This is a genomic window from Alteraurantiacibacter aquimixticola (genome assembly GCF_004965515.1).
GTDB lineage: Bacteria > Pseudomonadota > Alphaproteobacteria > Sphingomonadales > Sphingomonadaceae > Alteraurantiacibacter > Alteraurantiacibacter aquimixticola.
Genome location: NZ_SSHH01000004.1, coordinates 1 through 56412, shown reverse-complemented (window position 1 = coordinate 56412; position 56412 = coordinate 1). Strand labels below are relative to the sequence as shown.

55 protein-coding genes and 1 tRNA gene (1 of these 56 only partly in view) are annotated in these 56412 nt (G+C 63.4%); 25 read left to right on the top strand and 31 right to left on the bottom strand.

The features are described from left to right. From E5222_RS13865 to E5222_RS13855, 3 genes are all read left to right on the top strand, one after another. A protein-coding gene (locus E5222_RS13865; RefSeq protein ID WP_136694402.1) for a TonB-dependent receptor domain-containing protein crosses the window boundary here: on the top strand, positions 1-361 show its end. 2693 nt of this gene lie to the left of the window's left edge; only the last 361 of its 3054 coding nucleotides appear in the window; its start codon lies off the left edge, out of view; the stop codon is at positions 359-361. A 114-nt stretch (positions 362-475) separates the two neighbouring features. Then, positions 476-1486: an NAD(P)H-dependent flavin oxidoreductase gene (locus E5222_RS13860; protein ID WP_136694401.1), complete on the top strand. Its 1011-nt coding sequence runs from the start codon at positions 476-478 to the stop codon at positions 1484-1486. Positions 1487-1499: 13 nt separating this feature from the next. Beyond that, the gene (locus E5222_RS13855; RefSeq protein ID WP_136694400.1) at positions 1500-2891 is read left to right on the top strand and encodes an amidohydrolase family protein; all 1392 of its coding nucleotides are present in this window, start codon (positions 1500-1502) and stop codon (positions 2889-2891) included. Position 2892: 1 nt separating this feature from the next. On the opposite strand, the gene E5222_RS13850 is transcribed toward E5222_RS13855, so the two are convergent. Beyond that, complete coding sequence (locus E5222_RS13850; protein WP_136694399.1) at positions 2893-3576, bottom strand: alpha/beta hydrolase; 684 nt, start codon at positions 3574-3576, stop codon at positions 2893-2895. A 103-nt stretch (positions 3577-3679) separates the two neighbouring features. Next, positions 3680-5095 (bottom strand): vanillate/3-O-methylgallate O-demethylase, encoded by a 1416-nt coding sequence (gene ligM, locus E5222_RS13845; protein WP_136694398.1) that lies wholly within the window; start codon positions 5093-5095, stop codon positions 3680-3682. 112 nt (positions 5096-5207) lie between these two features. Between ligM and E5222_RS13840 the strand changes: the two genes are divergently transcribed. From E5222_RS13840 to E5222_RS13830, 3 genes are read left to right on the top strand one after another with little or no spacing between them, the layout of a single operon-like run. Further along, positions 5208-5609, top strand: a complete 402-nt coding sequence (locus E5222_RS13840; RefSeq protein ID WP_136694397.1) for a VOC family protein — start codon at positions 5208-5210, stop codon at positions 5607-5609. A 27-nt stretch (positions 5610-5636) separates the two neighbouring features. Next, complete coding sequence (locus E5222_RS13835) at positions 5637-7292, top strand: saccharopine dehydrogenase family protein (protein ID WP_136694396.1); 1656 nt, start codon at positions 5637-5639, stop codon at positions 7290-7292. Positions 7293-7346: 54 nt separating this feature from the next. Next, on the top strand, positions 7347-7826 hold the full coding sequence (locus E5222_RS13830) for a GNAT family N-acetyltransferase (protein ID WP_136694395.1): 480 nt from the start codon (positions 7347-7349) through the stop codon (positions 7824-7826). Here the strand turns inward: E5222_RS13830 and E5222_RS13825 are convergent. From E5222_RS13825 to E5222_RS13790, 8 genes are all read right to left on the bottom strand, one after another. Then, positions 7823-8722, bottom strand: coding sequence for a TauD/TfdA dioxygenase family protein (locus E5222_RS13825; RefSeq protein WP_136694394.1), 900 nt, complete (start codon positions 8720-8722; stop codon positions 7823-7825). The two genes, E5222_RS13830 and E5222_RS13825, sit on opposite strands and share 4 nt — an antisense overlap. A gap of 124 nt (positions 8723-8846) precedes the next feature. Further along, complete coding sequence (locus E5222_RS13820) at positions 8847-9848, bottom strand: zinc-dependent alcohol dehydrogenase family protein (RefSeq protein ID WP_136694393.1); 1002 nt, start codon at positions 9846-9848, stop codon at positions 8847-8849. Positions 9849-9865: 17 nt separating this feature from the next. Further along, a complete protein-coding gene (locus E5222_RS13815; protein ID WP_246021798.1) occupies positions 9866-10612 on the bottom strand; it encodes an SDR family NAD(P)-dependent oxidoreductase in 747 nt (248 codons plus the stop codon). Then, positions 10609-11067: a beta-lactamase hydrolase domain-containing protein gene (locus E5222_RS13810; RefSeq protein ID WP_136694391.1), complete on the bottom strand. Its 459-nt coding sequence runs from the start codon at positions 11065-11067 to the stop codon at positions 10609-10611. Before E5222_RS13810 ends, E5222_RS13815 begins: the two co-directional genes overlap by 4 nt. Then, positions 11064-11936, bottom strand: a complete 873-nt coding sequence (locus E5222_RS13805) for an amidohydrolase family protein (RefSeq protein WP_136694390.1) — start codon at positions 11934-11936, stop codon at positions 11064-11066. The genes E5222_RS13810 and E5222_RS13805 overlap by 4 nt, the downstream gene beginning before the upstream one ends. Further along, positions 11937-12551 carry a DMP19 family protein gene (locus E5222_RS13800; protein WP_246021796.1) on the bottom strand — a complete coding sequence of 205 codons (615 nt, stop codon included), beginning with the start codon at positions 12549-12551 and terminating at the stop codon, positions 11937-11939. 155 nt (positions 12552-12706) lie between these two features. Next, positions 12707-14221: an aldehyde dehydrogenase family protein gene (locus E5222_RS13795; protein WP_211196163.1), complete on the bottom strand. Its 1515-nt coding sequence runs from the start codon at positions 14219-14221 to the stop codon at positions 12707-12709. Positions 14222-14374: 153 nt separating this feature from the next. Further along, positions 14375-16501, bottom strand: coding sequence for a PQQ-dependent dehydrogenase, methanol/ethanol family (locus tag E5222_RS13790; RefSeq protein ID WP_136694389.1), 2127 nt, complete (start codon positions 16499-16501; stop codon positions 14375-14377). Between the two features lie 238 nt (positions 16502-16739). Here E5222_RS13790 and E5222_RS13785 point away from each other — a divergent pair, with 238 nt between their 5' ends. The 3 genes from E5222_RS13785 to E5222_RS13775 all read left to right on the top strand — a co-directional run bounded on the left by E5222_RS13785 (position 16740) and on the right by E5222_RS13775 (position 19519). Then, positions 16740-17870: a 5-methyltetrahydropteroyltriglutamate--homocysteine S-methyltransferase gene (locus E5222_RS13785; RefSeq protein WP_136694388.1), complete on the top strand. Its 1131-nt coding sequence runs from the start codon at positions 16740-16742 to the stop codon at positions 17868-17870. A 112-nt stretch (positions 17871-17982) separates the two neighbouring features. Further along, on the top strand, positions 17983-19143 hold the full coding sequence (locus E5222_RS13780) for a DUF418 domain-containing protein (RefSeq protein ID WP_169053605.1): 1161 nt from the start codon (positions 17983-17985) through the stop codon (positions 19141-19143). 91 nt (positions 19144-19234) lie between these two features. Beyond that, positions 19235-19519 (top strand): hypothetical protein, encoded by a 285-nt coding sequence (locus tag E5222_RS13775; protein ID WP_136694386.1) that lies wholly within the window; start codon positions 19235-19237, stop codon positions 19517-19519. A 93-nt stretch (positions 19520-19612) separates the two neighbouring features. On the opposite strand, the gene E5222_RS13770 is transcribed toward E5222_RS13775, so the two are convergent. Beyond that, complete coding sequence (locus E5222_RS13770; RefSeq protein WP_136694385.1) at positions 19613-20680, bottom strand: class I SAM-dependent methyltransferase; 1068 nt, start codon at positions 20678-20680, stop codon at positions 19613-19615. A 159-nt stretch (positions 20681-20839) separates the two neighbouring features. On the opposite strand from E5222_RS13770, the gene E5222_RS13765 reads away from it, so the two are divergent. Next, positions 20840-22114: an alpha/beta hydrolase gene (locus E5222_RS13765; protein WP_136694384.1), complete on the top strand. Its 1275-nt coding sequence runs from the start codon at positions 20840-20842 to the stop codon at positions 22112-22114. Positions 22115-22219: 105 nt separating this feature from the next. Here E5222_RS13765 and E5222_RS13760 read toward each other — a convergent pair whose 3' ends face one another. The 4 genes from E5222_RS13760 to E5222_RS13745 all read right to left on the bottom strand — a co-directional run bounded on the left by E5222_RS13760 (position 22220) and on the right by E5222_RS13745 (position 27200). Further along, positions 22220-24745, bottom strand: a complete 2526-nt coding sequence (locus tag E5222_RS13760) for a TonB-dependent receptor (RefSeq protein ID WP_246021794.1) — start codon at positions 24743-24745, stop codon at positions 22220-22222. 134 nt (positions 24746-24879) lie between these two features. Next, positions 24880-26019, bottom strand: a complete 1140-nt coding sequence (locus tag E5222_RS13755) for an amidohydrolase family protein (RefSeq protein ID WP_136694383.1) — start codon at positions 26017-26019, stop codon at positions 24880-24882. 30 nt (positions 26020-26049) lie between these two features. After that, positions 26050-26493, bottom strand: a complete 444-nt coding sequence (locus E5222_RS13750) for a nuclear transport factor 2 family protein (RefSeq protein WP_136694382.1) — start codon at positions 26491-26493, stop codon at positions 26050-26052. Positions 26494-26504: 11 nt separating this feature from the next. Further along, positions 26505-27200 (bottom strand): nuclear transport factor 2 family protein, encoded by a 696-nt coding sequence (locus E5222_RS13745; protein ID WP_136694381.1) that lies wholly within the window; start codon positions 27198-27200, stop codon positions 26505-26507. Between the two features lie 89 nt (positions 27201-27289). Between E5222_RS13745 and E5222_RS13740 the strand changes: the two genes are divergently transcribed. Together E5222_RS13740 and E5222_RS13735 are read left to right on the top strand one after the other, a co-directional pair. Beyond that, entirely contained in the window at positions 27290-28231 is a 942-nt protein-coding gene (locus tag E5222_RS13740) for an SDR family NAD(P)-dependent oxidoreductase (protein WP_136694380.1), read from the top strand. A 307-nt stretch (positions 28232-28538) separates the two neighbouring features. Continuing rightward, positions 28539-29423, top strand: coding sequence for a dienelactone hydrolase family protein (locus tag E5222_RS13735; RefSeq protein ID WP_136694379.1), 885 nt, complete (start codon positions 28539-28541; stop codon positions 29421-29423). Positions 29424-29801: 378 nt separating this feature from the next. Here E5222_RS13735 and E5222_RS13730 read toward each other — a convergent pair whose 3' ends face one another. Beyond that, positions 29802-30614: a hypothetical protein gene (locus E5222_RS13730; RefSeq protein WP_136694378.1), complete on the bottom strand. Its 813-nt coding sequence runs from the start codon at positions 30612-30614 to the stop codon at positions 29802-29804. Between E5222_RS13730 and E5222_RS16855 the strand changes: the two genes are divergently transcribed. Then, positions 30613-30738 carry a hypothetical protein gene (locus E5222_RS16855; protein WP_281276785.1) on the top strand — a complete coding sequence of 42 codons (126 nt, stop codon included), beginning with the start codon at positions 30613-30615 and terminating at the stop codon, positions 30736-30738. The genes E5222_RS13730 and E5222_RS16855 overlap by 2 nt on opposite strands. 121 nt (positions 30739-30859) lie before the next feature. Here the strand turns inward: E5222_RS16855 and E5222_RS16605 are convergent, their stop codons facing one another. Together E5222_RS16605 and E5222_RS13725 are read right to left on the bottom strand one after the other, a co-directional pair. After that, positions 30860-31003 (bottom strand): hypothetical protein, encoded by a 144-nt coding sequence (locus tag E5222_RS16605; RefSeq protein WP_169053604.1) that lies wholly within the window; start codon positions 31001-31003, stop codon positions 30860-30862. A 104-nt stretch (positions 31004-31107) separates the two neighbouring features. After that, positions 31108-32022 carry an IS1595 family transposase gene (locus tag E5222_RS13725; RefSeq protein WP_136694377.1) on the bottom strand — a complete coding sequence of 305 codons (915 nt, stop codon included), beginning with the start codon at positions 32020-32022 and terminating at the stop codon, positions 31108-31110. Between the two features lie 736 nt (positions 32023-32758). Here E5222_RS13725 and E5222_RS13720 point away from each other — a divergent pair. Then, the gene (locus tag E5222_RS13720; RefSeq protein WP_136694376.1) at positions 32759-33265 is read left to right on the top strand and encodes a YybH family protein; all 507 of its coding nucleotides are present in this window, start codon (positions 32759-32761) and stop codon (positions 33263-33265) included. Positions 33266-33453: 188 nt separating this feature from the next. Further along, positions 33454-34203, top strand: a complete 750-nt coding sequence (locus tag E5222_RS13715; protein ID WP_136694375.1) for an SDR family oxidoreductase — start codon at positions 33454-33456, stop codon at positions 34201-34203. 4 nt (positions 34204-34207) lie between these two features. Here the strand turns inward: E5222_RS13715 and E5222_RS13710 are convergent, their stop codons facing one another. The 9 genes from E5222_RS13710 to E5222_RS13670 all read right to left on the bottom strand — a co-directional run bounded on the left by E5222_RS13710 (position 34208) and on the right by E5222_RS13670 (position 41896). Next, positions 34208-35011, bottom strand: coding sequence for a CmcJ/NvfI family oxidoreductase (locus E5222_RS13710; protein ID WP_136694374.1), 804 nt, complete (start codon positions 35009-35011; stop codon positions 34208-34210). Positions 35012-35038: 27 nt separating this feature from the next. Then, positions 35039-36040 (bottom strand): aldo/keto reductase, encoded by a 1002-nt coding sequence (locus tag E5222_RS13705; RefSeq protein ID WP_136694373.1) that lies wholly within the window; start codon positions 36038-36040, stop codon positions 35039-35041. Then, positions 36040-37002 carry a Gfo/Idh/MocA family oxidoreductase gene (locus tag E5222_RS13700; protein WP_136694372.1) on the bottom strand — a complete coding sequence of 321 codons (963 nt, stop codon included), beginning with the start codon at positions 37000-37002 and terminating at the stop codon, positions 36040-36042. The genes E5222_RS13705 and E5222_RS13700 overlap by 1 nt, the downstream gene beginning before the upstream one ends. 164 nt (positions 37003-37166) lie before the next feature. Next, positions 37167-38078 carry a class III extradiol dioxygenase subunit beta gene (locus tag E5222_RS13695; protein WP_136694371.1) on the bottom strand — a complete coding sequence of 304 codons (912 nt, stop codon included), beginning with the start codon at positions 38076-38078 and terminating at the stop codon, positions 37167-37169. A 2-nt stretch (positions 38079-38080) separates the two neighbouring features. Continuing rightward, positions 38081-38503, bottom strand: coding sequence for a protocatechuate 4,5-dioxygenase subunit alpha (ligA, locus tag E5222_RS13690; RefSeq protein WP_136694370.1), 423 nt, complete (start codon positions 38501-38503; stop codon positions 38081-38083). A 3-nt stretch (positions 38504-38506) separates the two neighbouring features. Next, positions 38507-38830 carry a DUF2218 domain-containing protein gene (locus E5222_RS13685; RefSeq protein ID WP_246021792.1) on the bottom strand — a complete coding sequence of 108 codons (324 nt, stop codon included), beginning with the start codon at positions 38828-38830 and terminating at the stop codon, positions 38507-38509. Between the two features lie 14 nt (positions 38831-38844). Further along, complete coding sequence (locus tag E5222_RS13680) at positions 38845-39870, bottom strand: amidohydrolase family protein (RefSeq protein ID WP_136694368.1); 1026 nt, start codon at positions 39868-39870, stop codon at positions 38845-38847. Continuing rightward, positions 39867-40673 carry an NAD(P)-dependent oxidoreductase gene (locus E5222_RS13675; protein ID WP_136694367.1) on the bottom strand — a complete coding sequence of 269 codons (807 nt, stop codon included), beginning with the start codon at positions 40671-40673 and terminating at the stop codon, positions 39867-39869. Before E5222_RS13675 ends, E5222_RS13680 begins: the two co-directional genes overlap by 4 nt. A 71-nt stretch (positions 40674-40744) precedes the next feature. Then, a complete protein-coding gene (locus tag E5222_RS13670; protein WP_136694366.1) occupies positions 40745-41896 on the bottom strand; it encodes a LysR family transcriptional regulator in 1152 nt (383 codons plus the stop codon). A 119-nt stretch (positions 41897-42015) separates the two neighbouring features. On the opposite strand from E5222_RS13670, the gene E5222_RS13665 reads away from it, so the two are divergent. The 3 genes from E5222_RS13665 (at position 42016) to E5222_RS13655 (ending at position 44772) form a co-directional block, all read left to right on the top strand. Beyond that, positions 42016-42690: a 4-carboxy-4-hydroxy-2-oxoadipate aldolase/oxaloacetate decarboxylase gene (locus tag E5222_RS13665; RefSeq protein ID WP_136694365.1), complete on the top strand. Its 675-nt coding sequence runs from the start codon at positions 42016-42018 to the stop codon at positions 42688-42690. A gap of 10 nt (positions 42691-42700) precedes the next feature. Continuing rightward, positions 42701-43774: a 4-oxalomesaconate tautomerase gene (locus E5222_RS13660; RefSeq protein WP_169053603.1), complete on the top strand. Its 1074-nt coding sequence runs from the start codon at positions 42701-42703 to the stop codon at positions 43772-43774. A 113-nt stretch (positions 43775-43887) separates the two neighbouring features. Continuing rightward, positions 43888-44772, top strand: a complete 885-nt coding sequence (locus E5222_RS13655; RefSeq protein WP_136694364.1) for an amidohydrolase family protein — start codon at positions 43888-43890, stop codon at positions 44770-44772. Here the strand turns inward: E5222_RS13655 and E5222_RS13650 are convergent. Together E5222_RS13650 and E5222_RS13645 are read right to left on the bottom strand one after the other, a co-directional pair. After that, the gene (locus E5222_RS13650; protein WP_136694363.1) at positions 44757-46127 is read right to left on the bottom strand and encodes a patatin-like phospholipase family protein; all 1371 of its coding nucleotides are present in this window, start codon (positions 46125-46127) and stop codon (positions 44757-44759) included. The genes E5222_RS13655 and E5222_RS13650 overlap by 16 nt on opposite strands. A gap of 302 nt (positions 46128-46429) precedes the next feature. Then, complete coding sequence (locus E5222_RS13645; protein WP_169053602.1) at positions 46430-47629, bottom strand: transaldolase family protein; 1200 nt, start codon at positions 47627-47629, stop codon at positions 46430-46432. Positions 47630-47837: 208 nt separating this feature from the next. Here E5222_RS13645 and E5222_RS13640 point away from each other — a divergent pair, with 208 nt between their 5' ends. The 4 genes from E5222_RS13640 (at position 47838) to E5222_RS13625 (ending at position 51181) form a co-directional block, all read left to right on the top strand. After that, positions 47838-48614: a hypothetical protein gene (locus E5222_RS13640; protein ID WP_211196162.1), complete on the top strand. Its 777-nt coding sequence runs from the start codon at positions 47838-47840 to the stop codon at positions 48612-48614. Beyond that, positions 48611-49591 (top strand): DUF3987 domain-containing protein, encoded by a 981-nt coding sequence (locus tag E5222_RS13635; protein WP_136694360.1) that lies wholly within the window; start codon positions 48611-48613, stop codon positions 49589-49591. The genes E5222_RS13640 and E5222_RS13635 overlap by 4 nt, the downstream gene beginning before the upstream one ends. A 94-nt stretch (positions 49592-49685) precedes the next feature. Then, positions 49686-50684 carry an SPFH domain-containing protein gene (locus E5222_RS13630; protein WP_136694847.1) on the top strand — a complete coding sequence of 333 codons (999 nt, stop codon included), beginning with the start codon at positions 49686-49688 and terminating at the stop codon, positions 50682-50684. Positions 50685-50698: 14 nt separating this feature from the next. Then, positions 50699-51181, top strand: coding sequence for an NfeD family protein (locus E5222_RS13625; protein ID WP_136694359.1), 483 nt, complete (start codon positions 50699-50701; stop codon positions 51179-51181). 235 nt (positions 51182-51416) lie between these two features. Here the strand turns inward: E5222_RS13625 and E5222_RS13620 are convergent, their stop codons facing one another. Then, a complete protein-coding gene (locus tag E5222_RS13620) occupies positions 51417-52352 on the bottom strand; it encodes a complex I NDUFA9 subunit family protein (RefSeq protein WP_136694358.1) in 936 nt (311 codons plus the stop codon). A gap of 245 nt (positions 52353-52597) precedes the next feature. On the opposite strand from E5222_RS13620, the gene E5222_RS13615 reads away from it, so the two are divergent. Further along, a tRNA-Leu gene (locus tag E5222_RS13615) sits at positions 52598-52684 on the top strand. Between the two features lie 206 nt (positions 52685-52890). On the opposite strand, the gene E5222_RS13610 is transcribed toward E5222_RS13615, so the two are convergent. After that, on the bottom strand, positions 52891-53298 hold the full coding sequence (locus E5222_RS13610) for a MarR family winged helix-turn-helix transcriptional regulator (protein WP_136694357.1): 408 nt from the start codon (positions 53296-53298) through the stop codon (positions 52891-52893). 215 nt (positions 53299-53513) lie between these two features. Between E5222_RS13610 and E5222_RS13605 the strand changes: the two genes are divergently transcribed. Both E5222_RS13605 and E5222_RS13600 read left to right on the top strand, forming a co-directional pair. Then, entirely contained in the window at positions 53514-55922 is a 2409-nt protein-coding gene (locus tag E5222_RS13605) for a TonB-dependent receptor (RefSeq protein WP_246021790.1), read from the top strand. A gap of 104 nt (positions 55923-56026) precedes the next feature. Further along, positions 56027-56412 (top strand): aldehyde dehydrogenase family protein (locus tag E5222_RS13600; protein WP_136694356.1); only part of this gene is annotated, 386 nt, incomplete at its 3' end.

The window sequence follows — 56412 nt, the reverse complement described above, 5'->3', positions numbered from 1 at the left end:
CAATGCCTTCGCCACCTACCAGAACGGACCAGCCACGCTCACCTTGCAGATGCGCTATATCGGCTCCGGCCGCTATGCCACGCTGACCGGGAGCGGCGGGCCGGCGGTGGATCCGAGCGATGCGGGCTATGACAGCACCAATCCCAATTCGATCAGCGATAACAAGGTGGAGGCGGCGGCCTATTTCAACCTGTCGGGTTCGTTCGAGATCACCGACGAGATCGAGATGTTCGGGTCGATCAACAATCTGCTCGACAAGGATCCGGTGATTGCGCCGGGCGGCAACGGCTTTCCCACCAATCCGGTCTATTTCGATACGTTTGGCCGGACCTATCGCATCGGCGCGCGCGTGCGCTTCTGATGCAAGCCAGGCAGCGGTGCGGACTGGCTATCTCAGCCGGTCCGCGCCGCCCCTGCCGCTGTTGGGGCAAGCGATGCTTGCAGTCCGGCAGCAGCGGCCCTAATCGCACCGCCCATGACGAGCTATCCCAAGACCGATGCGCTGATGCAGCGCGGTGCCCAATTCCTCGGCAGCGAGACCGCGATCCTGTGCGGCGCGATGAGCTGGGTGTCGGAGCGCAACCTTGTTTCCGCCATTTCCAATGCCGGCGGCTTCGGCGTGATCGCCTGCGGGGCGATGACGACCGACCTCCTCGATGCGGAAATCGCCGCGACCAAGGCGCTGACCGACAAGCCTTTCGGCGTGAACCTCATCACCATGCACCCGGACCTGTTCGACCTGATCGACATTTGCGCCAAGCATGAAGTCGGCCATGTCGTGCTGGCGGGCGGATTGCCGCCCAAGGGCAGCGTTGATGCGATCAAGGAAAAGGGCGCCAAGCTGATCTGCTTCGCCCCCATGCTGGCGCTGGCGAAGAAGCTGCTGCGGTCGGGCGCCGATGCGCTGGTGATCGAGGGGAGTGAGGCGGGCGGTCATATCGGCCCGGTTTCCACCAGCGTGCTGGCGCAGGAAATCCTGCCCGAACTTAGCGAAGAGAACCTGATCTTCGTCGCCGGCGGCATCGGCCGGGGCGACATGATCGCCAGCTACCTGGAAATGGGCGCGGCAGGCGTGCAGCTGGGCACGCGCTTCGCCTGCGCGACCGAGAGCATTGCCCATCCCGATTTCAAGAAGGCCTTCTTCCGCGCCGGTGCGCGCGATGCGGTGGCGAGCGTCCAGCTCGACCCGCGCCTGCCGGTGATTCCGGTCCGCGCGCTGAAGAACAAGGGTACCGAGGAATTCACCGCCAAGCAGCGCGAAGTCGGCCTGTTGCTCGACCAGGGCAGCGTCGACATGAATGAGGCGCAGCTGAGGATCGAGCACTACTGGGCCGGGGCATTGCGCCGCGCGGTGATCGACGGCGATGTCGAGAATGGCAGCCTGATGGCGGGCCAGAGCGTCGGCATGGTCAAGCAGGAAGAGCCGGTGGCCGATATCATCGCCACGCTGATGGCCGAGAGCGAGGCGGCGCTCGAACGGCGGTAGGAAAGGGGGCGGCATGCGGGCACGGAACTGGACACGGCTTGCCGCCGCGTGCCTGCTGTTCGCGGCCCCGCCCCTCGCCGCGCAGGACCGCCTGCTCCTCGCCAATATCGGGCCGGAAAACCGCTATCTGCTGATCGAGGACGGCGCGATCGCCACCACCGGCGATGCGGCCGACATGCCGCCGGTCGAGGGCAGCGTCCAGATACTCGATGCGCAGGGCCTCTTCGCGCATCCCGGCCTCATCGACATGCATGTGCATGTCTGGGGAGAGGCCGAGCTTTCAGGCTACCTCGCTTATGGCGTGACCACCGTCCGCAACCTCTCCGGCATGCCGTTCCACCTGCGGATGGCGGAGGAGATTGCTGCGGGCGAGCTTGCCGGTCCGCGCCTCTACACCAGCGGCCCGATCCTCAATTCGCCCGGCCCGAATGCGCAGATCAACCACCAGATGGTGCTGACCGAAGAGGAAGGCCGCGCGGCGGTGCGCGCGCAGCATGAAGCGGGGTATGACCGCATCAAGGTCTATTCCAACCTCAATGCCGATGCCTGGTCGGGCGTGCTGGCGGAGGCGCAGGCGCTGGGCATGGCGATTACCGGCCATACGCCCGAAGGCGAGCGGCTGGAGGGCATTCCGCAGGTGCGACCCTTCCAAATCCCGCATGCGAACCTGCTCGACGCCGGTTTCGAGACCTTCGAGCATACCGAGACGATCTATTTCCACGGCCTGCGCGACAGCTGGGACGCGGAGGCAGCAAGGATACTGGCGCGCGATATCGCCGCCTCGGGCACGCCGGTCACGCCCACACTCGTCGCCCACCGCAACCTCGTGCACATGGCCGAAAGCGACGGTGCTTTCGCGCAGAGGGAGGGCGTGGACTGGCTCAACCCGGTGCTGCAGGCGCTGGAGGCGGAAGTCACCGCCTTCTGGTCCGCGCAGGACCCGGCGAATGAGCGCGAGCGCGCGGGCCACTATGCCGAATTCACCCGCATAATGCAGCGGGAAGGCGTGTTGCTGGTGGCGGGAAGCGATGCGGGCATTTTCGTCAACGTCCCGGGTCGCTCGCTGGTGGACGAGCTGGAACTGCTGGTGGAAGCTGGGCTGACTTCGGGCGAGGCGCTTGCGAGCGCAACGGGCAATGCCGCGAAAGTGCTGGGCGAAGAAGAGCGGCTCGGCTGCCTCGATGAAGGCTGCGCTGCCGATATCGTCCTTTACCCTTGCGACCCGCAGCTGGACATTGCCTGCTTGCGCCAGCCCGCGCTGGTGATCGCCGCCGGCCGTCCCCATGCGGTGGACGAACTCGCTGCAAAGGCCGTGCAGCACGATGTGGAGCAAATCGGCACTGACCTGCTGGAAGGGATGGCGGCGCAGGGCACGCCGCTCGATCCCGCCATGCTGGGAATGTAGCCTAGCCTGCGAGGCCGAGCAGCACTTCCACCGTCAGCTCCGGGTCCTTCTCCATCACGAAATGGTCGGTATCCGTTTCGTGATAGTCCCAGCCCGCCGCTTTCGCCTTCTCGGCAAAGCGCGGGAAGGGCGTGCCTTCATATCCGGTGGCGAAGATATAGGACTTCTTCGCGATACCCTGCTCATCGCCCGACAACTGCACCGCTTCGACCAGCGTAAGGAGCGGGTGGTAGCCGACCACGCCCGGCACCGGCGCGAATTCCGGTGGGCTCATCAGCGGGCGCACGAAGCCGGGATTGTATTTCTGCGATTCAAGGTACCATTCGTGCTCGAACTTGCCGGTGATGTGCCACAAGGCCTCGCCATCCTCGGGCCAGAAGGCGTCGATGTAGCAGATGCCGTCGATCCGCTTGCCGAGCCGACCGGAGACGCCGGTGATGACCATGCCGCCATAGGAATGACCGGCAAGGATGAAGCGGTCGAAGCCGGCTTCTTCCACCTGCTCGCACACCGCATCGATATGGTCGGTGAGGGTTATGCCGCGATGTAGCTCCTCCTGCCGCGAACCGAGGCCGGGCAGCGTGCAGTTGAGCACTTTGTGCCCCGCCGCCTCCAGCCGCGCGGGCACTTCGCCATAGGTGTGGTTGCCGCCCCATGCGCCATGGACGAGGACGTAATTGGCCATCAGCACTCTCCCTTTTTCTGCAAGCTAGCGTGTGCCAAGAAAAAGGGGAGGCAACGCGACGCTGCCTCCCCAAATTCTGTCAGCCGATTGGCTGCGAAGAAGATCAGGCCTTCTTCGTCGTACGCCAGCCAGTTGCGTAGGTGTCGGCAGCCATCTTGCCGTAAGGCACCGGCGAAACGATGACCTTGACGTCGAGCTGCTTGTGCGGCTCGACCGTGGTCTTCTCGGTACCGCCGTTTTCTTCACCCCAGGTAAGGTCAAGCTCGGTACCCAGCGGCACGTCAGCGTCGACATAGCCGAGCGACAGGGCCTTCTTCTCGTTCCAGGAGTAGCCGGTGAACATCGACTTGCCGATCACGGTGCCGTCTGCGTCCTTCACAGCATCGAAGCTGGAGTTGCCGTAGTTAGCCAGCGGGAAGTCGAAGAACTTGTACTGCTCGCCTTCCGGATCGAACATGGAGCCAACGATCTTCTTCATGTCGTTGGCGTTCCATTCGAAGGTCACCTTCTTGTACTTCTTGCTGGTGCCGTCTTCTTCCATCTTCTTCAGTGCGTCGGCACCGATGAAGTCGTGGTCGAACTTGACGAACGGGCCATAACCCAGCTGGTACGGATCGGTGTAGTAGTCTTCGATGCTGTCGCCGACGAAGGAACCAGCGATCGAACCGGTCGCTTCGTAGCCATTGGCCGGCAGCCACTTGCGGTAATCTTCCAGCTCGTCGCCGGTGTAGATCGGAGGCAGCGGGCTGGGGATCCAGCCGGATTCCAGCGTGTTCGACGGATAGGCGCGCGAACCGACCGGGATCAGGCCGAATTCTTCGCCGGCCTTGAGGATCTTCTCGCGGACATATTCCTGCTCGTCATAGGGACCCCAGATTTCGAGGCCCGGCGAGCCGGCCATGCCGTGGCGCAGCGTGCGGATGGTCTTGTCGCCAATCTTCATGGTCGACATGTTGAAGAACTTCAGCTTGTCCAGCGGCTCGCCGTTCAGCTTTTCGATCACGTCCCAAGCGCGCGGGCCCTGGATCTGGAAGCGCCAGGAGATGCGGGTGACGGGCTTGCCCATCGGACGCGAGGGCGAACGCGGATCGTTGATGATGTCAACGTTGTAGCCGCCCTTTTCGGCCTGGAACATCAGCCAGTTCGCGGCAGGTGCGCGGCCGACATAGACATATTCTTCTTCAGCCAGACGGAAGATGATGCCGTCACCGATCACGTGGCCGTAAGGCGTCGTGGGGACGTACTGCTTGGCCTTGTTGACTTCCCAACCCTTGGATGAGTTGACCATCGTGTCGGACAGCAGCTTGCCGGCGTCCGGACCGTTGATGTAGAGGTCGAACATGTGGTGCGACTGGTCGAACAGGACGGCGCCATGCTGCCATGCCCACTGCTCGTCACGCCAGTTGGAAAATTCGGGGGCAACCACCGGGTACACATAGGCACCGATCTTGTTGTTGCGCAGCTGGCCGACGATATCGCCGTTTGCACCAGCCAAAACCTGTTCGAGATTCTCAGCCATTCCTCTTCCTCTCATCTGTGAAAGAATCATATATGCGAAATTGTATGCGTCACATACAATGTTGCGCTAGAGGTGCAAGCCATAAGGCGCACAAAGCGACAGGAGGCCGTGCATGAAAGTCGAAGCGCTCGACCATGTGAACATCATCACCGACCGGATGGAGGAGACAGCGGATTTCTATGCCGAGCTGCTCAATCTGGAACGCCGCGATGCCCCGCCGCCGCTGACGCCCCAGAACGCGACCTGGATGTTCGATGCAGAAGGCCGCGCGATCATCCACATCAACACCGTCGATTGTCCGCGCGCCTATGACCGCGACGTGCCGCAAGGCGCGCTGACCGGCGCGCTGCACCACGTGGCGCTGCGCCTGCAGGGCTATGACGAGGTGAAGGCCCGCCTCGATGCGCGCGGGGCCGAGTACCAGGAGAACCTGGTCGAAGCGATCGGCTTGCAGCAGATCTTCACCGCCGACCCGAACAACATCCTGCTGGAGCTGAACTTCTTTGCGGGGTGAGGTGACCTGCGGCAAGGGGGCTTGTTGGTGAAAATCCTGATCCTTGGCGGCTATGGCGTCTTTGGTGGCCGCCTGGCCCGGCTGCTGAGCGACATGCCGCAGGCGACGTTGCTGCTAGCCGGAAGGAGCGAGGCAAAGGCGCGGCAATTCTGCTCCGTTTTCACCGGCGTAGCACGCGTGGAGCCGGTCGGACTGGACCGTCGCGACATTGCTGATGCCCTGGCCCGGTTGCAGCCGGATCTTGTGGTCGACGCATCGGGACCCTTCCAGGACTACGGCGCCGATCAATATCGCGTCGTCGAAAGCTGCCTGGCGCAGAAGGTGCACTATCTCGATTTTGCCGACGGCGCCGATTTCGTCTTCGGCATTTCGCGTTTCGATGAAGCGGCGCGGCAGGCGGGCATATGTATCCTTTCGGGCGTGAGCAGCTTTCCGGTCCTGACTGCGGCAGTGTTGCGTGAACTGAGTCGGACGATGGAGATCGTCGAGGTCGAGGGGGGCATCGCTCCTTCGCCCTATGCCGGCATCGGTCTCAACGTGATGCGTGCGGTGGTCGGTTATGCAGGAGCGCCGGTAAAGCTCACCCGTGCTGGTCGTGTTGGCCATGGCATCGGCCTGGCGGAAAGCCGACGCTATACTATCGCCGTGCCGGGACGGATGCCGCTCCGCAATATCCGCTTTTCGCTGGTCGATGTTCCGGACCTGCAGGTCCTGCCGCCAGAACACCCGGCCATGACCGACATCTGGATGGGTGCAGGGCCGGTGCCCGAAGCGCTGCACCGCATGCTCAACCTACTGGCGAAGGCGCGGCATTTACTGCACCTGCCTTCGCCGGAACCGTTCTCGCGCCTCTTCTACGCAGTGCTGAACCTGATGAAATTCGGCGAGCATCGCGGGGGCATGTATGTCCACGCGAAGGGCACGCGCGACGGCGAGCCGGTAGAGCGGAGTTGGCACCTGCTGGCCGAGGCCGATGACGGCCCGCTGATCCCCTCGATGGCGATCGAGGGGATCATCCGCAAGGCGCTGGCGGGCAACTGGCCGGAACCGGGAGCCCGGCCAGCCACGCATGCCCTAGAGCTGGACGACTATGGTCGCTTGTTTGCCGGGCGGACGATCCATTCCGGTTTTCGCGACCATGTGCCGCACGGCCCCATATATCGCTGCATCCTCGGTAGCGCATTCGACGGCCTGCCGGAGAAAGTGCGCGAGCTTCATGACGACGTGGCAGAGCGCAGCTGGGCGGGAACCGCCAGTGTAAAAAGGGGCAGTGGCTTGCTGGCGGGCGTCATTGCCATGGTCTTTGGTTTCCCGAAGAGCGGGGACCCGGTTCCCGTCAGTGTCACCTTCTCACCCGAAGGCGGTGGTGAGCGCTGGACGCGGACCTTCGGCGATCATTCCTTCAGCTCGCACCAGTCCTGCGGCGTTGGCCGCAGCAGTCATTTGCTCGTCGAGCGGTTCGGAATCGTCGAATTCGGGCTGGCGCTCGTGGTGGAAGATGAGAGGCTCCATCTTGTTCCCCGTCGCGGGTCGATTTTGGGAATACCATTGCCGAAGTTCCTACTGCCAAGGGGCAGGAGCTTCGAGTGCCAGCGCGACGGGATGTTCTGCTTCGATGTCGAAATCGTCCTGCGGGTCGTGGGGCTTGTTGTTCACTATCAGGGAAGGCTCAGCCGTGTGTAGCTGTGCAGGCTCGCCCATGCTTGCCGCGCGCGCCGAAAGCGCTAGGCAGTTGCCATGACCACGATCCGCCCCGCCACCCGTGCCGACGTCCCGCAGATACTCGCCTTCGTGCGTGAGCTGGCGGAATTCGAGCGCGAGCCCGATGCGGTGGTCGCGACCGAGGCTATGCTGGAGCATGCGCTCTTCGGCGAAGGCAGCGCCGAGGCGGTGATGGCGGAGGCTGGCGGCAAACCCGTGGGGTTCGCGCTCTTCTTCCATAACTTCTCGACCTGGACGGGGCGCAAGGGCCTCTATCTCGAGGATCTCTACGTCACACCCGATGCGCGCGGTCAGGGTGTGGGCACGGCCCTGCTGGCACACCTTGCCGGTGTCGCGCTGGACCGCGATTGCGCGCGCTTCGAATGGGCGGTGCTCGACTGGAACAAGGCCGCCATCGACGTCTATCGCAAGATCGGCGCGGTCGGCATGGACGAATGGCGCATCCAGCGCGTGAGCGGCGAAGCGCTGGAGAGGCTGGCGGGGCGCAAGGCCTAAACCGGCACTTCCCCCGCCGTGGTGGTGCGGTACATCTCACGCCGGAAGCCGTCATAGTCGTTCGGGCCCAGATGCATCGTCGCGCGGTTGTCCCACATGCACACCATGCCGGGCTGCCAGCGCAGGCGGCAGGTGAAGGCCTGCTGGGTGGCGTGCTGGATCAAATAGTCGACGATGGGCTTGGCTTCATGCGTCGTCATCCCCTCGATCCCGACCGTGTAGGTGTCACAGACATAGAGCGATTCCTCGCCGGTGAAGGGATGCTTGCGCACCAGCGGGTGGATGCTGCCTTTGAGGCCCTGCTCTTGCTTTGAGGCATCGCCGAAGCCGATCGCTTCACCGCGCAGTTTCTGCTGGGTGGCGAAATTGTTGGCGGCGCTCATGTGGACGCGAAGGCCGCGCAGCATGTCCTGGTAGGTCTTGGAAAGGTGCCGGAAGGCGAGCGCCATGTTCGTCCATGCCGTGTCGCCGCCATAGGGCGGGCCTTCGACTTGCCGCAGGGTGGTGACGCTGGGCGGTTCGGGCAGGAAAGGGCTGTCCGTGTGCCAGCCGCCGCCGAACAGCGATGGGGTCACCACGTCCGCTTCCTTGATGATGGGATGCACCTCGCGATGGCCGGGCACGCCTTGCGTATAGGCATCCACGGCGAAGGGGCCGAGGCGGCTGGCGAATTCCTCATGCTCTGCGTGGGAGAGGTTCTGGTCCTTCAGATAGACCATCTTGTGCTTCCACAGCGCCTGCTTGAGGCTCTCGATCCCCTCTTCCGAAAGCTCGGGCAGGCGCACCCCGGTGATCTCCGCCCCCATGGCGGCGGCGAGCGGCTCGACGCCGAAATGGTTCGACTTGAACGGGTGGTTGTCGAAATCCCCCGCCGGGGTGACGCGCACTTCCCACATTGTGTCTCTCCCAGTTCTCCATCGTCATTGCGAGCGACCGGAGACCGCGCGGCAATCCAGGGCGAGCCGCGCGACGCTCTGGATTGCCGCGTCGCTGCGCTCCTCGCAATGACCTATGTCAAAGCTACATCTCGATCACGGTCTTGCCGAAGCTGTCCGCGCCCCAGCCATGGGCATAGGCCTTGGGCGCCTGGTCGAAGGCATAGCGGCCGCCGATGGGGGGCTCGATCTTGTGCCGATCGACAAAGGCGTTGAGGTCCTTCGCCATCTGCACGCTGCCGACGAAAATGCCGCGAATGCTGCCGCCGGTCATCATCAACCCGTGCGGGCTGGGCGGCTCACCCTGGCTGAGCACGCCGATCAGCGCGATCTCGCCTTCATTGGCAAGCGCCGCGATCGACTGGCCCAGAGTGCCGGTGCCGCCGACTTCGACGATCTTGTCCGCGCCGCCGAACTGCTCCTTCACCGCGGCGCCCCATTGCGGGGTTTCCTTGTAATTGATCGTGTGGTCGGCACCGAGATCCTTCACCCGGCCCAGCTTCTCGTCGCTGGAGGAGGTGGCGATCACCTCGGCGCCCATCGCCTTGGCGAGCTGCAGCGCGATCATGGAGACGCCGCCGGTGCCGAGCACCAGCACCTTGTCCCCCGCCTTGACCGGACGGCCGCGGGTGAGCGCGTTCCATGCGGTGACGCCCGCGCAGGGCAGGCAGGCGGCCTGCGAGAAATCGAGGCTGTCGGCCATCTTCACCACGGCTTGCGCTGGCAGCACGACCTTTTCGGCCAGCATGCCCGGGCCATGCCCGTCACCCAAAGCGCGGCCCATCGTGTGCGGGCCGTCGATCCAGTCGAGGAAGAAGCTGCCCTGCACGCGGTCGCCCGGCTTTACCGAAGTCACGCCTTCGCCCACCGCGAGAACCACCCCCGCGCCGTCCGACAGCGGGATCGCCGGGGCCTGCAGCGCGCCGCCGAAATAGTGGCCGCTCGCCACCGCGAAATCGCGATAATTGATCGACCACGCCTTGGGCGCGATCAGCACTTCGCCCGGACCCGGCTCGGGATCGGGCAGGTCTTCCATATAGAGCTTTTCGAAACCGTCGGACCCGGCGGGCAGCATCCATGCGCGCATTGTTATGTTCTCCTCGCTTATACTTCGATCGATTCCAGCACGCCGCCATCGACGGCCCAGTCCTGTCCGGTGACATGGCTGGCGGCATCGGACAGCAGGAAGCAGGCGACTTCGCCAAGCTCTTCCGGGCTGCCCATGCGGCGCTGGGGGACGCGGGCTTCTATCTTGTCCTTCTGTTCGGGGGGAATACGGTCCAAGGCCTCTGTCCGGATGAAGCCGGGGATGATGCAATTGGCGCGGATATTGTGCGGCGCCATCTCCACCGCGATCGCGCGGGTGAGGCCGAGAACGCCGTGCTTGGAGCTGACATAGGCCGGGTTCATCGCCATGCCGCGCTTGGAACCCATGGAGCCGGTGACGAGGATGGCGCCCTTGCCCGCTTCCATCATCGCCGGGATGACCTTCTGCGCCGCCCAGAACACGCTGGTGAGGTTGACCTTGACCGTCTCGGCAAAGACCTCCGGATCAAACTGGGTGAAGGGGGTGAAGCCGCCGGTCAGGCCAGCATTGGCGAAGAGGGCCTCAACAGGGCCGAAGTGGCCCGCAGCGGCATCCAAGGCGCCTTCAAGCGCGGCCTTGTCGCCCACATCTGCGGCGAAGCCCGCTGCGTTGTCGCCGAGTTCTGCGCAGACCTCGTCCAGCACCTCCTTGCGCCGCGCGATCAGGCTGACGCGCGCGCCGCGCTCCACCAGCATCTTCGCGGCGACCAGGCCGATGCCCGATGATGCGCCGGTGACGCAGATATGCTTGCCGTTGAAATTCAATCGTCCTCTCCTGCAACGAAGGCGGCCCATTTGTCCGCATTCGCGTAATCCATGGTGACCGGGTCCCACACCTTGTGCATCAGGGCGCGGGCCTCGGCGTCATCCATTCCCCGCTCGCGGTGATAGCGGCAGAAGAAGGCCGAGACACGCCAATTCATGATGCAATGGACATGCACCGGCGCCTCATCCGCTTCGAGCGCTGTGACGAAGGCGCGGTAATGCGCTTCTTCCGGTGCATCGAAGGGGACGGGGATATGCGTGTAGCCGAGCCCCGCCGCTGCCATCGCGGCATCCGCATCGGGCAGTGCTTCCGGGTGATCGGCCAGCGCGAGATTGATCACGCGTTTGACGCCCATGTCCGCCAGCCTTTGCGGGTCGGCCGGTTCGAGCTTGCCCGATGTGGTCACGCGGTCCGACAGCCGCAGCCAGTTGCGGATGTCGGTCGGGTCGCTCACGCCAGCCCCAGCACCTTTGCGGCATTGTCCTTCATGATGCCGGGCATGACTTCTTCCTTGAAGCCCACGTCCTTGGCGGCGGCCATCCACTTGTCCGGGTGGATCAGCGGGAAGTCCGTGCCGAAGAGCATCTTATGCTTCAGCTGGGTGTTCGCATACTGGATCACCTGCTTGGGGAAGTATTTCGGGCTCCAGCCGGAAAGGTCGATGAAGACATTGGTCTTGTGCAGCGCCATCGACAGGCTCTCATCCACCCAGGGCCAGCTGGGATGGGCGAGGATGATCTTCATGTCGGGGAAGTCCACCGCGACATCGTCGACCAGAATAGGCTGGCCATATTTCAGGCGCATGCCGCCGCCGCCGCGCATGCCCGTGCCCATGCCCGAATGGCCGGTGTGGAAGATGGCGGGCAGCTTGTATTCGTTGATGACCTCATAGATCGGATAGCCCATCTTGTCCGCCGGATGCGCGTTCTGCGCGATGCCGTGGAACTTGAAGCCCTTCACGCCGTGGTTCTCGATCAAATCGATCGCCTCGCGCGCACCATATTTGCCCTTGTGCGGATCGATGCTGGCGAAGGGGATGCAGACGTCATCGTTCTTGGCGGCGACCTCCGCCACCTCGTAATTGGAGACGCGCTTGGCGCCCATGCCGCTCTCGCAATCGACGGTGAACATGCAGAAGGCGATATTCGCCTCGCGATAGAGCTCGCAGATTTCCGGCATCTTCGGCCGCTCGCGCGGGGCCTTGAAATAGGCGGAGGCCGCATCGAAGAACTTGCCCATCACCGGGTCTTCCGGATCGTGGCAGGAAATCTCGGCGTGGACATGCACGTCGATGGCGCGGATCTTGTTCAGGTCGATGGGCATTCAGGATTCCTGTTCAAACGGCGCGATCAAGCCCTGCGCCTTGGCATAGTTGAGGAGCGAGTCCGATAATGGTGTCGAGATCTCGTAAAAGGCTCGGTCCAACTCGTCGAGAGCCCTAGAACGAATTGCTTCCAAGTTCCGGTTTATCGACGTGTGCTGTAAGCGCTTCATTAGATCCCAGCGCTCCGACTGCGCCTTCGGCGGCTGATGTTCTCCGAAAATCAAACGTACCGCATCGTGCAGCAAGGCCAGCGCATCGGTCGCTCCTATTTCTTCGAGACCGCAGACGGCTTCTTCATAATAGTCGCCTGACGAATTCGAGAAGTACTGATCAAATCCGCCGTTAAAGATTTGACCCTCGAGAAGGCCGACGGCAAAATACCTTGCTTCCGACCTCGACCAGTCCCGAAGCGATGGATCATGTGATGAGCGTTTCACGAGCGAGACCCAAAGCTCTCGGACGGGATCATACTCTTTGAGCTTTTTATAGAACTCGCGCGATTCCTCCATGCTTTTGCGAATGCCTTGCTTACAGGCCATGCAAATGCCGCCGGTACTCTCGGCAGTAGCGGGAAGAATCATTGCACCGCATTCCGCGCAAGGGACCTTGGCCACTAATAGTACCTCGCGATGAAACCGCTCGTGCTGAGCTTGTCGAAGGACCGTATTTCGCTTCCTCTGTGAGCTAGAAGAAAAAGCGGTGCTTCGACAAGCTCAGCACAAGCGGGGAAGAGTGGGGAGCGCATAGGCTCCCCATTCCGGTCAGCCGATCACAGCTTCATGATGACCGATTTGGTCTCCATATAGGCTTCGAGGCCCAGGCGGCCCTGTTCGTGGCCGATGCCGCTTTCCTTGTAGCCGCCGAAGGGCAGCGCCGGGTCGATCATCGCGTGGCAGTTGATCCACACGGTGCCGGCCTGCAGCTTGGCAGCGATCTGGTGGGCGGCCGAAGCGTCCTTGGTCCACACGCCGGCGGCGAGGCCGTATTGCGTGTCATTGGCGTCCTTCACCACCTCGTCGAGATCCTCGAAGCGCTGGGCGACGACGACGGGGCCGAAGATCTCCTCGCGCACGACGCTCATCTGCGGGTTAACATCGGTGAGGATAGTGGGGTTGACGTAATAGCCGCCATCGGAGGACGGGACGTCGCCACCCATCAGCACCGATGCGCCATCGCGCTTGCCAGCCTCGATATAGCCGAGCACGCGCTCATGCTGTTCCTTGCTGACCAGCGGCCCCATATGACCTGCCGGATCGAGCGAGGGGCGCGGGGCCCAGAAGTCCTTGGTTTCGGCCATGCCTTCCACGACCTTGTCGAACACCGACTTGTGCGCATAGAGGCGCGAACCGGCGACGCAGACCTGGCCCGAATTGAAGAAGATCGCTTGGCTGACGCCGGGGGCGGTTTCGGCAACGTCCACATCGGGCATCACCACCACCGGGCTCTTGCCGCCCAGTTCGAGGGTGACGTGCTTCAGCGTGTCGGTGGCATTGCGGTTGATCAGCTTTCCGATCTCGGTCGAGCCGGTGAAGGCGACCTTGTCGACGTCCGGGTGCTTCACCAGGCGGTCACCGCCGGTGTGGCCATAGCCGGTGACGAAGTTCACCACGCCCGCGGGAACGCCGGCTTCGTGGATCAGGTCGGCAAGACGCAGCGCGGTGAGGCTGGTCTGTTCGGCGGGCTTCAGGATGGTGGTGCAGCCTGCGGCCAGCGCCGGAGCGATCTTGAGGCAGGCCATCAGCAGCGGGAAGTTCCAAGGCACGATCTGCGCGCAGACGCCAACCGGCTCCTTCAGCGTATAGGCGAACATCATGCCGCCGGGCATGGAATAGGGGGGCAGCGTTTCGCCGCCGACCTTGCCGGCCCAGCCCGCCATGTAGCGGAAGTGAGCGGCGGCGCCCGGCACGTCGACCACGGCGGCCATGCCCTTGGGCTTGCCCACGTCGATCGCTTCCAGCTCGGCCAGCTCGTCGGCATGGGCTTCGATCAGGTCGGCGATGGCGTGCATGGTCTTTTCGCGGACGATCGGCGGCAGGTTGCGCCAGCGGCCATCGTCGAACGCGGCGCGTGCGGCGGCGACGGCACGGTCGATGTCCTTGTCCGTCGCTTCGACGAAGCTGGAGATGACCTTGCCCGAGGACGGGTCCTCCACGTCGATCGTGGCATCGCCCGAGCTGTCGACCCATTCGCCGTTGATATAGAGCTGCGGCTTGCGCGCGAGCGCCTTCTTGGCGGCTTCGGAATATTCGCGCTGCGTGCGGTCGATGGTGGTGACTTCGTTCATGACGGGGCTTCCTCTCCAAAAATTCGCGTCATTCGGCGTGAAAACGACTCTAAAGCGAGTCCACGCGCGGGTGTTTACCAAATCAGCCTATGGCTGCCTATCGCGCTGCGATCAAGTTAACGATCGTTACGATCGCCAGCTTGATCGAGTGTGTCAGGAGCCCTGCAGGCCGAGGCCTCCCAGCTCCTTGTCCTGGTTGGCGCGGAAGATCACATACTGACGGATCGCCTCCACTTCGTCAGCCGACAGCGAGTCCGAGAAACCGGCCATGCCGTTGAAACCGAGCGCGCCGTCATGGACGATCTGCATCCAGGTATCGCCATTGTCGAGCACTGCGCTGCGGCGCAGATCGGGCAGCACGGTGGAGCCGATCGCGGCATCGCCATGGCACTGCCCGCAATAGCGGCCATAGGCATAGTTGCCGCTGGCCAGCTGCTCCTCGCTGCCGCGGAAGGGGGGCGGATCGATCGGGCGGCGTTGCAGCGGCGGGGCTGGCGGCAATTCGCCGCTCGCTCCCAGCTTGAACACCAGCAGGCGCGAGATATTGGGCACGGGGCCGGACGTCTCGTTGAGGATGCCGCCGGGTGCCAGCGCCCAGATGCCGCCCCAGCCGGCCATGACCGCGACATATTGCTCGCCATCGACGGTATAGGTCACCGCCGGGGCGACCACGCCGGTCTGCGCCGGGAAGGACCATAGCTCGCTGCCGTCACCGGCGGCAAAGGCCTTGAACTGGCCGCCCGCCGTGCCCTGGAACACCAGTCCGCCACCGGTAGCGAGGACGCCGCCATTCCACGGGCCGGGATATTGCACCCGCCAGCGCTCGGTCTGCGTGACCGGGTCCCAGGCGATCAGCGCGCCTTTCGTCCCGGCGACCGATGCTTCGCGGATCGCTTCGTCCGCGGGCAGCGCGCCTGCCGCCATGTCCACGCCGACATTGAAGCCGCGCGCCGTGTCCGGCTCCCAATCGGCTTCGGGCACATAGGGGAAGCCCGCCTCGATTGCGGGGATATAGACCAGCCCCTCGCCCGGATGGAACGCCATCGGGTGCCAGTTATGCGCACCGCCCGCGCCGGGGGTGGAGACGAAGGGGATTCCGGTCTCGCCATAGCGTGCCGCGGGCACTTCGATCGGGCGGCCGGTTTCCATGTCGACGCCCGTCGCCCAGTTCATCGGCACGTAGTTATTCGCGCTGATCAGCTCACCCGTCGCGCGGTCGATGACGTAGAAGAAGCCGTTCTTCGGTGCCTGCATCAGCACCTGCCGCGTGCGCCCGTCGATCTCCATGTCGGCCAGCATGATGTGCTGCGTGGCGGTGAAGTCCCAGGTCTCGCCCGGCGTGGTCTGGTAGTGCCAGACATAGTCGCCCGTCTCGGGCCGCAGCGCGACGATGCTGGAGAGGTAGAGATTGTCGCCGCCGCCGGGGCTGCGATAGGACTGGTTCCACGGGCTACCGTTGCCGACGCCGATATAGAGCAGGTCGAGATCGGGGTCATAGGCCATCGCGTCCCACACGGTGCCGCCGCCGCCCAGTTCCCAGAACTCGCCGTTCCAGGTCTCGCGCGCCGCGGCCATGGCCTCGCTTTCCTCATCCGCCTCATCCGGAGCGCCGGGGACGGTGTAGAAGCGCCACAGCATGTCGCCATCCTCGGCATCATAGGCACTAACATAGCCGCGCACGCCATATTCGGCGCCGCCATTGCCGATCAGCACCTTGCCATCGATCACGCGCGGCGCGCCGGTGATGGTGTAGGCCTTGGACTGGTCGACGGTGACTTCGGACCAGATTTCCTCGCCCGTCTCACGATCGAGCGCGATCAGGCGGCCATCCAGCGTGCCGAGGAACAGCCGGTCGCCCCACGCGGCGAGGCCGCGATTGACGACGTCGCAGCAGGCCTTGACGCCGGTCTCGCCCGGAACCTCGGGATCGTATTCCCACAGCACCGCGCCGGTCTTCGCGTCATAGGCTTTCACCTTGGACCATGCGGTGGTGGTGTAGAGGCGGCCATCCATCACCAGCGGTGTGGCTTCCTGCCCGCGCGACGTGTCCATGTCCGCAAACCAGGCGAGGCCCAGCTCACCCACATTCTCCGCATTGATCTGGTCGAGCGGGCTGAAGCGCTGTTCCGCATAGTCGCGGCCATAGCTGATCCAGTTGGCCGGATCCTGCGCTGCGTTCACGAGGCGGGCATTGTCGATCCCGCCTTCGATCGCATTGTCGCCGCAGGCCGCCAGGGCCAGCGCCATGGAAGCGGCTGCAAACCAGTTGCGGATGGTCATCTTCTCTCTCCCCTTGGCGCCGCTACCCGAAAGACGCGCGCCATTTGTATGCGGTGCATACTAAGCCGGGTGGCGCGATCAAGACCCATTTTCGTCCGTGCCCGCCGCCTTCGCAGCTGCACATAGCGTCTTGCGCGCCGGGGAGGATCTGGAGTATGCGCGGCCTGTCCAGTCGAGCGCGAGCCCGCGTCATGACCCTGGTCTAACAAACACTTTGTTTAGACAGGACAAAACTACAATGACCAAACTGCCTTCGCGCGCCGACCATGTCGGCTCGTTCCTCCGCCCGCGTGAGGTGATCGAGGCGCGCCAGCATCGCGCCGCCGACAACATCTCCTATGCGGACCTGCGCGCCATCGAGGACGCGGCGATTGCCGAGCTCGTTTCCTGGCAGCAGGACCTCGGCCTCAAGGCCATCACCGATGGCGAATTCCGCCGCTATTTCTTCCATACCGATTTCCTGCTGCAGCTGGCGGGCGTGGAAGAGCGCGGGGGGCTGAAGAAAGCCTTCAAGAACGATGCCGGCAAGGATGTGTCCTTCGCCCCGCCGGTGATGGTGGTGACCGGCAAGATCGCGCACCAGAAGCCGATCCAGCTGGCCGATTACCAGTATCTCGCTTCCAAGGTTTCCGCCGACTGCATGCCCAAGGTGGCGATCCCTTCGCCCACCATGCTGCATTTCCGCGCCGGCCGTTCGGGTATTCCCGAGGACGTCTATCCCGAGATGGACGAGTTCTATGCCGATGTCGCCGCCGCTTATCGCGCCGAGGTGGACAGCCTGGTCGATGCGGGCTGCCGTTACATCCAGATGGACGACACCAACCTCGCCTATCTGTGCGATGACGAGCAGCGCGCAGATGCCGCCAAGCGCGGCCTCGATCCCGATGCGACGACGCGGCAATATGCCAAGCTCATCAATGACAGCTTCGCATCCGCGCCTGCCGACATGATCCGCGCAATCCACCTGTGCCGCGGCAACTTCCGCTCCAGCTGGGCGGCGGAAGGCGGCTATGAGCCGGTGGCGGAGATCATGTTCAACGAGCTCGATATCGACGCCTTCTTCCTTGAATATGACGATCCCCGCTCGGGCGATTTCGCGCCTTTGCGGTTCCTGCCCAAGGGCAAGACCGTGGTGCTCGGCCTCGTCACCACCAAGCTGGGCGATCTGGAGACCAAGGACGATATCAAGCGCCGCATCGACGAGGCATGCAAATATGCCGATCTCGACCAGCTGGCGCTCAGCCCGCAATGCGGCTTTGCCAGCACGGTGCATGGCAATGACATCACCACCGAACAGCAGGCGGACAAGATCCGCCTCTGCGTGGAAGTGGCCGAGGAAGTGTGGGGCAAGGTGTCGGTCGACGCCTGATCCTTTCCTCCCGCAAATGAAAGAGGGGGCGGTGCCGCGAGGTGCCGCCCCTTTTTCGTGGCCTCCTCCGCCCGGCCATGGTAGCGCTACCAGAAAAGCCGGGAGAGGGACGATGCCGCAACGCCGGATAGAGATGGTCGATGCCTTGCGCGGCTTCGCGCTGCTGGGATTGTTCCTGGTCCATTGCGTGGAGCGGTTCGAGCTCGCCTGGCTCGATCCGCAGCCCGATGCCTGGTTCGATGGCACCTTTGCCCTGTTCGGCAGCAAGGCCTTCGCGATCTTCGCGCTGCTGTTCGGTTTCAGCTTCGCCACGATCATGGACAATGAGCGCGTGCGGGGCGGCGATTACACCTGGCGCTTCGCATGGCGGCTGGTGCTGCTGTTCGCTTTCGGCACCTTTCACGTGCTGTTCTATCGCGGTGACATCTTGCAGGTACTGGCGCTGGTCGGCCTGCTGCTGGTCCCGTTCGACCGCGTCCGTTCAGATCGCACGCTGCTGATCGTGGCGGCGCTCGCCTTCCTCCAACTGCCGCAATTGCTGCGCCTGTGGGCAGCGGGGCAAGGGCATGGCTGGGCGGTGGCGGACCCGCTCTATTTCAGCTGGGGTAGCCTGCCCACGCTGGCGGAGGGAACGCCCTGGCAGGTTGCCGCCGACAATCTCGGCCCGGGCTCGGTCGGCAAGTGGTCCTTCTATCTCGAGGCCGGGCGCGTGACCGAAATCGTCGGCCTGTTCCTTGTCGGCATGGTGGCGAAAAGGCGCGGCTGGTTTGCCGATGCCGGGGAGCGGCTGCGCTTCTGGTTCGGTATCCTGCTGGCCTCCGCGGCGATCTGGGCGGCGACCACATGGCTGCTGCCTTCCGTTCTGGAGAATATCGCCGGAGCGCCCGAACAGGCACAAGTTCGCGAATGGCAGGTGGGTCAATGGACCGCGCTCCCCGCCACCGCCTTCCAGGTCGCCGCTTTCGTATTGCTGTGGCAGACGGCTTTGCGCCCTATTCTCGAATGGCTCGCGCCGGCGGGGCGGATGACGCTGACGCTCTATATCGGCCAGTCGCTGATCGCGGTTCCGGTCTTCTACGGATATGGGCTGGGCCTGTGGAATCGTATCTCTCATGCCGAGGCGCTGGCGTGGGGCATGGTGTTCTTCGCCGTCCAGATGGCGCTTGCCGCATTGTGGTTCCGCCACTTCCGCTACGGCCCGCTCGAATGGCTCTGGCGCGCGGCTACGCGCGGGACATGGGCGATGGCAATGCGCCGCGCCGCCGCCGCATGACAAAGCGAAACGGGCGATGAACAGGGCGACAACCCGAAATTAACCCTCGACTGGCTAGCCTTTACTTCATCAGGCAGTTGCGGAGGCCGAGATGGCTCGTGGCAAGATGGAAAAGACCACCCCGCCCATTGGCGGAATGTGCGAAATGGAGGGCCGCCGCGTCCCCGTCGCCTTGCGCGACCTCACAGCCGAGGGTTGCAGCGCGGAGGCCGATTGCGATTGGGAGTGCGACGCCGATTTCCTGCAGCTGAAAATCGCCGACAGCATCGAGATCAATGGCCGCGTGCTGCAGCACAAGGGCCGCCGTGCGGCTATCCGCTTTTTCGGCCAGCTCCACCCCGCCGCCATCGAACGGCTGGCAGCGCAAGCAGCCTGACATGCGTAAAGGGGGCAGCCGGCGCGTGCCGGCTGCCCCCTTCCCTCCCGTTTGGGGGTCGCATCCTCGCGGGAGGAATCTGCCCGCCGGGGGCTAGCTGCGGCAGATGTAGTAAGCGTTAAGCGGATCGTGCTCGAGCCGGCGCATCGCGATCGAGCCGAAGCCGGCCTGCTGCAGCAGCGAGATCGCCTGCTCCTCGCCCCAGGCCGCGCCGAGGCCGACACCGCCCTGCGCCAGGCTCACCGTCATGCAGTGCATCAGGCTGACCGTATAGATGAACGGCCCCATCGGGTGGCCGACATTGTCCTCGACCTTGGTGTGTGCCCAGATATCCTGCGCGATATAGACGCCGCCCGGCGCCAGCGAGCGCGCGATATTGGACAACAGCTTGTCCGGGTGCGGCTGGTCGTGGATGGCATCGAAAGTGAGCACGAGGTCGAAGCGGCCGCGATCGGTCATCTCCATGCAATCGAGCACGGTGAACTCGACATTGGGCAGGCCTGCTGCAAAGCGCCGTGCGTCCGCAATCGCCTCGGTCGAGAGGTCGTAGCCGGTGAAGTGGCTGCGCGGATAGGCCTGCGCCAGCTGGATGATCGACCGTCCGCGCCCGCAGCCGACGTCACACACCGAAATGCCCTCTTCCAGCTGCTCGTCGAGGCCCGGCACCAGTGCGATCGTGGCGTCCTGGTCGAAAGTGCCGGCACTCTCCTCGGCCATGACTTCATGGAAGCGCGGATAGGCGGAATAGGGCACGCCGCCGCCTTCGCGAAAGCACTTGACGATTTCGTCTTCGACCGGCGCCAGCACGCCGATCCACTGCATCATGCTCGACATGCTGCCGGCAGGCGCCTCGGCACCGAGGAAATCGGCATGATCGTTGGGCAGCACGTAGCGGCCCTCCGCATCCATGGTCACGATCCCGGCGGTCGCCATCGCGCCCAGCCATTCGGCTATGTAACGCTCGTTGAGGCCGGTGCGCGCGGACCATTGCGCCGCGGTGGCGGGGCTCTTTTCGCGCATGGTGTCGAAAATGCCCAGGCGGTGGCCGATGGAAATCGCCATCGCCGTGGCCCCGTGATTGATGGTCTGCAACAGCTCCTGCGCGAAAGGCGGCATGCCCTCGTTCTGGCTGGCTGCTTCAAGTGTATGGGTCAGGCACATAGATACTCTCCTTGTTCGTCTATTCGGTTCAGTTCGGTTTTTGGGGATGCCGCCCGCTCGGCCCGCATGGTGGTAGCCAGCGTGGTTTCCTTGCGTGGTATTCGCAGGCCGAGCGTGGTATTTGCACGCAATTGGCTTGGGGATGACGGATCAGGAGGGATGACCCGGTTTTCCATTGGTGAGGACGTGGAGGTCCTGCGTGACGGGGAGACGGTGGATCTGCCGCCTTCCCGCAAGACCCGTGCGCTGCTCGCCTTCCTGCTGCTGCGCGAGAGGTCCGCCACGCGCGAGCATCTGTGCGACATGTTCTGGGACCGTGCGGCCGATCCGCGCGGCGGGCTGCGCTGGGCGCTGGCCAAATTGCGCCGCGCGCTGGGCGATGACGAGGACTGGCTGATTGCCGACCGGCTGAGCGTGAAGATGCAAGTTCCCGCGGACTGCATCGACTTCGACGAAAGCGCCGGGGACCGCCTGCTCGGTGCGACGCTTTCGGGCGAGCATGACGAATATGCCGCTTTCGTCGCCGCGCTGCGCGAGGGGCGCGGAGCATCGCCGGATGCCGCGCAGGACCGCGGCGATCCAGCCGAACAGCTGCGGCAGGAGATCCGCTATACAAAGACGCCCGACGGGACGAGCATCGCCTATTCCGCCATGGGCAAGGGCCCGCCGCTGCTCAAGGCGGCCAATTGGCTGACCCATCTGGAGGCGGATATGGACGTGCCCGTCTGGTCCGGCCTTTATACGCGGCTGGCGCATAGCCACCGGCTCTATCGCTATGACGAGCGCGGCAACGGCTTGTCCGACTGGGAGGTGGAGGACCTGTCCTTCGATTCCTTCGTCAGCGACCTTGAATGCGTGGCCGATGCGCTGGGGCTGGAGCGCTTCCCGCTGCTCGGCATCAGCCAGGGCGGGGCAGTGTCGATCGAATATGCCGCGCGCCATCCGGAACGAGTCTCCGCACTCATCCTGGTCGGCGCCTATCCGGTCGGTTGGCGGAGCTTCTCCGGTGAGGCCGACAGGCGCCGCCGCGAAGCGGAGATCACGCTGGTGGAAGAAGGGTGGGGCGACAATTCACCCGCCTATCGCCAGATCTTCTCGCATTCCTTCCTGCCCGATGCCTCCTCCGAGGACATCGACCGCTTCAACGAGTTCCAGAAGCAGACCACCAGCGCCGCCAATGCCGCGCGCTTCATCCACTGCTTCGGCGATATCGACGTGCGTGACAGGCTGGATGAGGTGCAGGCCCCGGCACTGATCCTGCATTCACGCGGCGACCGGCGCGCGGCGCTAAGCGTCGGGCGCGACTTGGCCGCCAGCCTTGGCGATGCGCAGTTCGAAACGCTGCCGACGGGAAATCACGTGCCGCTGGCGGGCGAGCCTGCCTTCGACAAGATGATGGCGGCGATGACCGAATTCCTCGCCGGCGTGGAATAGGTTCTCGAGACAGGCGTCACCTGGCACCGCAATAATGCAGACCACGAAAAAGGGGGCGAGCCTGTGCGGCCCGCCCCCTTCTCGTTCTCAGGTCTGACCTCCTCCTTAGAAGTCCTTGCGAACCGTCAGCGCCCATTCGCGCGGGCGGGCGGGCAGGACCTTGCGGTAGCCGGTGCCGGCACCGCGCAGGTCGAAGGAAGACAAGAGGTAATACTCGTCGGTGAGGTTGGTCACCTCGAGCGAGACCGCCAGATCGTCCGCTTCGTTGCGCCAGGTCAGCCGCGCATTCACCGTGGTGAAGCTGGGCAGGAAGTTCAGCATGCGCACGCCGCCCAAAGTCAGCGGGCCGGTGAACTGGTCATCCTGGTAGAACACGTCGAAACGCGGGGTCAGCGTGCCGGCGCTGTCGAGGTCGATGCGATATTGCGCACCGAAGCTCGCCTTCCACGGCGGCGCGGTGCCCGGATCGTCGATCTGCGTCTGGCTCAGCGGACTGACCGTCTTGTACTTGAGGTCGATATAGCTGAGCGATGCGTCCAGCATCAGCCCGTCCACCGGTTCTGCCTGCAGCTCCAGCTCGAAGCCGCGAATATCGGCATCGCCAGCATTCACGCGGCAGGCGCTGGGCGTTTCTGTGCCCGGCACGCCGGTGGGGCAGATGTTCACGCCGGTCTGGATGTCGGTGAACTTGTTGAGGAAGGCTGACAGGTTCGCGCGCAGGCGGCGGTCGAGCAGGTCGGTCTTCAGGCCGACTTCATAGGCCACCAGTTCTTCCGGCCCGAAGGGCACGAGCTGGAAGGCGTTGAACGGACGCGGGTTGGAGCCGCCGCCCTTGAAGCCCGTCGCCACCGAGGCATAGGCCAGCACCTGGTCGCTGAAGCGATAGTCCACCGCCACGCGCCAGTCGATCTTGTCGCCTTCGTAATTGGCGGTGTTGCCGGAAAGCGCGCGCAGCACTTCGGTGGTGTTGCCGTCATTATCGCAGTCATTCGTATCGACACCGTCGAAACCCTCGCCGCAGGCCGCGCCCACCGGATCGAGGAAGGCGTTGACCGTCCCGTCGAAATTGTAGCGGAAATAGGTCTGCTGCTTGGTTTCTTCAGTATAGCGGATGCCGGCATTGATGTTGAGGTCGGGAACAATCTCCCACGCGACGTTGGCAAAGGCGGCCCAGGCATCGGCGGCAATCTCGTCAGGCTGGCGGAACTGCAGCGGATAGACCGGGACATAGCGCAGGTCCTGCGCCGAATCGTAGATCGAGAACTGCTCGAAGTAATAGCCGCCGACGGTGGCGAAGATGTTCTCGGTCAGCTCCGCGTTCAGGCGCACTTCCTGGCTGACGCTCCAGTTGGTGAGATCGTTCTCGCCATAACCGATGAAGGCGGGCGAGAGGTCGCCATCGGCGAAGAAGTAGGTATCGAACTCGCGGTAGCCGGTGATCGACTGCAGTTGCAGCCAGTCATTCAGGTTCCAGTTCATCTGGCCCGAGACGCCCCAGCTCGAATATTTGCTGCGGTTGTTGCCAGGCGTTGCCGCCAGCGGCGTGCCGTCCGCGCCGAAGGGATCGCCGGGGACGAGCGCCTGGAACACGCCCGCTTCGTTGCCGTCCGTCTGGTAGGAGCAGAAGGGGCCGCAGATGAAGCGGTCGTCATAAAGGATGCCCGGCGCGGGCTGGATGTTCGGGTTGGTGACGATGGCGGTGGCGTCGATCACTTCGCCCGCTACCGTGCGGTCGTCATTGGTATAATCGGCGATGATGGTGAAATCGAAATCGGCATTCGGCTCGAACCGCAAAATGCCGCGCAGGGCCTGGTAGCCGACGCCGCCAAGCTTATCGACCACACAATCGGACGTGTTGACGCGGGCGGCCACGCCCGGTGCCGGGTTCACTTCCTGCGTCACGCCATCATTGTCGACGAAAGTGTCGCCACCGCCAGCGGGGAAGCGGCAGCCGAAGTCGATCTGGTCGACATAGCCATCCTGGTTCTTGGAGACGCCGGAGACGCGCATGAACAGCGTGTCGGTGATCGCGAAATCGGCCGCGGCGCGCAGCGAGATGCGATCGCGCGAGCCATAGCCCGCCTCGACATAGCCGCTGGAATCGCCGTTCGGCATGCGCGAATACATCTTGATCGCGCCGCCCAGCGAGTTGCGGCCCGAAAGCGTGCCTTGCGGACCGCGCAGGATTTCCACCCGCTCCAGGTCGAGCGTGTCGAAGATCGCGCCGGTCAGCTGCGGGTAGTAGACGTCATCGATATAGATGCCGACGCCCGGCTCATAGGCGGGGTTGAAGTCGGTCTGGCCGATGCCGCGGATCGAGGCTGAGACCGAGGGGCCGAAGGAGGAGCCTTGCGGGCGGATCGAGACGTTGGGCGCGCTGTCTGCCACTGTGGCGAGGTCGTTCTGGCTGCGCGCCTCGATCATCTCGCCGGTCACCGCGGTGATGGCCAGCGGCGTGTCCTGCAGCGCCTGCTCGCGGAACTGCGCGGTCACCACGATGGTGGTGTTACCGATGCGTTCGTCCTGCTGTTCGGCATCTTCCTGCGCCAAGGCCGGCGTGGCCAGCAAGGCCAGTGTCGACGCTGACGCGGCCAGCACATGGCGCAAGGGCGCCTTCGAAAAAGCTCTCATAAATCCTCCCCTATCGTCACAATCGTTATCGTTATGACGCCTAACGATTATGCCGCCCGGGAAGGCGGATGCAACAGCTTTTGCGACAATTTGCGACAATTCTCGACCGACCGCGACAGGCCGTCGATGAAGGGTTATGGGCCGGTGATCCGGAAGACGTGGCGGGCATTGTCTTCCATCAGCATCTTCTTGTGCTCGGCGCTCATATCCATCCGGTCATAGGCGGCGACCTCGTCGCTGCTCTGCTGGTAGGGATAGTCCATCGCGTAGATCACCCGGTCCGGCCCCAGCACGTCCTGGCAGAACTTGATCGCGGGTTCCCAGCCTACGCCGCTGGTGGTGATCCAGATATTGTGCTTGAAATAATGGCTGACCGGATGCGCCAGCTTGGGCGTTTCCATATCGCCGAACAGCCCGGGGCGCGGGCGGCCATCGGCATTCCCTTGCATCCAGTCGAAGCGATAGAGATGCAGCGGCATGCATTCGCCCATATGCCCGATGACGAGGCGCAGCTTGGGGAAGCGGTCGAAGGCGCCCGACATGATCAGGCCCATTGTGTGCAGCCAGACATCATGCGGGAAACCGCCCAGCGCGCCGAAGAAGCCGCGCTTCTCGTAATGCGGCGCGTTATAGGGTGCGGTCGGGTGGATATAGAGCGCGAGGTCGTTCGCCTCCAGCGCCTCCAGGATCGGCCAGAATTCGGGCTCGTCCAGATAATGCCCCTGCCAGTGCGAATTGAGCACCGCGCCGTTGAGGCCGAGGCCGGCAGCGCGCTCCAGCTCCTTCACCGATCCCGCCACGTCGCGCGGATCGAAGGCGGCGCAGGCGGAAAAGCGGTCCGGGTGCCTGGCGCAAGCCTCGGCGGCGATATCGTTCGCCATGATCGACAGGGGTGTCCCGTCACCGGGGCACACCACCTGCACGCCGGGCGCGGTGAGGAGCAGCAGCTGGCGGTCGATCCCCAGCTCGTCCATGTGCGAGATGCGTAGCTCGCCAAGGTCCTGCAGCATCTCCTGCAGGCTCGGCATCTTGGCGAACATGCCTGCCATCTTGAGCGAGTCATCGTCTGGCGCCGCGCCGCTTTCGAAATAGTCGACCTGCGCCTTCACGAGGTCGGGGAAGGTCCATGCCTCCTCCGTCGCGATCCTTTTGTAGGGCACGTCACGATCGACATGCCCGGAGCGCGGGGCCAGCCCCTCCCGCGTGCGGTGGCTGAAATCTTCCTTGAAATGGCCCTTCAGGCCCTTCTCGCTGCCATCTTCCAGTTTCGGCATCAGCTCTCCCCCTCTGCCTGTTCGAGCCCGTCAGAACATTCCGTTATCGTTCTTCGTCGTCCCCGGCTCGGGTATTTCCTGCATCACGTCCCAGTGTTCGACAAGATAGCCGTCGGCAAAACGCAGCAAGTCCACGATAGCATAGCCGCGCTCCTCCTTCGTGCGTTTGAAGTGGAAATGGACGGCCACCATCGAACAATCCGGCTCACCCCAGATGATGCGTTTCACATCATGGGTGAGGTCCGGGTACTTTGCCATCGAAGTGCGCATCATCGCCAGCGTATTGTCGCGGCCCGTCGGCGCGTTCGGGTTGTGCTGGATGTAATCCGGATGGACCCAGCAGGTGAAGGCCTCCTCCGGATTGTCCTCTTCATAGAAGAGGTGGATGAACCGCTCCGCGACCTCCCGGTTGGAGAGGGCGGAACGGTTCGATGTATCGACCGGGTCGAAACCCAATGTGCTGCGGTCCGCCATGGCGGCGCGCCTCACTTCGCCTCGTTGGCGAAGGCGATGCCGAATTTCGGATGCGCGAAATGCATCGGCACGTCCTGGCGATAGGGCCAGGTCTGGCGGTGATGCTCTTCGGTCAGAATCCGGTCAGGGCCGAGCGGGTCTTCGGGATAGAGCTTTTCGGCGGGCTGCAGATGCGCGGTGGTGTGCGCCCAGCCCTTCTCGTAATCGCCCTGCCACTGCATCATGTAGTCGAGCCGCTGGATCTTCCACACGCCGTCGACATTCACATAGTCATTCTCGTAAATGCCGGCCTCCATGAACTGCTGCGGCATCATTTCTTCGCGCGTGTCCTGGAAATCATCGTGCCAGCCACCCAGCAGGATGCCGTGGAAGCGGCCCTTTGCGGTCTTGCGATCGGGCGCGACGGTGATGATGTCCTGCATCTGGAAATGGTCGAGCAGCAACCCGTTGACCGGACCGGGCTTGCCGCCGGTAAAGCGCCCGGCGATCCAGTCGCCATAAAGCCGCTTCACGCCCGCATGGCCGACATACTCACCGCTGAGGAACACCACCGCGCCATCTTCCGCGAACAGGTCCGCCACCTCGTTCGGGCGGTTGAAATCGATGTAATAGCCATAGGCCCAGTGCAGGCGCCTGATCGCCGCCATGTCCTCCAGGATGCCGACACGCTGTTCCAGCTCGGCAAGGCGGTTTTCGGTGTCACTCATATCGACTCTCTCCCTCAAATCGTTATGTCCGTTAGTAACGAATGATAGAGTCAATGCCAGCCCCTTGCGGGCTTGAGGGAGGAGAAAAAATGAGCCTGAATCCGGCGGAATATCGCGACCAGTGGGAAGGCCGTGTGGCCTTTGTGACGGGGGCCGCAACGGGCATCGGCCTGGGCGTGGCGCAGGCCTTTGCCGATGCGGGCATGCGCCTGGCGCTGAGCTATCGCAACGAGGACGATCGCGCCGCGACCGAGGCGTGGTTTGCCGACAAGGGGCATGAGAAGCCGCTCTTCATCAAGCTCGATGTCACCGACCGCGATGGCTTCGCGAAGGCCGCCCAACAGGTGGTGAATCACTTCGGCGAAGTCCACGTGCTGGTGAACAATGCCGGCGTCTCCGTCTTTGGCCCGACCGACGAGGCGAGCTATGACGATTTCGACTGGATCATGGGCGTCAATTTCGGCGGGGTGGTCAACGGGATCGTCTCCTTCCTGCCCAAGATCAAGGCGAGCGAGGGGCGCCGCCATGTGGTCAACGTCTCTTCCATGGCCGCCTTCCTCCCCGGTCCGCAGGCGGGCATTTATACCGCCAGCAAGTTTGCCGTGCGCGGGCTGACCGATAGCCTGCGCTACAACCTTGCCCCGCATGGCATCGGCTGCTCGCTGTGCTGCCCCGCGCTCACTCGCACCAATGCGTGGAAGAGCGCGCAGAAGCGGCCCGACAGCTTTGATGAAAGCGGCTTTCCCGACGTGCCCGAAGGCGCGCTCGAACAGTTTGGCACGGCTTTCGAGGAAGGGATGGATCCCTATGAAGTCGGCGCCAAGATCCTGCGCGGCATGACGCAGCAGGACGGGCTGATCCTGACCCATCCGGAACACGGCCTCGACTTCGCCGAGGAATATATGAAGCAGGTTGCGGCCCTGCCGGTTGAGGCCTGCCCGCCGGGCCGCATGAAGATCGAGGAACTGCGCCGCAAGGCCATGCGCGATGCCGAAGCGGGTCTGGTGATCGACCTGGATGATTTGACCTAGCTTGTTTTGCGAAGGCCCATCCGCGCCTTCGTCCTCCCGGCTAATCCCTCCGCTACGCTTCGGGGCCTGTCCGGGCGCGCGTTCGCGCTTGCGGACCTGCGGCCCGTTTCCAGCGCTAGCCGGGTCAGTCGCGGAGCACGGGCGCTTAAGCGACCGCAAGGCCGAACGGCCGCCCGCAGCGGGGGCAGCTTGCTGCCCGTCTAGCGAGGACGAAGGCGCGGATGCGCCTTCGAAAATCAAAGGATGGACCCCGCTCCCACCCCTGCTATCCTCCCACCGGAATTCGAGAGGGCAGTGGAGGCCGATTATGTGTGACCAGGATCTCGTCAGCAGCATGCCGCGTGTGAACCGGCGGCAATTTGCCCGCATGGGTGCGGTGATGGGGGCAGGGGCCATGGCCGCCTGCACTACGAGCGACGGCAATGCCGAAGAGGCCGAACCGGAGGAAGGTACGATCGTCGAAAACGCCGTCAGCTTCGAAGCTCCGGGCGGCACGTTCGATGGCGTGTTCATCCACCCGGCGGGCGTCGCCTCGCCTGCGGTGATCCTGTGGCCGGACATTGCCGGGCTGCGTCCCGCCAAGCTGGAGATGGGCAGGCGGCTGGCGGGCGAAGGCTATGCCGTGCTCGTCGCCAATCCCTATTATCGTAGCGTTTCGGGCGAGCAGTTCGCCGATTTCGAGGCCTTCCGCGAGGCCGGTTTCGAAACCGTCGGCCCGTGGATGCAGGCCAATACGCCTGAGGCGATTGCGGAGACCACGCAGGCCGTGGTCGCATGGCTCGACAGCCAGGATGCCGTCGATGCCTCGCGCGGCATCGGCAACCAGGGCTATTGCATGACCGGCAGCTGGACCATCCGCGCCGCCGCCGCCGTGCCGGATCGGGTGAAGGCCGCTGCCAGCTTCCATGGCGGCGGACTTGTGGGTGACGATGCTACCGCGCCCGTCAACCTGCTGGGCGACATGGCCGAGGATGCCGGCGCGCTGATCGCCATCGCGCAGAATGACGATGCCAATGCACCCGGCGACAAGACCGCGCTTTCCGAAGCAGGCGAGGCTGCTGCTGCCGATGTCACCGTGGAAGTCTATGCCGGGGACCACGGCTGGACCGTGCTCGACAGCCCCGTTTACAATGAGGCCGAGGCGGAACGCGCCTGGGCAAACCTGCTGGCGCTTTACGCCGACAAGCTTTGATCCCCTTTCGGGTCAGGCATGAGGGAGGTCAGCGGCTGGTCTGCCGACCTCCCAAAGGCGTGTTCGTTGGCCTTGCGCTATTGGCATTGTCTTTGCCTCTGATGCTCGCAAGCGAAACATCTGGAGTCGGACTCCTGGGCGGCAGTCTCTTTCTATTGGGATGGCTTATCTTGGTGGGCGCCTCGATGTGGCATATTATTATCAAACTGACCCGACGAAACTGACATGCCATCACGCCACACTTGACAATAATAACCAAATAGGTTATAAGCCCCGCACTTTATCACCGAAAGTGATGGCAACTATATACTTAACTTAGCAGCGACTCTGCGCTATGGTGCGGGCCTGCGATGTCAACGTAGGTGCATAATGAGTGAGTTAGTCAGCCCAAGTGGCGTTGGATTGGTCGATGTAGCGTTGGAAGATGGTGGCCACCCTTTCGATGCTATCTTCGTCGAGGCGGGGTCTTCTGGGGAAGCTGGTTTCGTCATCGGGATTGGGCCAGATGCGGCAACGGTCGTGGAAGCCAATGATAGATGCTCGTTCTTCCATGGCGACACCGGCAATGCGTGTGCAGACAGCTTGTATGACTGCTTTACCGACCACGAGGGTGACAAACTGCACATTCTTAGCAGTTCCATCGAGCGGAGGGTTTGGCCCGCCCTCTGAGTAAGCCACACAATGTGAGTGGCGCAGATAGAACATCTGCTGTTCGCCTATGTTGTGGGCGACATACAGCCGGAAGTATTCTGGAATGGTCCCATCTTTCCAGAAGCGCTCACGATCCACCTGTGGCGTCAGGGCGATGGCGGGGTCTTCGTTTTCAGCGATGATTACCTTTAGGGATATCCATCGCGAAAGCGTCTCGACATGTCCGCGGTTGAGGGTAGTTTTCTCGCCGGTAATGATGGGAGTTAGTATAGGTCGAACCTCACCTTCAAGGCGGTTCATCCAACCGTTGTTGCAGACATTGCACACGGTGCGGATGCGGATTGTGCGTTGATCCCCTTGGCGGTCCGTGGGGCCGGTTACTTTTGTTCCGTCACAGGGGTGGTAACTGAAGTTCTGGCGATTGTGGCGCACGTTGTCGGGCGGTGGCCCCAAGAGGTCGTGAAGCCAAGTTGGCCAGATGTGTTCTTGGCTGTTAGCGTTTTCCCCGCAGAAAATGCATTTCCTGGGTGCTTTTATCATGACCAAATCCGATGCTGAAACCTATTCCGAAGAGGAAACCGAGCGCCGCCGCCAAGCGGCCCTAGAGCGGATGCTGGCGACCCCTCGCAAGCCACACAAGAAGCCAAAGAAGAGCAATGGATGAAAGCGAGCGTAAGCGCGCTGCTGTCCGCTATGATTGCATGCAGTGGGCCATGCTTCACGCTCGCCCCGGTGAGGATGCAGGGGCGACTATTGCTAGGGCAGAGTTGTATCTCGACTTCGTTCTAGCCCCGCAACGGATTATCGCTCCGCGCCAACGTAAGGAGGGCGTGAATTTGAAACAGGTGGCCGTCAATATTCGACAGGCTCTTGGCGATTTCTTCTAAGGCCTCAACTTTGCGGTCTTCGTTAGACTTGGTTTCGGTCATTGTCCTTACCTCTCCGAGTGGAGAGTAGAGATTAGCCAAAGTAGAACTAGAGTCGAGTCCAGCGCTTTCGTTTCTCGCCGATTTGGCGAGGCGTCTCCACCTTCTTAGGCGGCGCTTTGACCAGTCCGCCGATAAGTAAGGCGGCGACCGATTGCACCACGGATGATTTCGCCAGCGCGTTCGGCGTCGCTCATGTCGCGAGTGTTTGCGCGCAGGTCGAACTCGGCAAGATAGCGGTGCATGTGAGCCTCGCTAAGGTGGTGGTAGGTACCGATCACGCCACGCTTGAAGATCGAAAAGAAGTTCTCGACCGTATTGGAGTGATAGAGGCCCTGCGCATACTGCGCGAGGGTGTGATTGACGGCGAAGTGACCGCCTTTGAACTCGCGACCCACGGTGGTGTAGCTGCGGTTATCGTCGGTCATGAGCGTAGAGCCACGGTCGATATTTTGCACCAGCACACCGCGCAGGGTGTTGGCGTGGATATTGGCGACATGGAACGACTTGGACTTGCCGCCACGTTCGACAAGGGAGACAACAACCTTCTTCTTGGGGATAGCGCCCCAAGCACGGTTTTTGGCCTTACCGCCTACAAAGGTTTCATCGGCCTCTACGATCTGGCCGGGGCCACCGAGGGGGCCGTTGCCGTCATTGGCACCGTCCATGGCCTCGCGGATGCGATGGCAGAGGAACCAAGCGGTCTTGTAGGTGACACCGATCATGCGGCCCATCTGCGCGGCGCTCATGCCCTTCTTGGAGGCGGCCATGATGTGCGTAGCGAGAAGCCACTTGTGCAGCGGGACGTGGCTGCGCTCCATGACGGTGCCGGTGCGGACGGTGAACTTGTCGCGACAACCGTTGCACTGGAAGTAACCAGCCTGCGTCTTGCCCTTGAGGCGGGTCACTTCGACTGAACCACAATGGGGGCAAACAGGTTCGCCATTCCAGCGGGTCGCCTCGATGTGGGCAGCGGCCTTGGCTTCGTCGTGGAAGATCGGGTTTGTGATGTTGATGTCCATGGGGATTTTATACCCCAAGACAACTGCGAAGTAAAGTATATAATTGCCAAAGTGATTCGGGAGCATTGCAGTGCACGGCCATGTTCCTTCGCTCATCCGAAGCGACGCAACCGGCATGCCATGCGCCTTTCGGGGGTTCCTCCCCAAGCCCATGTGATGGCAAGCCAGATGCGGCAGGGCGGATGCGCGGGCCGCTACCTTCCGGGTCAACCCTGCCCAACTCGCTGGCAGGCTCTCACCCGATGGACCGGCCCGCCACTGGCGCGGCACGACCAGCCGCGCGGAGGATGCGGGGCCAAGCGCGAGTTCCCCCTGCATCCCTCGGCCGCCCGCCGACCCCAGGAACGGAACCGGATGCGGGATAGCAGCAAGGCCCGCCCGGTCATTCGCCTGACAAGACCTGCAAAGCCCCCGCCGCGCCGTCTGGCGCATGCCGGTTGCGTGAATGGTGATACATGATGCGTGCTCGCGCGCGTCACCTCCTCCCTGTGCCGAAGGCATGGGGAGGTGGCAGCGCGTCAGCGCTGACGGAGGGGCCTTTGCACCGTTGGCGCATGGCCCCTCCACCATCTTCGGCGGTCCCCCTCCCCATTTGCTACGCAAACAGGGAGGATGCGGCCGCGCCTTCGCAAACAAATTTGCCCCAAATCAAGGCGCGGCGAATCGTCCGTGCCTATCCCCCGACAGTCTCAAGGGCCCGGATCGCGGCCCGCACAGTTGATTGGGGGAAGACACCATGAAGAAACTCCACCTCGCCGCGCTCGCGCCCGTGCTGATGCTGGCTGCTTGCGGCAGCGGCGTCGATCCGCAGGAATCGGTCGATGCGATCCGCCAGACCGAGCTGTCGCAATTGCAGTCGATCGAATCGAAGGACCTGGTCGGCATTGCCCGCCTCTATCGCGACGATGCCGTGCTGGTGAAGCCGGACGGCACCGTGCTCGAAGGCGGGGTCGCCATCGTCGATGAATATGCCGCGCTGCTGGAGGATCCGAACTTCTCCATCGCGATCGAACCGCAGGAAGGCTGGGGCTCCGAAGGCGGCGATCTTGCGGTCATCGATTCGCTGGTGAACTTCACCACCAGCGATCCCGAAACGGGTGAGCCGGTGACGCTGCCGATGACCAGCCAGACCGTGTGGCATCGCGAGACCGGCTCCACCTGGAAGATCATCTCTGCCTACAACGTCGCGCTGGCCGAGGAGTCCGCGGCCGACGATGGGGCGGAGGCGGAAGCCGCCGAATAGGGCAAGACACGGCGGCTTTGCTTCGCGGCGGTGTCGGCGGGATCGTGGGGAGAGGTGCCTAGCGGTGCATCCCGTTCCAGCCGGTGCCGTCGCGTTACTTTGCCACTTTGCAGTCATCGCAGGAAACGGAACGTATTGCGTAATCCCGCCTGCCACACATCGCGCTGCTCACAGCAGGAGAAAGCGCGATGTTTCTTGCCGACAAGACCGCCATCATCACTGGTGCCAGCTCCGGCATAGGGCGCGCCGCCGCCCGCCTCTTCGCCGGTGAGGGGGCGGCAGTGGTGCTGGTCGCCCGCCGTCGCGACAAGCTGGAAGAGTTGGCCGAAGAGATATCTTCGCAAGGCGGCAGTGCTGTCATTGCGGCAGGCGATGTTACCGAGGCAGAGACGCACAGCCGCGCGGTGAAGGCGGCGCAGGAAAGCTTCGGCGGGCTGGACATCGCGCTCAACAATGCCGGGACGGTCGGGGAGCTGGCGCCGCTCGCCACCATGCAGTTCGCAAACTGGGAGCATGTCCTGGCCACCAATCTCACCTCCGGCTTCCTCGCTGCGCAGGCGCAGATACCCGCGATGATCGAGCGTGGCGGCGGCTCGCTGGTCTTTACCGGAAGTTTCGTGGGGGTGAGCGCCGGACTTCCGGGGATGACGACCTATGGCGCCAGCAAGGCGGGGCTTCTCGGCCTGGTGAAGGGGATCACTGCCGATTACGCGGAGCAGGGCATACGCGCCAATGCACTGCTTCCCGGCGGCACGAAGACCGAGATGGCCGGAAGCGCGGGGCAGCAGGAATGGGCTGCGGGCCTCCACGCGATGAAACGGCTGGCCGAACCGGAGGAGATCGCCCGCGCGGCGCTGTTCCTTGCCTCCGGCATGTCCTCCTTCGTGACCGGGTCGGCGCTGTTGGCCGATGGCGGGAATGCGGCGGTGAAGCTCTGATCGCTCAGGCGAACCAGTAGGCGGTGCCGCGCATTTCCAGGCTGATGCGCGGCGGCGCGTCGGGGCCGGCGAGCGGGTTGTCGAAGGCGCCATGCGGCATCAGCTGCGCGCGGGCGGGATCGCTCTCGCTGGTCTTGAACACAAGCGCCTCTGCCGGTGTCATGTTCGCATAATAATACCAGCGGTGCGCCGGATTGTGGGCCAGCAGGTAATTGGGAAAGCCCCATTCGGGGGACCCGTCGAGCGGATCGAATATCGCATCGCAATCGAGGAGGTCGCCTTCCTCCAGCGAGCTGTAATCGCACAGGCCCAAAGGCACGTCCTGCGGCGGATCGGAGAGCACGCGCCAGACATTATATTGCGCGCTGCGGAGCACTTCGCGCCCCTCCGGCGCGGCCTGCGCGCGCATCCCGGCAGCCGCCTCCTTCGCCATGTCGACATGGACGAAGCGCGCCGGATGCGAATTGTCGTGGATCTCATTTGCGCCTGCCTTTTCGGAGAAGCGCAATATGCCCATCGGCGTCATCGCCACATGGTCGCAGCCGGTGAGGTCCTTGAGCATTTCGGCGATCTCGCCCGAATGGACCTTCATTACCTGATCGAGATCGGTGAGGTCTTCGACCGCGCTCTTGTGCTCGACAAGGGTGAACCCCTCGACATCGAGCGAGCAGCCGGCCCCGCGCGCATCGCGGATTTCCACCTCTACCGGTGCGAGAGGGACGAAGTCCTTCTCATGCGCATTGGCGTAGAAGAACGGCCGCTTTTCGGTCCGTTCGCTATAGCCGATTTCGGCGCGCAGCTCTCCCATGCTCAGGCCCCTCCCCCGGGCCGCTTGTCACGCGTCCTCGAATTCCTCGGTATCGATCGTGGGCCTTATGGCATCGTGATAGCGATGGCCGTGGACGGTGGAATGATTGATCAGCGCATCGGCCTTGGCCAGCACATCGTCCGCGATCTCGACATTGGCCGCGTTGTAATTGTCCTCCAGGTGCTGGAGGTTGGTGGTGCCGGGGATGACGTGGAGCACATCGCTCTGCGCCAGCACCCAGCGATTGGCGAGCTGGCCGGGCGTGACGCCCGCGCCTTCCGCCAGCGCCACGAACTGCTCGATCAAGGCGAGGTTCTTGGGCCAGTTCTCCGCATTGAAGCGCGGCATCTTGTTGCGCAGGTCCTGCTCCTCAAGCGTCGAGGGGTCCTTCAGCACGCCGCCCAGCGCCCCGCGCCCCACGGGGCTGAAGGCGACGAGCGGGATGCCCAGTTCCTCGCACACCGGCAGCACGCCCAGCTCCACATTGCGCGTCCATAGCGAATATTCGGTCTGCACCGCGCCGACCGGATGGACGCCATGCGCTTCCCGGATGTGGGCGGCGGACCATTCGGAGACGCCATAGGCGCCGATCTTGCCCTGCTCGATCGCGCGGGCCAGCGCGCCCACGCTGTCGGCGATCGGCACCTTGGGATCGAAGCGGTGCATGTAGTAGAGATCGATATGATCGGTTTGCAGCAGCTCGAGGCTGGTCTCGATATCGGCTGCGATCTTGTCGGGCGAGCAATCGACGCCGCGCTTGGGTCCGTCCACCACGATGCCGCATTTCGAAGCGAGGAAGAACTCGCTCCGGCGGCCTTTCAGCGCCTCGCCGATCAGCGCCTCGTTCTTGCCCGCGCCATAGATGCGCGCGGTGTCGAGATGGTCGTAGCCAAGGTCCAGCGCACGGTGGAGCAGCTTGACGCAATCCTCATGCGGCGGCGGCGAGGCATAGGCCCAGGACACGTTCATGCATCCCAAGCCCACCGGGTGAAGCGCCCGCCCGCCAATTTCGCGCTTCGCGATAGCCATCAGGACCAGCCGTCCTGCTCTTCGAGAGAGGCGGCGAGCTGGCCGATGGTGCGATAGCATTCGATCACGCCATGGACCGAGCTGTTCGGCTCCCGCCCTTCGCGGATCGCGGCGATGAATTCACGGTCCTGCAGCTCGATCCCGTTGTTCGACGGCACATCGACGCCCGACAGGTCGATCGGCTCGTCCGCGCCGGTGTAGAGATCGTCATAGCGCGCAAGGTAGGTCGCGGTATCGCCGATATAGCGGAAGAAGGTGCCGAAGGGCCCTTCATTGTTGAACGACAGTGACAGGGTCAGGATCTGGCCTTTATCGGTCTTCATCTGGATCGACTGGTCCATGGCGATGCCGAGATCGGGATGCTTGGGGCCCTGCAGGATATTCGCCTTCACGACCTTGGAGCCGGTCATGTACTGGAAGATGTCGATCGTATGCGCGGAATGGTGCCACAGCAGGTGGTCGGTCCAGCTGCGCGGCTCGCCCTTGGCGTTCTTGTTCTCGCGGCGGAAGAAATAGGTTTCGACGTCCATCGACAGGACGTTGAACTTGCCCGCTTCGATCTGCTGCTTGACGTATTGGTGGCTGGGATTGAAGCGGCGGGTATGGCCGGCCATGCAGACGAGGCCCGTCTCTTCCTGCTTCTTCATCACCGCTTCGGCATCGGCCCAGCTGTCGGCGAGGGGGATTTCCACCTCGACATGCTTGCCCGCATCCATCGCCTTGATCGCCTGTTCGGCATGCATCTGCGTGGGCGTGCACAGGATCACCGCATCGACATTTTCCATGCCCAGCATTTCGTCGTAATCGGTGGTCGCGTAGGGAATGCCATATTTGTCGGCCATTTCCTGCGTCTTGTCGATCGTGCGGCCGACCAGCGCGGTCACTTCCACGCCGTCGATGTTCTTCAGGCCGTCGAGGTGCTTTTCACCGAATGCGCCGCCACCGGCGAGTGCGATCTTCATGGGGGTTTCTCCTGTTAGGCGGGGAGCGCTGCCCAAAGCGCGTCACCCGATTTCCGTTCGCCCTGAGCCTGTCGAAGGGCCGTTCTCCACTCGGACAACGGCGCAGAAGGCAAAGCGGTCCTTCGACAGGCTCAGGACGAACGGCGGTTCACATCAGTTTCCGATTACTCCGCCGCTTCCAGGCTGTGGCCGGAAAGCACGCGCTGCGGGTTGAGCGCTTCGCCCGCCGTCTCTTCCGGCTGCAGGATCAGTGCGCCCAGCGCGGTGTTCGATGCCGGGATGTGGTAGAAGTTGTAGAGCTCCTTCACCTTGTCGCCCAGCGCGCCGCGCATGATCAGCCACATGACCAGCTCGATGCCTTCGCTGCCCGCTTCGCGCAGATAGTCGATATGCGGCATCTTCGCGAGATCTTCGGGATCGTTGATCAGGCGTTCGATGAAGTCGAGGTCGAATTCCTTGTTGATCAGGCCCGCGCGCGGACCCTGCAACTGGTGGCTCATGCCGCCCGTGCCCCAGACATGGACGTTGAGGTCTTCGGGGAAGCTTTCCACTGCGGCCTTGATGCTGTCACCCAGCGCGAAGCAGCGCGCGCCCGAGGGCGGCGGATAGGTGACGACGTTGACCGGCAGCGGGATGACCTTGCACGGCCATTCCTTCACGTCGCCGAACATCATCGACAGCGGCACGGTGCAGCCGTGGTCGACATCCATCTGGTTGAAGATGCACATGTCGAAATCGTCGAGGATCAGGCTCTGCGCGATATGCCAGGCGAGGTCCGGGTGGCCCTGCACGTCGGGCACGGGGCGCGGCCCCCAGCCTTCGTCGGCGGGCTTGAAGCTCTCGCCGCAGCCGATGGCAAAGGTCGGGATGATGTTCATGTCGAATGCCGATGCGTGGTCGTTGTAAACCAGCACGATGACATCGGGCATGTTGCCCGGCTTCTTGATCCATTCGCGGATCGCGTCATAGCCGGCGAAGACCGGACCCCAGTAATCGTCGCGATCCTTGCCGGTCTGCATCGCCGCGCCCAGCGCGGGAATGTGGCTGGACGTGATGCCCGTGGTTACGCGTGCCATGATCAATATCCTCCTTTGATCGAGCGGACGCCTTCAGGCGAACGACCGCCGTCGATCATCATTTTTGCATAGTCTTCCTGGCTCATCCCGGTCATCGACCCGGCGGCGAACTGGAAGCTCTTGCCATCCGTGGAAAAAAGCTTGGACAGGAAATAGACGTTCCCGCCTTCGTCGATCATCGCGTTGTAATCGCGATCGAGCACGGCCTGCTTGGCGGCCGGGGTCAGGTTCCATTCGTCCAGGTACGCGCTTTCATCGGCCTTGAACCGTTCGCGGTTGTCTTCCTTCATCAGGCTCATCGCGAACTGGTTCAGCCAGTAGCCCTTGCGGGCGCGCTTGGCGGTGAACACGCGGGTTCCGGGAATATCGTCGAACTGGGCGAGATATTCGTGGATGTCGATCCGCTCTTTCTTCTTCTCAGTCATCTCTCAATCGTCCTTGGCTTCTGTCCATGTGTAGTCGAGCGGCGCCTCGCGAAAGGCGAAGCGATCGATATGGCGTTCGATCACGCCGCGCATATGTTCGTTGCGTTCGCGGTCCCCGGTGGTGAGGGTGATGGCGATGCCTTCGGGCCGCGCCATCATCACCGCGTTCTCATGTTCGGAGAAAGGGAAGGCGCCCATTCCGTCGCCCTCGTCATAGCTGGTCGCCATCTTGTGGCTCCAGTGCTTGACGAGCTGCTGGATATACTTCTCCGGCTTCTCGCACCTGGCGAGGCACAGAGCAGTGACGGAAGTTTCGGCGTCGCTCACCATACTCCTCTCCCTTAAAGACCCTTTTCCTTCAGGATCGCATCGAGGCGCGGATACACTTTACGCGCATTGCCCTCGAAGATCGCATGCTTCTCTTCATCAGAGATATCGAGCGCGTCGATATAGCGCTTGGTATCGTCGAAATAATGGCCGGTGGTGGGATCGATCCCGCGCACCGCGCCGACCATTTCGCTGCCGAAGATGATGTTCTTGTTGTCGATCACGTCGGCCAGCAGGGTCACGCCCGGCTGGTGGTAGACGCAGGTATCGAAGAATACATTGTTCATCAGATGCTTGTCGAGCGAGGGCTGCTTCAGCATGTCGGCGAGGCCCCGATAGCGGCCCCAGTGATAAGGCACCGCGCCGCCGCCATGCGGGATGATCAGCTTCAGGTCCGGGAAGCGGCTGAAGAGGTCACCCTGCAGCAGCTGCATGAAGGCGACCGTATCGGCGGCGAGGTAATAGCCGCCCGTCGCATGCATGGCCGGGTTGCAGCTGCCCGAGACGTGGATCATGCCGGGCATTTGCAGCTCGCACATCGCCTCGTAGATCGGGAACCAGTATTCGTCGGTCAGCGGCGGATGCTGGAAGTGCCCGCCGCCCGGATCGGGATTGAGGTTGCAGACGACGAAGTTCAGCTCCTCGGCGCAGCGGCGCAGTTCCTTGACGCTTTCGGACAGGTCCGACTTCGGGCTCTGCGGCAGCATGCAGCCGCCGATGAAGGTATCGGGGAAGAGCTGGGTGACGCGATAGATCAGGTCGTTGCAGCGGCGCGCCCATTCGCTCGCCACCTTCTGGTCGCCCACATGCGGCGCCATGGCCGATGCACGGGGTGAAAAGATGGTGAAATCCGCGCCGCGTTCCTTGATCAGGCGCAGCTGGTTTTCCTCGATCGTCTGGCGGATCTCATCGTCCGAGATCTCCGGATAAGGCGGCCATTCGGTGCCGTTGGCATAGGCTTCCTTCTGCGCCTCGCGCCACTGGTCGTGCCCCTTGGGCAGCACCGTGTAATGGCCATGACAATCGATGATCAGCGTCATGCTGCGTGATCCCTTTCCCTGTTTGTTAGTGCGGCCTCGCGCTGGCGCCTGACGGTCCCCTCGCTCATCACGGGTTCGACGCCAAGGTCACGCAGCGTTTTCGCCACTTCTTCCATTTCTGCCGCACGGCGAAGCCCGTGCGTTTCCATCCGTTCGCGGTTGTAGGCGGTACGCTCCAGCCAGCTCCACGGCTTGTCCGAGGCATCGAGCGAGGCCATCACCTCTTCCAGCACGCCTGCCTGTTCCGCCGCAGCGGCGCATTCCCAAGTCAGCGCCTCGATACCCTTGACCATGACCGAGCGGATCATCTTGATCGCGCAGGCCGCGCCCACCGTATCGCCCACGATGCTGAGCTTGGCGAAGCCGGCTTCCGTGAGCAGGTCGCGCGCCGCATCGGCCTTGGCGCCGGACAGCAATACCGGCACGTTCAGCCGCGCCGGATTGACCGGGGCCAGGATCGCGCCGTCGACATAATGTCCGCCCGCCGCTTCGATCGCCGCCGCCGCCGCGCGCTTGGTGGGCGGGGACACCGAATTGAGGTCGCACCAGATCGTGCCGGGCTTCAGCATCCCGGCATAATCCTGCGCCGCGACCACTGCCTGGTCCGCGGTTACCAGCGAAAGGACCAAGTCGGCCTGGCCCAGCGTCGTCGCGGCATCCTCGGCGGAAACGAGGCCCGCCTCACGCGCGGCTTCGCGGCGTTCGGGCAACAGGTCCCACGCGGCCGCACCCTGCCAGTCCCCGGCAAGGGCGAAGGTCGATCCGGCTTCACCGAATCCGACAAGGGCCAGCTTCTCTTCCATCGCGGCCTATCTGGTGCAGGGCGGGGTCCCGGACAAATGGATAGAACGCACTACCCATAAATTTTTACGAATCAGTTGGCCTCGGCCTGCTCCCGCAGCAGCTCCAGCATGGTCGCCTGCGACCGGGTCGGGCGCCAGTCTCGCCGGGTGATGATCCCGATGGCGCGTTGCACTTCCACCGGGCAGGGGGCGGAGGCGAGCACCCCGCTTTCCAGCTCCACCCGCAACTGGTCGGGGGAAAGCAGGGTAAGCCCGTCGCCAGCCAGCAGCAGCTCGCGAATGGTCAGCACCGATCCGCATTCGATACCCACATGCGGTGGCTCTATCCCGCAGCGGCGCATCATGTCCTCCCAATAGTGGCGTAGGGGCGTGTCGCGGCCGGGGAGGATCCACGGATAATCCGCCAGGCGCGCGCTCTCGAACTTCTCGCCGTCCACCAACAGAGGGTGGCCGGGCCGCATAATCAGCTGCGGCCGGTCGATAAAGGCAGGCTGCTGATCGAGGTCGTCCGGCGGATCGGCTTCGCGGAGTGCGCCGAGCATGAAGTCGATTTCGCCATCGCGCAGTGGGCCGGAGAGTTCGGCATAGCTGCCCTCTATCACGGCAATATCCACCTGCGGGCGCTTGCGGGTGAATTCCGCCAGAGCGGCGGGTAGCCAGCGTGCGCGAGACAGCGGCATGGCGCCGATCACGATGCGGCCGGCCGCCTTGCCCTGCCAGTCCGCTACCTCGTCCAGCCCGGCGCGCAATTCGGCCATCGCCAGGCCGAAGCCGCGCGCCCTTCTCTGCCCTTGCGTCGTCAACGCGATCGAGCGTCCGCGCCGGTCGATCAGCCGCTGCCCCAACGCCACCGAAAGGTCCGCAATCGCGCGGTGGAGCGAGGCGGCGGAGAGGCCCGTATTGGCCGCCGCTTCGGCATAGCTGCCCGCACGAGCCACGGCGAGGAAGGCGCGCATCTGCGTGCCGGTCACGCGCGGGCTGCCGACATGGGCGATGGCGGCCTCGGCACGGGGGGCCAGCAGCAGGGCAGGCTCGGTCGGCGTCATGCCGGTGGGGCCGCGCTCGAACAGGGAGCATTCCAGGTCGCTTTCAAGCCGGGCGATGGCCTGCGTCAGCGCGGGCTGGGTGAGGTGGATCGCCTTGGCCGCCGCGCTCACGCTGCCATGCTGCACGGTCGCGGCCAAAGCGGCATAGTGGCGGATATTGAACGAGCGTCGGTCCATCAGGTTAACATTAGCATTTTGTTATGACAGCCGCCAACTTCGGATTTGGCGCAGGGCGCAAGAAGGCGCAGAGCACCGCGCAAACAGGATCAATCAGCAGGATCAAGGGAGCTTCCGCCATGTCCGGAATCGTCGTCCAGAATATCCAGCGCGCGGACAAGGCAGTTGTCGATGCGCTGGGCGCATGCGGTGTCGCCACCGTGCATGAAGCGCAGGGGCGCAAGGGCCTGCTGGCGAGCTATATGCGGCCGATCTACTCGGGCATGCGCGTGGGCGCCTCGGCCGTCACCATCTCGGTCCCGCCGGGTGACAACTACATGGTTCATGCCGCGATCGAGCAGTGCCAGGACGGCGATATCCTGGTGATCGCGCCGACTTCGCCTTGTGAGGATGGCTATTTCGGCGACCTGCTCGCCACCAGCGCACAGGCGCGCGGCGTGCGCGGCCTGATCATCGATGCGGGTATCCGCGACGTGCGCGACCTTACCGAGATGAACTTCCCCGTCTGGTCCAAGCGCATCTTCGCGCAAGGCACGATCAAGGCTTCGCTCGGCAGCGTGAATGTCGACGTGGTCTGCGCCAATGCCTTCATCCGCCCGGGCGACGTGATCGTGGCCGACGATGACGGCGTCTGCGTGGTCAGGCGCGAGGAAGCCGAGGACGTGCTCAAGAAGGCGCAGGCGCGCGAGGCGAATGAGGAAGAGAAACGCCAGAAGCTCGCCGACGGCGTGCTTGGCCTCGACATGTATGGCTTCCGCCAGAAGCTGACCGATATGGGCCTCAAGTGGGTCTGAGGCACAGTTGATGGCTACCGCACCCGTTATGTGGATGCGCGGGGGGACCTCCAAGGGGGGGTATTTCCTCGCCGAAGACCTTCCCGCCGATGTCGAGGATCGCGACGCCTTCCTGCTCGGCGTGATGGGCAGCCCCGACCCGCGCCAGATCGATGGCATGGGCGGTGCCGACCCGCTGACCAGCAAGGTCGCGGTGGTCAGGAAGTCGGAGCGCGAGGGGATCGATGTCGATTACCTGTTCCTGCAGGTCTTCGTCGACAAGCCGATCGTCAGCGATGCGCAGAATTGCGGCAATATCCTTGCCGGTGTCGGCCCCTTCGCGATCGAGCGCGGGCTGGTCGCGCCTACCGGCGATGAGACGCAGGTCGCCATCTTCATGGAGAATACCGGCCAGGTCGCCGTCGCTACCGTCCAGACCCCGGCGGACGAACTCGGCAAGCGCGCGGTAAATTACGATGGCGATGCGAAGATCGACGGCGTGCCCGGCAGCCATGCGCCCGTGCCGCTGGAATTCCGCGACACCGCGGGTTCGAGCTGCGGATCGCTGCTGCCCACCGGCAATGCGTTCGACGTGATCGAAGGCGTGCGCTGCACGCTGATCGATAACGGCATGCCCTGCATCGTCTTCAAGGCCGAGGATGTCGGCGCCACCGGCTATGAAACCCGCGCCGAGCTGGAGAGCGATGCCTTCGCGCCGATCCGCGAGAAGATCGAGGCGATCCGCCTTGCCGCAGGTCCGCTGATGAACCTCGGCGACGTGTCGCAAAAGAGCGTGCCCAAGATGACGCTGGTCGCGCCGCCGAAGCATGGCGGCGCGCTGACCACCCGCGTCTTCATCCCGCATCGCGCGCATGCCAGCATCGGCGTGCTGGGCGCGGTGACCGCGGCGACCGCCTGCCTCGTGGAAGGCTCGCCCGCCGCCGAAGTGGCCGATATTCCCGAGGGCGCTCGCAAGTCGCTCTCCATCGAACATCCCAGCGGGGAGACGACCTGCATTCTCAATGTGGGTGAGAACGGCCAGGTGGAAACCGCCGCCCTGCTGCGCACCGCCCGCAAGCTGATGGACGGGGTGGTTTTCGTTTAGTGTATCGTCATTGCGAGCGAAGCGAAGCAATCCAGACGGTTTAGCCCGAGGCTCTGGATTGCCGCGAGGCCTTGCAGCCTCTCGCAATGACGGAATGGTATGAAAGTGTAAGAATGACCAACCGCATTACCTCCTGGCACCCGAACCCCAGCAAGCCGTCCTATACCCCGCCGCCGGGCGCGGTGGACGCGCATTGCCATGTCTTTGGGCCGGTGGCGCAATTCCCATTCAGCGCGAAGGCCAAGTACATCCCCGAGGATGCCGGGCCGGACATGCTCTTCGCCCTGCGCGACCATCTCGGTTTCGAGAAGAACGTGGTGGTCCAGGCGAGCTGCCACGGGACGGACAATGCGGCGACGCTCGATGCCATCGCCAAGTCGAACGGCAAGGCGCGCGGTGTGGCGGTGGTCGATCCGGCGATCCCGGAAGAGGAGCTCGCCGCACTGCACGATGGCGGCATTCGCGGCATCCGCTTCAATTTCCTGAAGCGCCTTGTCGACAATGCGCCCAAGGACAAGTTCCTCGAAGTCGCCGGCCGCCTACCCAAAGGCTGGCACGTGGTGATCTATTTCGAGGCCGACATCCTCGAGGAGCTGCGCCCCTTCATCGATGCCATTCCCGTACCGCTGGTGATCGACCATATGGGCCGCCCCGACGTGTCGCAGGGGCCGGATGGCGCGGACATGACGGCCTTCCGCAAGCTGCTCGATAGCCGCGAGGACATCTGGTTCAAGGCCACCTGTCCCGAACGGCTCGATGCGATCAAGGAAGGCGGACTGGGCGATCCGTGGGACGATTTCGCCCGCGCCGTCGCGCCGCTGGTGGAGGATTACCAGGATCGCGTGATCTGGGGCACCGACTGGCCGCATCCCAACATGCAGGACGAGATCCCCGACGATGGCCATATCGTCGACATGATCCCCCGCATCGCGCCGACCGCGGAACTGCAGCAGAAGCTGCTGGTGACCAATCCCAACCGGCTTTACTGGGCGGATTGACCGGCGAGGACCTCGCGCAGGGCTAGCGCTTCGAGATAACCGAGACCGATAAAGGCGCTGGACTGATCGGTGTAGAAGCTCTGGTCGCCTGTGCTGTATTGGGGAAAGTCGATGATAGCATCATTGATCCCCAGCCGCCGGACGACGTCGGATTTAAGGCTGCTGTCGATGGAGTTGGCATATCCGGCCACGTGGTGTGATGCCCATGGCGCAAGGTCCAGCGGTCGATCGAGGGACAATGTATCGCAATCGGTCTTTCCGCCGCTTGTGCTTTCGTTGAGCGCTCTTCCGTATCTTGCGACTTCCCCTTGTCCGATACTGCCGTCAGCCAGATGGGTGGACAGTGTTGTCCGCTGGCCTTGGGTGAGCGTGGCCTTCACATAGTAGATGTTCGAGACAAGATTGCCCGTGCGCATGTCGCGAACGGTGCCCGAGACTGCCCAGTGCTCGAATGGCGCATTGCCATTGTAGAACATGTGATCCTCGATCTGCGGAACGCGCAGTGCCAGCCCGTGCGCGGCGAGACCGGCACGCAGATTGCGGTAGGCGTTGAAGATATAACCCGGATCGTGTTCGGCATCGGTCACGATGATGTTGCGCACGCCTCGCCGGATCAAGGCGAAGGCTCCCAGATTTTCCGAAAGCCCGCCGTCATTGGCGACGAAATTGCGACTGCCCGAATTGCCGGGATCGATCAGGCCAAGCCACTGGTTGAGAGGGGCGAATGCGGCGCCAGAGATCGCGGATGTCTTGACGAAAGGCAGCGCTGTACCATTTGCGTCCCCCCAGCCGTACCGGCTCTGTCCATTGCCATAGAACAGGGGCGTGAATTCCAGCAGCCGTGTGTTCCAGCTGCGTGTCGCGTCGATGCTGGCATTCTGGATCAGGTAGGGAGCCGGGTTCGGTCCCCGCTCCATGATGCCCGCCAGATCGCTGATCGGGAGGCCCGCCATGGAATCGCCTGCGAATGTGCGCAGTAGCGCATCCTCGTACAGGCTGATCGAGCGGAAGCGGAAGTTTGGTCCAACCAGGCTGAACAATCGGCTGTACGGGACGAAATTACCCCGGCTGACGAGGCGGCATAGCTGGTTGCCAAATCGCTCGTCCGACAAGGCGGAATGACCAAAGGGCATGCGGGGATCAGCAGCGCGCAATTGATCGGAATAGAGCCAGAAGGCCGCATAGCCCCCTCCCGAGACGCTGGAGACCACCTCGATCTTGTCCAGCTGTTCGATATCCCAGAGGCCTTTGAGAAAGCCGACGGAGAACATGGCCGAACGCAAGCCACCACCCGAAAGCGCCAGCCCCCATTCGGGCTGCTCGGTTTCGAAATATCGCTGTTCTTCTTCTTCCACCGCCAGGCGAACTTCAGCCGGGGGGCGAGGCTGGGCGATGGCAATGGTGGAAAGGGGGATGCTGATCGACGAAGAGCATGCGCCAAGCGCCAGTGAACAGGCTAATGCTCCCAAGCCGCCGATCACTCGCCTGGTCAATCCATATCCCCCCAGAACGCCCCTTGCCGTCACAACCTAACAATATCGATCCAAATTAGGCAATAGAGGGTGCATTTACTTATGCGATGTAAAACAAGAAGGGGCGGGAAGCGCTAACTTCCCGCCCCTTCAATTGCGGATGCGCAATCGCAATATTGTGCGCGTCAGCCTTCCATAACCATGCGGACGAAATCGACCGTCTGGCGGGTGGCAGCGGCGAATTCGGTCGCGGTCGCCTGGAATGCGCCGTACTTGCTGAATTCGTGCGGCTTCATGCCTTCGAACTCGTAAGCCTGGCGGAAGCTGGGCAGCTTCATCAGCTTTTCGACGCTGGCCGGGTTCGGCTCACGCTCGATCGCCTTGGGATCGAAGGGCGCCAGCTCGTCAGCCACGTCCATCAGCTGTTTGATGTAGCTCGGCGGGCAGGTGTAGACCATGTCGGAGCCGGCAAAGTCCTGGATATGGCGGGACACGGTCTTGCCGTCCTTGTCCTTTTCCACGCGCATCGAGCACTGCAGCATCTTGGACGGGTGGTTGGTGTTCTTGCCGTACCAGTAGGCGCGCTTGAGCACCGCTTCCTCGCCATCGCGGATCTCGTCCAGCGACAGGTCGATACCGCGCAGCTTGGCTTCCTTCTGCCAGTCGCCCTTTTCGCCCAGGCGGCTGGACATGTGGGTGATGACCGAACGCCACTTGCTGAGGTCAACGCCCGCGGCCTTCGCACGCTGGAGGCCGGCAGTGACAGCGGCCATGCAGCGGCTGTACTGCGCCACGGCGAAGCTGGTGGTGTTGTTGGTGGAAATGCCGCGTGCGGTCAGCTCCTCCAGCACCTCGTAACCTTCCTTGGAGCCGGGCAGCTTGACCATCACGTTCTCGCCCATTTCGGCGATCGAGAGGCCCTGTTCCAGCATTGCTTCGCCATCGGTGACGAAGCGCGGATCGACCTGGCCGGAGAGCATGCCGTATTTGCCGCCAGACTTGTCAAACACCGGCAGAATCGCATCGGCGCCCTTCTTCACCAGCTCCAGATACATCTTCCAGTAGACGCCTTCGACGCCGAGGCCGGGATTGGCGGCGGCGATGTCCTTCACCAGCTGGGTCCAGCCCTGCGGGTCCAGCTGCACGGCCTGCAGCGACAGCGGCGGGTTGGTGGTGACGCCGCGGAAGCCCATCGTGCCCTGCGCATTGACCGTGTCCTGGTCATAGAGGCGGGCGAGCTGCTCGGCCCATTCGTCGGCCTTGCCCGCGGGGGCAGCGGCGAGGGTTTCTTCCTTCCAGCTCGGATAGACCAGCGGCGAGCTGTCCCACCAGATTTCGGCTTCCGGATTGGTGTCAGCGAGCTTTTCAAGGATATGCTTGGACATGGGTAACTCCTGCGTGGCGCTGCTTTCCAGAATCGCGCCGAGTGGGTCTTGCGCGGCCCCTCTAACGCAATTGCCGCGCGGGATTAACCCCATGTGACAATTTGCGACCGGAAAGCCTCTTGTACCCTGTCGCGGGGCGTGTTTGCCTTGCATCTGGAAAAGAGGGATAATTGCCATTCATCGGGGGCTGATGAACGGAGTGAGAGAGATGACAACGCTGATCGCCCGTACCTTGTGCGCGTTCGCCGGTTGCGCCGTGGCCCTTGCCTCCGCACCCGCCGCCGCGGATGGCCTGCCGGATGAGCCGCTGGCCCGTTTCGAGGAGCCGCTGTGCCCCGGCATTATCGGGCTGGAGGCCGGTTTCGCCACCAGCATGGTCGACCGCATTCGCGAAAATGCGCAGGGCCTGGGCCTGCAGCTGGCCGATGCCGACGATTGCGAGCCCAACCTCGTCGTCATCGTGCTCGAGGACGGGCGCGATTACCTGCAAAGGCTGGCGGCAGACCGCCCCCATCTGTTCGAACCGCTCGACCGCTCCGCCAGACAGGCGCTGCTGGAAGAGGAAGCCCCGACTCGTGCCTGGGTGTCGACCGAAAGCCGCACGCGCGACGGTCTGCGCTATGGCCGCAGGATAAACCTCGCCGATGTTCCGCAGGCGGCGATGTGGTCCGCCCATTCGCTGATCTATACCCCCACGCGGGAGGATATTCTCGCCTCCATGGTGCTGATCGATCGCGATGCGGCGAGCGGCCTCAACGCACGGCAGATGGCCGATTACGCTACGCTTTACGGCCTCGCCGATTTCGTGCCGCAGGCGGCGCCCGGCGTGCCCACGATCCAGACGCTGTTTGCCGGCGGTTCTTCCGCACCCGAAGGGTTGAGCGATTTCGACATGGCCTATCTCGACCGGCTCTACTCATCCATCCCCAACCTGCCCGCCAATACGCGGCTGGCAGGCCTTGAAGGAATGGCGCACACGGAATGACCTCTATTCGTGCTATCCTGCCCGCGCTGGTGGGCGCGCTGCTGGCAAGCTCGGTCGCGGCGCAGGATACGCCTGCGCCGGACGAAGCCTCCGATCTCGCCAATGAGAGCGGTGAGGCGCTGCGGCAGGAACGGCAGGAGCGGATTGCCGAGGACGAGATCGTCGTTACCGGCCGGGCGCAAGAAGCCAGCCGGGCGGAGATTCATCGCCAAGCGCGCGACGTCACCCCGCCCGGCGACATTCGCGAAACACCGCTGGCACGCTACGAAACACCGCTCTGTCCCGGCATTATCGGGCTGACCGTGCAGGCGGCGGTGCCGATGATCGACCGCATCCGTACCAATGCAGAAGTGCTGGGCGTCCGCCTCGCCCCGGACGAATGCAATCCCAACATGGTCCTCGTCTTCGCCGATGACGGGCAGGCGCTGCTTTCCGGCATGATGGAAGAGAACCCCGCGCGCTTCCAGTATCTGACGCCCGTTGCGCGGCAGGAATTGCGCGCGCCCGGCCCGGTGCGTGTGTGGACCGATGTGCAGCAGGCGACGCGCGACGGCATGCGTGTGCCGCGCTCGCGCAATCTCGTGAACCCGCCGCAGGTCCGCATGGATATGGCGCATTCGCATATCTACACCACGGTGCGGAACGAGATCGACATGGTCTGGGTGATCATCGACCGCGAGGCGGCGCGCGGGCTCAGCCTGATGCAGCTTGCCGATTATGCCACCATGCGCGGGCTGGTGCAGACCGAACCGCAGGAAGACCTCGCCATCTCCTCCATCCTCGGCCTGTTCAACGAAGACGGACCCTGGCCGGACGAACTGACCGATTTCGACCGCGCCTATCTCACCGCCGTCTATGACTACATTCCCAACCTGCCCGCCTTCCGCAAGCTGGGCCGCGTGGCAGAGGAAGTGCGCCGGATAGAGGCGGCGCAGCTGGTCATGGACGGCGACGAAGAAGCGCCGCGCGACCAATAGGGCGCCATCCCGGCACCGTCCGGTTTAACTTGCTCCAAACCGACCGCGCGCTACCATATCCCGATATGCGGTTTCGCCTGCGGAGGGGTAAATGATGGATTTCGCAACGATCGTCCTGGTGCTGATCCTGTTCTTGGTGCTGGTCTTCATACTGATGGGGATCCGCGTCGTCCGGCAGGGCTATGTCTATACGATCGAGCGGTTCGGCCGCTTCGTCACCGCCGCCGATCCGGGCCTCCACATCATCGTCCCCTTCATCGACCGCGTCGGGCAGAAGGTGAACATGATGGAGCAGGTGCTGGATATTCCCGGCCAGGAAATCATCACCAAGGACAATGCCATGGTCGGCGTGGACGCGGTGGTGTTCTTCCAGGTGCTCGATGCCGGCAAGGCTGCTTACGAGGTGTCCAACCTCTACAATGCGATCATGGCGCTCACGACCACGAACCTGCGCACGGTGATGGGCAGCATGGATCTGGACGAGACGCTGTCCAAGCGTGACGAGATCAATGCCCGCCTCCTCGCCGTGGTCGATCACGCCACCTCGCCATGGGGCGTCAAGATCACCCGTGTGGAGATCAAGGATATCCGCCCCCCGGTTGATATCTCCGAAGCCATGGCGCGGCAGATGAAGGCCGAGCGCCTGAAGCGTGCCGAGATCCTCGAGGCCGAGGGCGACCGTGCCTCCAACATCCTTCGGGCCGAGGGCGACAAGCAGAGCGCCATCCTGAAAGCAGAGGGCAAGCGCGAAGCCGCCTTCCGCGATGCCGAGGCGCGCGAGCGTGCGGCGGAGGCGGAGGCCAAGGCGACCGAGATGGTCTCCAACGCCATCGCCACCTCGGGCAGCCAGGCGATCAACTATTTCATCGCGCAGGAATATACCAAGGCGGTAGCCAAGTTCGCCGACAGCCCGAATGCGAAGACGATCCTCTTCCCGGTGGAAGCCACGCAGTTGATCGGAACCTTGGGCGGGATCGGCGAGCTGGCGCGCGAAGTGATCGGCGAGGGCCGCTCCGGCGATGTCACCACCCCGCTCGACATGGGCCGCGGGCGCAGCGCCGTGCCGCGCAGCCGCCGCGACGGCGACGGCTGAGAGGCGCACCGCTGATGGGTTTCCTCGAAGGCACGGATGCCGCCTGGGCCTGGGTCGCGCTGGGTCTCGTGCTTGCCATCCTCGAGATGCTGGTTCCCGGCGTCTACCTGATCTGGTTCGCCGTCGCAGCGATCATCACCGGCGCGTTGACGGGCCTGTTCGACCTGTCGCTGACCATGCAGGTCATCGACTTCGCCTTCCTTGCGCTGATCGCGGTCTTCTCTGCCCGCCGCTTCTTCCGTGACCAGGCAGGAGAGGGTCCCGACCCGCTACTCAATCGCCGCGGCGCGCAGCTGGTGGGGCAGGTGGCACTGGTGACGCAGGCGATCGAACACGGCAGCGGCCGCGTGCATATCGGTGACAGCGAATGGACCGCGAAGGGTCCCGATGTCGAAATGGGCCAGCGTGTGCGGGTCACCGGCAGCGAGGGAACCGCGCTGCTGGTGGAGCCGGTTGGACTGCTTACAGAGGACAATCCAACGAAGGTCGAGGATTAAGCGCGGGCCTCGTCATTGCGAGCGAAGCGAAGCAATCCAGAGCGTCGACGCGCAACCTCACTGGATTGCCGCGTCGCCTTCGGCTCCTCGCAATGACGACTGACGCGGTGAGGAGGGAAACGGTCGCAAGGCGACCGCAAGGCCGAACGGCCGCCCGCAGCGGCCCCGCAGCGTAGCGGAGGGAATAGCCGCGAGGACGAAGGCGCGGATGCGCCTTCGCAACGCAAATGCAAACTCAGGCCTTCTCCACCGTAAACCGCCCGTGCCGGCGGTAGCGGACCATCCACTTGTCGAGGAACAGCGAGAGCGGTTTGGGCGTCACGCCCAGCTTCTCGATCCCGGGCAGCGTGCCGCTGGCGGTGCTACCGGTCTTCAGCATGCGCCACTGGTCGGAGGTCATCGGCGTGCCGGGCAGGGCGGCGAAGATGCCGCTCAGCGCGTCGGGCACCGGGATGAAGCCGCGCTTGCGGCCCTGCGCTGCCGCGATGTCCTCGTGCAGCTGCTCCATGGTGATGACGTCCGGCCCGGCGAGCTCATAGGTCTTGCCGCCATGCGTGGCGGGATCGGCCAGCGCCACCCCTACCGCTTCCGCTACATCGTCCACCCATACCGGCTGAAGCTTCGCGTCGGGACCGAAGACGGGCAGCGCGGGCAGGCTGGCGACGAGGCCGGCGAACATGTTGATGAAGGCATCGTCCTGGCCGAAGATCACGCTCGGGCGCATGATGGTCGCCTTGGGGAAGGCTTCCAGGACCATCGCCTCGCCAATCCCCTTGGTGCTGGCATAGGTGCCCTCGGCTTCGGCATCTGCCGCGAGGCTGGAGACATAGACGAAGGCTTCCGCGCCTTCCGCCTTCGCCGCCTCTGCCGCGATCCGCGCGCCTTCGGCGTGCAGCTCCTTCTGGTCGCTGCCGAAGGTTCCGACGAGGTAGACCACGGCATCGGCATCTTTCACGCAGGCGCGGATGCTGTCGGCGTTCTTCACATTGCAGCGCGCCAGCTGCAGCTGGCCGAGATTGGCGAGCGGCTTCAGCTTGCGCGCGCTTTCCGGATTGCGTGCCACGATGCGCAGCCGCGCCCCGCGATCGAGCAGGTCCTGCGCCACATGCGTGCCCAGGAAGCCATTGCCGCCGATCAGCACGACCAGCTTGTTCTCCAGCGAATTGCTCATGGTGGTGAAACCCGTTTCATCGATGCGGTGACAAATTGCTGACCCCGCCTATGCACATCGGTGCGGCAACGGGCAATGGCCAGTGAACGCCCGGGTGCGATTATCGTGCCGGATGTGCCGGCACAGCAGCCTGCCAATTCTTTTTGCATCGCGCCCTCTTTCCCGCGTTGACAACATGCCCCCACACCAGCTAGTGGCGCGCCCCTACCAAGCGGCATGGACCACGACGACCACGCCGCCCCGGTGCCCAGATGGCGGAATTGGTAGACGCACCGTCTTCAGGTGGCGGCGCTCGCAAGGGCGTGGAGGTTCGAGTCCTCTTCTGGGCACCATTTTTCATGAATGGCAGAAAGCTGCCATTTCTTGCTAACCCCATTCAAGACAGCTGAGAACTTTCGAGTGAGTAGGGCGCCACAGTGTCGGTTTAGCGCCTTCATTTCTGACATTGAGCGACTTGCTCGTCGTGCGGAAAAGCAGGCATCGTTGTCGGCGCCGAGTCCACCATCAGGAACAAATATCGATTTGACAGGCCGTTCGGCTAAAGGTGGATCTTGCCGAGCAAGCGGTTGAGTTCGGCGACTTCGTCCGCCGTCAGACCTTCGACCAGGGCCGCATCGGCCTGTAGAACGCGCTGACGAAGGCGTTCCAGCTCACGAGCGCCGGCCTCCGTTAGGTACACGCCGAAACTGCGACGATCCGTGGCCCCGATCCGCCGCTCCACGCAGCCGCGTTCTGCCCAGAAGTCGATCGCCAGCGTCGCGGCCGAACGAGACAGGCCAAGCGCATTCCCCAACAGGACCTGGGCCGTGCCGGGATTGCGCCCAACCAGCTCCAGCATGGAAAAACGCAACGGGGTGATGGCGGGATCGTCAATTGCACGCTGCAGCAGCGAATATCCCAGGATCCACACCAGCTTGACGGAAAAGCCCGTGAGCTCGGCCAGCATTCCGTAATTGACTTCGCTCTCCGAGAGTTTGGGAGCTCGTACTCGGACATCGTCTATCGCGAGAAGAGAGTTTGTTGGCCGATCCACGCGCCCATCAAGACTCCATTTCCAAATGACATGCAACCGATTTTGTTATTGCCAATAACTGCTATGGACAATAACAACCTCTGGAGAATGGCGTTGGGAGACCCATTCCAGGAGAGAGGACACCGACAGTGAGACAGTCATTCACCGATATCGACATGCGCCTTGCCCGGAGTAGCTGCATGGCGGCGATTATCGCCGCTGCAGGCCTCGTTGCCGCAGCGCCAGCCGCCGCGCAGGATGCTGACGCCGCGGAAAATGCAGAGGATGATGCGGCCGCAAGCGGGCAGATCATCGTGACTGCGCGCCGCCGCGATGAATCGCTGCAAGAAACACCCGTCGCGGTAACGGCCTTCAGTGGCGAGGCGCTGGAGGCGCGCCAGATCACACAGACGCAGGACCTCGAAAAGTTCACGCCCAGCCTGCAGTTCAAGCCGGCGGGCCAACTTTCCGGCAATAGCGCTGCATCGGTCGTATTCATTCGCGGGATCGGCCAGCTCGACCCGACTGCCGCGGTCGATCCGGGCGTAGGCGTCTATATTGACGAGGTTTACGTTGGCCGCTCGGTTGGCGGGACCATCGAACTCGGCGACATAGCCAGCGTGGAAGTGCTGCGCGGACCGCAGGGCACGCTGTTCGGTCGCAATACCATCGGCGGTGCGATCCTTGTCAGGACACGCGAACCGGAACTTGGCGAATTTTCGGGTCGGGCCCGCTTCCGCGTTGGTGAGGACAATCTTTTCGAAGGCTCCGCCGCGCTCAATGTTCCCCTTGGCGAGGATGCGGCCATGCGGGTTTCGGGCGGGTTCCGCAGCCGGGATGGCTACGTGATCCGTGCTTTCGACGGGCTCGATCTGGGCAACGACGATGTCTACACCGTAAACGGGTCGCTGAAGTGGGAGGCGGGTCCAGCTCTCGATATCGTGGTCCGCGGCGACTATACGAAGCGCGACGAAAACGGCGCACCGTTCGTGTTCGCCGGAATGAACGAGAATGCTCCGGTTCCCGCGATCGTTAGCGTCGCGGCGGGTTGCCCGGGTGCGACGATTCCGTTCGCGCCGCTCGTGCCGGGCGATCCGCAGTTCGGTGCACCGAACGTTCCGTTGATCGATGATGCACGCTGTGCCAACGACTTCTACAACCTGGGCCCTTATGTGAACGGCGGCACTGCGCCGGTCACAAGCACGTCTGAGGTGTGGGGCGTGTCCGGAACGGTCAGCCTGGACCTGACCGACAGCCTGACACTGAAGAGCATCACCGCTTACCGTTCGACTCAGTCGCGCGGTATCCGCGATGCAGACAATACGCCATTCCTGATCATTACTACCGATGTCGGCGCCGAGTCCGACCAGTTCAGCCAGGAGCTGCAGCTGCAACTGGATGCGGGTGCCGTAAACGGGATCGTGGGAGCGTACTACTTTGACGAGGATACGGAGGAACGGGCGACCGTGCCCCTGTCATTCCCGCCCTCACCGCCCGTGATCGGTTCGATACTTGCCGGTGGACCGGGCACACGCGATCTCCAGTTTTCCCAACTCGAAACGAAATCGCTCGCCGTGTTCGGCGAAGTATCGGTAGAGGTGGTCCAAGGCCTCGAACTGACGGGGGGTCTTCGCTACACGGACGACCAGAAGACCTATCAGGGCACGGTTCTGAACCTGTTCCCTGCAACTCTGCCGGATCCCGATCCGCTGCCGACCGAGGCGATACCGGATGGTGGCCCGCTGTTCATCTACAACACTCCGAATGAGGAATCCTTCTCGGCGCTGACGGGGTCGGCGAGCATTCGCTACCAGGCAGCCGATTGGATCAGCACCTACCTTTCCTACGCGCGCAGCTTCAAGTCCGGCGGCTTCAACACGCGTTACAACGCACCGCCGCCGGGCTTCGTGCCGGTGCCTTTCGACGAGGAGACGGTGGACAGCTATGAACTGGGCGCGAAGATGGATTTTGGCGACTTCCGCTTGAACCTCGTCGCGTTCCAGGCCGACTACAAGGATATCCAGCTGGTATTCCGCCAAGGTGTGGTTCCGCTGCTGTTCAACGCTGGCAAGGCGCGCATCAAGGGGTTTGAGGCTGAGGCCGCCTATCGCGCGGGCGGCTTCACCTTCGATACCGGGATGAGCATCCTCGACGACGAGATCCTCACCATCACGCCGGTTCCGGGCGCGACTGCGACTGTGGCTCCGGGGGACGAACTCCCGCTGACACCCTCCTTCCAGGGCAATTTCGGGATTTCCTACGAAGTCCCGGTCGGTGGTTCCCTCTACCTGACCCCGCGCTTCGACGGCTCCTACACGTCGCGTGTAACCTTCATCACCGGTAGCGTGCCGGAGATCGAGCAGGATGGATATTTCGTCGGCAACGCGTCGGTCACGCTGGAACATGATGACGGGTGGAAGCTGCAGGCGGGTGTCAGCAACCTGTTTGACGAGCGCTACCTGATTCAGGGCAACGCATCACTCGCCACGCTGGGCTATGCGGAGAAAATCTACGCACGGCCCCGCCAATGGTATGTCCAGGCAAGCCTCGAGTTCTGATGCTCTGAAAGCCTGGCCGATAGCCCGATTGCCCGATTTGCCTCGCTTGCCGGCATTCCAGCCGGTAGGCGAGGCAAGTTGTTTCGACTCTGGAGATGCTTGAAATGGCTATGTTCGAACGCCTGAACCCGATGACCGGCGATGTCGCCTCCAGTGCCGAGGCAATGCAGCCCGGCGACATTCCAGCCATTGCCGCCAGGGCGCAGGCCGGTTTTGCCGAGTGGTCGAAGCTGGGCCCCAATGCCCACCGCGCGGTGTTGAACAAGGCCGCCGATGCGCTGATGGCGAAGAAGGACGATTTCGTCGCCGCGATGATGGGGGAAATCGGCGCGACGGCGGGCTGGGCCATGTTCAACCTGGGCCTGGCCGCCGGGATGGTCCGCGAAGCAGCAGCGATCACCACGCAGATTTCGGGCGAGGTTATCCCCTCCGATCACGAAGGCACCATCGCCATGGCCCTGCGCGAACCGGTGGGCGTGATGCTCGGCAT

Excerpts from the sequence above, each read along its gene's own strand:
- E5222_RS13855 (WP_136694400.1), top strand. The coding sequence starts at position 1,500 with ATGCGGGCACGGAACTGGACACGGCTTGCCGCCGCGTGCCTGCTGTTC.
- E5222_RS13720 (WP_136694376.1), top strand. The coding sequence starts at position 32,759 with ATGAAGAAACTCCACCTCGCCGCGCTCGCGCCCGTGCTGATGCTGGCT.
- E5222_RS13745 (WP_136694381.1), bottom strand. The coding sequence starts at position 27,200 with ATGAGTGACACCGAAAACCGCCTTGCCGAGCTGGAACAGCGTGTCGGC.
- E5222_RS13640 (WP_211196162.1), top strand. The coding sequence starts at position 47,838 with ATGACAACGCTGATCGCCCGTACCTTGTGCGCGTTCGCCGGTTGCGCC.
- E5222_RS13780 (WP_169053605.1), top strand. The coding sequence starts at position 17,983 with ATGCCGCAACGCCGGATAGAGATGGTCGATGCCTTGCGCGGCTTCGCG.
- E5222_RS13725 (WP_136694377.1), bottom strand. The coding sequence starts at position 32,022 with ATGGACATCAACATCACAAACCCGATCTTCCACGACGAAGCCAAGGCC.
- E5222_RS13715 (WP_136694375.1), top strand. The coding sequence starts at position 33,454 with ATGTTTCTTGCCGACAAGACCGCCATCATCACTGGTGCCAGCTCCGGC.
- E5222_RS13765 (WP_136694384.1), top strand. The coding sequence starts at position 20,840 with ATGACCCGGTTTTCCATTGGTGAGGACGTGGAGGTCCTGCGTGACGGG.
- E5222_RS13680 (WP_136694368.1), bottom strand. The coding sequence starts at position 39,870 with ATGACGCTGATCATCGATTGTCATGGCCATTACACGGTGCTGCCCAAG.
- E5222_RS13695 (WP_136694371.1), bottom strand. The coding sequence starts at position 38,078 with ATGGCACGCGTAACCACGGGCATCACGTCCAGCCACATTCCCGCGCTG.
- E5222_RS13795 (WP_211196163.1), bottom strand. The coding sequence starts at position 14,221 with ATGAACGAAGTCACCACCATCGACCGCACGCAGCGCGAATATTCCGAA.
- E5222_RS13830 (WP_136694395.1), top strand. The coding sequence starts at position 7,347 with ATGACCACGATCCGCCCCGCCACCCGTGCCGACGTCCCGCAGATACTC.
- E5222_RS13825 (WP_136694394.1), bottom strand. The coding sequence starts at position 8,722 with ATGTGGGAAGTGCGCGTCACCCCGGCGGGGGATTTCGACAACCACCCG.
- E5222_RS13770 (WP_136694385.1), bottom strand. The coding sequence starts at position 20,680 with ATGTGCCTGACCCATACACTTGAAGCAGCCAGCCAGAACGAGGGCATG.
- E5222_RS13740 (WP_136694380.1), top strand. The coding sequence starts at position 27,290 with ATGAGCCTGAATCCGGCGGAATATCGCGACCAGTGGGAAGGCCGTGTG.
- E5222_RS13735 (WP_136694379.1), top strand. The coding sequence starts at position 28,539 with ATGTGTGACCAGGATCTCGTCAGCAGCATGCCGCGTGTGAACCGGCGG.
- E5222_RS13840 (WP_136694397.1), top strand. The coding sequence starts at position 5,208 with ATGAAAGTCGAAGCGCTCGACCATGTGAACATCATCACCGACCGGATG.
- E5222_RS13805 (WP_136694390.1), bottom strand. The coding sequence starts at position 11,936 with ATGCCCATCGACCTGAACAAGATCCGCGCCATCGACGTGCATGTCCAC.
- E5222_RS13710 (WP_136694374.1), bottom strand. The coding sequence starts at position 35,011 with ATGGGAGAGCTGCGCGCCGAAATCGGCTATAGCGAACGGACCGAAAAG.
- E5222_RS13660 (WP_169053603.1), top strand. The coding sequence starts at position 42,701 with ATGGCTACCGCACCCGTTATGTGGATGCGCGGGGGGACCTCCAAGGGG.
- ligM (WP_136694398.1), bottom strand. The coding sequence starts at position 5,095 with ATGGCTGAGAATCTCGAACAGGTTTTGGCTGGTGCAAACGGCGATATC.
- E5222_RS13620 (WP_136694358.1), bottom strand. The coding sequence starts at position 52,352 with ATGAGCAATTCGCTGGAGAACAAGCTGGTCGTGCTGATCGGCGGCAAT.
- E5222_RS13665 (WP_136694365.1), top strand. The coding sequence starts at position 42,016 with ATGTCCGGAATCGTCGTCCAGAATATCCAGCGCGCGGACAAGGCAGTT.
- E5222_RS16855 (WP_281276785.1), top strand. The coding sequence starts at position 30,613 with ATGACCAAATCCGATGCTGAAACCTATTCCGAAGAGGAAACCGAGCGC.
- E5222_RS13730 (WP_136694378.1), bottom strand. The coding sequence starts at position 30,614 with ATGATAAAAGCACCCAGGAAATGCATTTTCTGCGGGGAAAACGCTAAC.
- E5222_RS13700 (WP_136694372.1), bottom strand. The coding sequence starts at position 37,002 with ATGAAGATCGCACTCGCCGGTGGCGGCGCATTCGGTGAAAAGCACCTC.
- E5222_RS13775 (WP_136694386.1), top strand. The coding sequence starts at position 19,235 with ATGGCTCGTGGCAAGATGGAAAAGACCACCCCGCCCATTGGCGGAATG.
- E5222_RS16605 (WP_169053604.1), bottom strand. The coding sequence starts at position 31,003 with ATGACCGAAACCAAGTCTAACGAAGACCGCAAAGTTGAGGCCTTAGAA.
- E5222_RS13785 (WP_136694388.1), top strand. The coding sequence starts at position 16,740 with ATGACCAAACTGCCTTCGCGCGCCGACCATGTCGGCTCGTTCCTCCGC.
- E5222_RS13645 (WP_169053602.1), bottom strand. The coding sequence starts at position 47,629 with ATGTCCAAGCATATCCTTGAAAAGCTCGCTGACACCAATCCGGAAGCC.
- E5222_RS13850 (WP_136694399.1), bottom strand. The coding sequence starts at position 3,576 with ATGGCCAATTACGTCCTCGTCCATGGCGCATGGGGCGGCAACCACACC.
- E5222_RS13655 (WP_136694364.1), top strand. The coding sequence starts at position 43,888 with ATGACCAACCGCATTACCTCCTGGCACCCGAACCCCAGCAAGCCGTCC.
- E5222_RS13630 (WP_136694847.1), top strand. The coding sequence starts at position 49,686 with ATGGATTTCGCAACGATCGTCCTGGTGCTGATCCTGTTCTTGGTGCTG.
- E5222_RS13860 (WP_136694401.1), top strand. The coding sequence starts at position 476 with ATGACGAGCTATCCCAAGACCGATGCGCTGATGCAGCGCGGTGCCCAA.
- E5222_RS13635 (WP_136694360.1), top strand. The coding sequence starts at position 48,611 with ATGACCTCTATTCGTGCTATCCTGCCCGCGCTGGTGGGCGCGCTGCTG.
- E5222_RS13750 (WP_136694382.1), bottom strand. The coding sequence starts at position 26,493 with ATGGCGGACCGCAGCACATTGGGTTTCGACCCGGTCGATACATCGAAC.
- E5222_RS13670 (WP_136694366.1), bottom strand. The coding sequence starts at position 41,896 with ATGGACCGACGCTCGTTCAATATCCGCCACTATGCCGCTTTGGCCGCG.
- E5222_RS13755 (WP_136694383.1), bottom strand. The coding sequence starts at position 26,019 with ATGCCGAAACTGGAAGATGGCAGCGAGAAGGGCCTGAAGGGCCATTTC.
- E5222_RS13790 (WP_136694389.1), bottom strand. The coding sequence starts at position 16,501 with ATGACCATCCGCAACTGGTTTGCAGCCGCTTCCATGGCGCTGGCCCTG.
- ligA (WP_136694370.1), bottom strand. The coding sequence starts at position 38,503 with ATGACTGAGAAGAAGAAAGAGCGGATCGACATCCACGAATATCTCGCC.
- E5222_RS13675 (WP_136694367.1), bottom strand. The coding sequence starts at position 40,673 with ATGGAAGAGAAGCTGGCCCTTGTCGGATTCGGTGAAGCCGGATCGACC.
- E5222_RS13705 (WP_136694373.1), bottom strand. The coding sequence starts at position 36,040 with ATGGCTATCGCGAAGCGCGAAATTGGCGGGCGGGCGCTTCACCCGGTG.
- E5222_RS13820 (WP_136694393.1), bottom strand. The coding sequence starts at position 9,848 with ATGCGCGCATGGATGCTGCCCGCCGGGTCCGACGGTTTCGAAAAGCTC.
- E5222_RS13760 (WP_246021794.1), bottom strand. The coding sequence starts at position 24,745 with ATGAGAGCTTTTTCGAAGGCGCCCTTGCGCCATGTGCTGGCCGCGTCA.
- E5222_RS13625 (WP_136694359.1), top strand. The coding sequence starts at position 50,699 with ATGGGTTTCCTCGAAGGCACGGATGCCGCCTGGGCCTGGGTCGCGCTG.
- E5222_RS13610 (WP_136694357.1), bottom strand. The coding sequence starts at position 53,298 with ATGCTGGCCGAGCTCACGGGCTTTTCCGTCAAGCTGGTGTGGATCCTG.